The organism is Pseudomonas sp. ITEM 17296, from assembly GCF_028895205.1.
Lineage (GTDB): Bacteria > Pseudomonadota > Gammaproteobacteria > Pseudomonadales > Pseudomonadaceae > Aquipseudomonas > Aquipseudomonas kermanshahensis.
Genome location: NZ_WJRS01000025.1, coordinates 1 through 56655, shown reverse-complemented (window position 1 = coordinate 56655; position 56655 = coordinate 1). Strand labels below are relative to the sequence as shown.

Annotated in this window: 50 protein-coding genes, 2 tRNA genes and 1 pseudogene (1 of these 53 only partly in view); 29 read left to right on the top strand and 24 right to left on the bottom strand. The window is 62.6% G+C overall.

The features are described from left to right. The 3 genes in view from mksF to mksB are tightly spaced (each overlapping or abutting the next) and all read right to left on the bottom strand, a layout consistent with a single transcriptional unit that may run on beyond the window. Positions 1-1881 carry the 5' portion of an Mks condensin complex protein MksF gene (gene mksF, locus GIB19_RS22595; protein ID WP_099428292.1) on the bottom strand. It extends 951 nt beyond the left edge of the window, so the window shows 1881 of its 2832 coding nt (coding positions 1-1881); it begins with the start codon at positions 1879-1881; its stop codon lies beyond the left edge, outside the window. Next, positions 1878-2585, bottom strand: coding sequence for an Mks condensin complex protein MksE (mksE, locus tag GIB19_RS22590; protein WP_099428293.1), 708 nt, complete (start codon positions 2583-2585; stop codon positions 1878-1880). The genes mksF and mksE overlap by 4 nt, the downstream gene beginning before the upstream one ends. Then, positions 2575-3864 carry an Mks condensin complex protein MksB gene (gene mksB, locus GIB19_RS22585; protein WP_274888072.1) on the bottom strand — a complete coding sequence of 430 codons (1290 nt, stop codon included), beginning with the start codon at positions 3862-3864 and terminating at the stop codon, positions 2575-2577. The genes mksE and mksB overlap by 11 nt, the downstream gene beginning before the upstream one ends. Before the next feature lie 430 nt (positions 3865-4294). On the opposite strand from mksB, the gene GIB19_RS22580 reads away from it, so the two are divergent. The 4 genes from GIB19_RS22580 to GIB19_RS22565 all read left to right on the top strand — a co-directional run bounded on the left by GIB19_RS22580 (position 4295) and on the right by GIB19_RS22565 (position 7325). Then, complete coding sequence (locus tag GIB19_RS22580) at positions 4295-5083, top strand: energy transducer TonB (protein WP_085274312.1); 789 nt, start codon at positions 4295-4297, stop codon at positions 5081-5083. Further along, the gene (gene rimI / locus GIB19_RS22575) at positions 5080-5535 is read left to right on the top strand and encodes a ribosomal protein S18-alanine N-acetyltransferase (RefSeq protein ID WP_099452868.1); all 456 of its coding nucleotides are present in this window, start codon (positions 5080-5082) and stop codon (positions 5533-5535) included. Before GIB19_RS22580 ends, rimI begins: the two co-directional genes overlap by 4 nt. 51 nt (positions 5536-5586) lie before the next feature. Further along, positions 5587-6225, top strand: coding sequence for a carbonate dehydratase (gene can, locus GIB19_RS22570; RefSeq protein WP_033701363.1), 639 nt, complete (start codon positions 5587-5589; stop codon positions 6223-6225). Between the two features lie 515 nt (positions 6226-6740). Continuing rightward, positions 6741-7325, top strand: a complete 585-nt coding sequence (locus GIB19_RS22565; RefSeq protein ID WP_274888067.1) for a D-Ala-D-Ala carboxypeptidase family metallohydrolase — start codon at positions 6741-6743, stop codon at positions 7323-7325. Here the strand turns inward: GIB19_RS22565 and GIB19_RS22560 are convergent. Further along, positions 7265-8182 carry a LysR substrate-binding domain-containing protein gene (locus GIB19_RS22560; RefSeq protein ID WP_274888065.1) on the bottom strand — a complete coding sequence of 306 codons (918 nt, stop codon included), beginning with the start codon at positions 8180-8182 and terminating at the stop codon, positions 7265-7267. The genes GIB19_RS22565 and GIB19_RS22560 overlap by 61 nt on opposite strands. A 239-nt stretch (positions 8183-8421) precedes the next feature. On the opposite strand from GIB19_RS22560, the gene GIB19_RS22555 reads away from it, so the two are divergent. Both GIB19_RS22555 and GIB19_RS22550 read left to right on the top strand, forming a co-directional pair. Then, positions 8422-9039: a LysE family translocator gene (locus GIB19_RS22555; RefSeq protein ID WP_274888063.1), complete on the top strand. Its 618-nt coding sequence runs from the start codon at positions 8422-8424 to the stop codon at positions 9037-9039. Between the two features lie 268 nt (positions 9040-9307). Then, positions 9308-9556, top strand: coding sequence for a FecR/PupR family sigma factor regulator (locus GIB19_RS22550; protein ID WP_274888062.1), 249 nt, complete (start codon positions 9308-9310; stop codon positions 9554-9556). 139 nt (positions 9557-9695) lie between these two features. Here GIB19_RS22550 and GIB19_RS22545 read toward each other — a convergent pair. Next, positions 9696-9772, bottom strand: a tRNA-Met gene (locus tag GIB19_RS22545). 95 nt (positions 9773-9867) lie between these two features. Next, a complete protein-coding gene (locus GIB19_RS22540; RefSeq protein ID WP_274888092.1) occupies positions 9868-10791 on the bottom strand; it encodes a FecR family protein in 924 nt (307 codons plus the stop codon). A gap of 192 nt (positions 10792-10983) precedes the next feature. On the opposite strand from GIB19_RS22540, the gene GIB19_RS22535 reads away from it, so the two are divergent. The 3 genes from GIB19_RS22535 to GIB19_RS22525 all read left to right on the top strand — a co-directional run bounded on the left by GIB19_RS22535 (position 10984) and on the right by GIB19_RS22525 (position 13936). Further along, on the top strand, positions 10984-12198 hold the full coding sequence (locus GIB19_RS22535; RefSeq protein WP_099428299.1) for an MFS transporter: 1215 nt from the start codon (positions 10984-10986) through the stop codon (positions 12196-12198). Positions 12199-12556: 358 nt separating this feature from the next. After that, on the top strand, positions 12557-12700 hold the full coding sequence (locus tag GIB19_RS22530) for a hypothetical protein (RefSeq protein WP_238217442.1): 144 nt from the start codon (positions 12557-12559) through the stop codon (positions 12698-12700). A 78-nt stretch (positions 12701-12778) separates the two neighbouring features. Then, complete coding sequence (locus GIB19_RS22525; RefSeq protein ID WP_027594504.1) at positions 12779-13936, top strand: MFS transporter; 1158 nt, start codon at positions 12779-12781, stop codon at positions 13934-13936. An 11-nt stretch (positions 13937-13947) separates the two neighbouring features. Here the strand turns inward: GIB19_RS22525 and GIB19_RS22520 are convergent, their stop codons facing one another. Further along, positions 13948-14904 (bottom strand): FecR domain-containing protein, encoded by a 957-nt coding sequence (locus tag GIB19_RS22520; RefSeq protein ID WP_274888058.1) that lies wholly within the window; start codon positions 14902-14904, stop codon positions 13948-13950. Further along, complete coding sequence (locus GIB19_RS22515) at positions 14891-15406, bottom strand: sigma-70 family RNA polymerase sigma factor (RefSeq protein WP_099428301.1); 516 nt, start codon at positions 15404-15406, stop codon at positions 14891-14893. Before GIB19_RS22515 ends, GIB19_RS22520 begins: the two co-directional genes overlap by 14 nt. Before the next feature lie 172 nt (positions 15407-15578). Between GIB19_RS22515 and GIB19_RS22510 the strand changes: the two genes are divergently transcribed. The 3 genes from GIB19_RS22510 to GIB19_RS22500 all read left to right on the top strand — a co-directional run bounded on the left by GIB19_RS22510 (position 15579) and on the right by GIB19_RS22500 (position 19871). Continuing rightward, positions 15579-16205 carry a DNA-3-methyladenine glycosylase family protein gene (locus GIB19_RS22510; protein ID WP_265969013.1) on the top strand — a complete coding sequence of 209 codons (627 nt, stop codon included), beginning with the start codon at positions 15579-15581 and terminating at the stop codon, positions 16203-16205. Positions 16206-16353: 148 nt separating this feature from the next. Continuing rightward, a complete protein-coding gene (ada, locus tag GIB19_RS22505) occupies positions 16354-17412 on the top strand; it encodes a bifunctional DNA-binding transcriptional regulator/O6-methylguanine-DNA methyltransferase Ada (protein WP_274888055.1) in 1059 nt (352 codons plus the stop codon). A 56-nt stretch (positions 17413-17468) separates the two neighbouring features. Then, positions 17469-19871 (top strand): DUF3772 domain-containing protein, encoded by a 2403-nt coding sequence (locus GIB19_RS22500; protein ID WP_027594499.1) that lies wholly within the window; start codon positions 17469-17471, stop codon positions 19869-19871. A gap of 115 nt (positions 19872-19986) precedes the next feature. On the opposite strand, the gene GIB19_RS22495 is transcribed toward GIB19_RS22500, so the two are convergent. The 4 genes from GIB19_RS22495 to GIB19_RS22480 form a co-directional block, all read right to left on the bottom strand. Continuing rightward, a complete protein-coding gene (locus GIB19_RS22495; protein ID WP_099428304.1) occupies positions 19987-21204 on the bottom strand; it encodes a DUF3422 domain-containing protein in 1218 nt (405 codons plus the stop codon). Between the two features lie 167 nt (positions 21205-21371). Further along, the gene (locus GIB19_RS22490) at positions 21372-22802 is read right to left on the bottom strand and encodes an aldehyde dehydrogenase family protein (RefSeq protein ID WP_027594497.1); all 1431 of its coding nucleotides are present in this window, start codon (positions 22800-22802) and stop codon (positions 21372-21374) included. 13 nt (positions 22803-22815) lie between these two features. Continuing rightward, positions 22816-24315 (bottom strand): purine-cytosine permease family protein, encoded by a 1500-nt coding sequence (locus tag GIB19_RS22485; protein WP_085274116.1) that lies wholly within the window; start codon positions 24313-24315, stop codon positions 22816-22818. Positions 24316-24408: 93 nt separating this feature from the next. Beyond that, positions 24409-24798: a YybH family protein gene (locus GIB19_RS22480; protein WP_027594495.1), complete on the bottom strand. Its 390-nt coding sequence runs from the start codon at positions 24796-24798 to the stop codon at positions 24409-24411. A 479-nt stretch (positions 24799-25277) separates the two neighbouring features. Between GIB19_RS22480 and GIB19_RS22475 the strand changes: the two genes are divergently transcribed. The 8 genes from GIB19_RS22475 to GIB19_RS22440 all read left to right on the top strand — a co-directional run bounded on the left by GIB19_RS22475 (position 25278) and on the right by GIB19_RS22440 (position 34069). Then, entirely contained in the window at positions 25278-26297 is a 1020-nt protein-coding gene (locus GIB19_RS22475; RefSeq protein ID WP_027594493.1) for a transporter, read from the top strand. Between the two features lie 90 nt (positions 26298-26387). Next, positions 26388-27008 (top strand): isochorismate family cysteine hydrolase YcaC, encoded by a 621-nt coding sequence (gene ycaC / locus GIB19_RS22470; protein WP_027594492.1) that lies wholly within the window; start codon positions 26388-26390, stop codon positions 27006-27008. Positions 27009-27246: 238 nt separating this feature from the next. Beyond that, complete coding sequence (gene ppk2 / locus GIB19_RS22465) at positions 27247-28065, top strand: polyphosphate kinase 2 (protein WP_265969877.1); 819 nt, start codon at positions 27247-27249, stop codon at positions 28063-28065. Between the two features lie 36 nt (positions 28066-28101). Continuing rightward, positions 28102-29298, top strand: a complete 1197-nt coding sequence (locus GIB19_RS22460; protein ID WP_099428306.1) for a monovalent cation:proton antiporter-2 (CPA2) family protein — start codon at positions 28102-28104, stop codon at positions 29296-29298. A gap of 39 nt (positions 29299-29337) precedes the next feature. Beyond that, positions 29338-30435, top strand: coding sequence for an AI-2E family transporter (locus GIB19_RS22455; RefSeq protein WP_274888044.1), 1098 nt, complete (start codon positions 29338-29340; stop codon positions 30433-30435). Positions 30436-30448: 13 nt separating this feature from the next. Beyond that, on the top strand, positions 30449-31969 hold the full coding sequence (locus tag GIB19_RS22450; protein ID WP_274888041.1) for an efflux transporter outer membrane subunit: 1521 nt from the start codon (positions 30449-30451) through the stop codon (positions 31967-31969). Further along, the gene (locus GIB19_RS22445) at positions 31966-33063 is read left to right on the top strand and encodes an HlyD family secretion protein (RefSeq protein WP_099428308.1); all 1098 of its coding nucleotides are present in this window, start codon (positions 31966-31968) and stop codon (positions 33061-33063) included. Before GIB19_RS22450 ends, GIB19_RS22445 begins: the two co-directional genes overlap by 4 nt. Beyond that, positions 33053-34069 (top strand): DUF2955 domain-containing protein, encoded by a 1017-nt coding sequence (locus tag GIB19_RS22440; protein ID WP_274888040.1) that lies wholly within the window; start codon positions 33053-33055, stop codon positions 34067-34069. The genes GIB19_RS22445 and GIB19_RS22440 overlap by 11 nt, the downstream gene beginning before the upstream one ends. On the opposite strand, the gene GIB19_RS22435 is transcribed toward GIB19_RS22440, so the two are convergent. Together GIB19_RS22435 and tnpB are read right to left on the bottom strand one after the other, a co-directional pair. Then, complete coding sequence (locus GIB19_RS22435) at positions 34066-35787, bottom strand: SulP family inorganic anion transporter (RefSeq protein ID WP_274888039.1); 1722 nt, start codon at positions 35785-35787, stop codon at positions 34066-34068. The genes GIB19_RS22440 and GIB19_RS22435 overlap by 4 nt on opposite strands. 407 nt (positions 35788-36194) lie before the next feature. Then, positions 36195-36377: a transposase gene (tnpB, locus tag GIB19_RS28525; protein ID WP_225876682.1), complete on the bottom strand. Its 183-nt coding sequence runs from the start codon at positions 36375-36377 to the stop codon at positions 36195-36197. 40 nt (positions 36378-36417) lie between these two features. Between tnpB and GIB19_RS22430 the strand changes: the two genes are divergently transcribed. The 3 genes from GIB19_RS22430 (at position 36418) to GIB19_RS22420 (ending at position 39094) form a co-directional block, all read left to right on the top strand. Then, positions 36418-36792 (top strand): hypothetical protein, encoded by a 375-nt coding sequence (locus GIB19_RS22430; protein WP_274888037.1) that lies wholly within the window; start codon positions 36418-36420, stop codon positions 36790-36792. 119 nt (positions 36793-36911) lie between these two features. Further along, positions 36912-38294, top strand: a complete 1383-nt coding sequence (locus tag GIB19_RS22425) for an AAA family ATPase (RefSeq protein WP_274888036.1) — start codon at positions 36912-36914, stop codon at positions 38292-38294. Further along, positions 38291-39094 (top strand): retron system putative HNH endonuclease, encoded by an 804-nt coding sequence (locus tag GIB19_RS22420; protein ID WP_027594482.1) that lies wholly within the window; start codon positions 38291-38293, stop codon positions 39092-39094. The genes GIB19_RS22425 and GIB19_RS22420 overlap by 4 nt, the downstream gene beginning before the upstream one ends. An 82-nt stretch (positions 39095-39176) precedes the next feature. Here the strand turns inward: GIB19_RS22420 and GIB19_RS22415 are convergent, their stop codons facing one another. The 10 genes and pseudogenes from GIB19_RS22415 to GIB19_RS22370 all read right to left on the bottom strand — a co-directional run bounded on the left by GIB19_RS22415 (position 39177) and on the right by GIB19_RS22370 (position 50987). Continuing rightward, positions 39177-41549 carry a TOTE conflict system archaeo-eukaryotic primase domain-containing protein gene (locus tag GIB19_RS22415; protein ID WP_274888035.1) on the bottom strand — a complete coding sequence of 791 codons (2373 nt, stop codon included), beginning with the start codon at positions 41547-41549 and terminating at the stop codon, positions 39177-39179. Between the two features lie 1175 nt (positions 41550-42724). Next, positions 42725-44000, bottom strand: a pseudogene (locus tag GIB19_RS22410) (tyrosine-type recombinase/integrase). A 193-nt stretch (positions 44001-44193) separates the two neighbouring features. After that, positions 44194-45294, bottom strand: a complete 1101-nt coding sequence (gene ychF / locus GIB19_RS22405; protein ID WP_027594480.1) for a redox-regulated ATPase YchF — start codon at positions 45292-45294, stop codon at positions 44194-44196. 21 nt (positions 45295-45315) lie between these two features. Beyond that, the gene (gene pth, locus GIB19_RS22400; protein WP_008099045.1) at positions 45316-45900 is read right to left on the bottom strand and encodes an aminoacyl-tRNA hydrolase; all 585 of its coding nucleotides are present in this window, start codon (positions 45898-45900) and stop codon (positions 45316-45318) included. A 79-nt stretch (positions 45901-45979) separates the two neighbouring features. Continuing rightward, entirely contained in the window at positions 45980-46573 is a 594-nt protein-coding gene (locus GIB19_RS22395) for a 50S ribosomal protein L25/general stress protein Ctc (protein WP_027594479.1), read from the bottom strand. 122 nt (positions 46574-46695) lie between these two features. Beyond that, the gene (locus tag GIB19_RS22390; RefSeq protein WP_003247410.1) at positions 46696-47637 is read right to left on the bottom strand and encodes a ribose-phosphate pyrophosphokinase; all 942 of its coding nucleotides are present in this window, start codon (positions 47635-47637) and stop codon (positions 46696-46698) included. A gap of 48 nt (positions 47638-47685) precedes the next feature. Next, positions 47686-47760 (bottom strand) — tRNA-Gln (locus GIB19_RS22385). Between the two features lie 19 nt (positions 47761-47779). Next, positions 47780-48640, bottom strand: a complete 861-nt coding sequence (gene ispE / locus GIB19_RS22380) for a 4-(cytidine 5'-diphospho)-2-C-methyl-D-erythritol kinase (RefSeq protein WP_274888030.1) — start codon at positions 48638-48640, stop codon at positions 47780-47782. 3 nt (positions 48641-48643) lie between these two features. Then, positions 48644-49261, bottom strand: coding sequence for a lipoprotein insertase outer membrane protein LolB (gene lolB / locus GIB19_RS22375; RefSeq protein ID WP_027594477.1), 618 nt, complete (start codon positions 49259-49261; stop codon positions 48644-48646). Between the two features lie 4 nt (positions 49262-49265). After that, complete coding sequence (locus tag GIB19_RS22370; protein ID WP_274888028.1) at positions 49266-50987, bottom strand: tetratricopeptide repeat protein; 1722 nt, start codon at positions 50985-50987, stop codon at positions 49266-49268. 319 nt (positions 50988-51306) lie between these two features. Between GIB19_RS22370 and hemA the strand changes: the two genes are divergently transcribed. The 6 genes from hemA to GIB19_RS22340 all read left to right on the top strand — a co-directional run. Further along, positions 51307-52584, top strand: a complete 1278-nt coding sequence (gene hemA / locus GIB19_RS22365; protein ID WP_027594475.1) for a glutamyl-tRNA reductase — start codon at positions 51307-51309, stop codon at positions 52582-52584. Then, positions 52581-53663 carry a peptide chain release factor 1 gene (gene prfA, locus GIB19_RS22360; protein WP_027594474.1) on the top strand — a complete coding sequence of 361 codons (1083 nt, stop codon included), beginning with the start codon at positions 52581-52583 and terminating at the stop codon, positions 53661-53663. Before hemA ends, prfA begins: the two co-directional genes overlap by 4 nt. Then, positions 53663-54493, top strand: coding sequence for a peptide chain release factor N(5)-glutamine methyltransferase (prmC, locus tag GIB19_RS22355; protein ID WP_274888026.1), 831 nt, complete (start codon positions 53663-53665; stop codon positions 54491-54493). Before prfA ends, prmC begins: the two co-directional genes overlap by 1 nt. Beyond that, positions 54487-55242 carry a molybdopterin-synthase adenylyltransferase MoeB gene (locus tag GIB19_RS22350; RefSeq protein WP_027594472.1) on the top strand — a complete coding sequence of 252 codons (756 nt, stop codon included), beginning with the start codon at positions 54487-54489 and terminating at the stop codon, positions 55240-55242. Before prmC ends, GIB19_RS22350 begins: the two co-directional genes overlap by 7 nt. Next, positions 55235-56032 carry a glutamate racemase gene (gene murI, locus GIB19_RS22345; protein ID WP_099428311.1) on the top strand — a complete coding sequence of 266 codons (798 nt, stop codon included), beginning with the start codon at positions 55235-55237 and terminating at the stop codon, positions 56030-56032. Before GIB19_RS22350 ends, murI begins: the two co-directional genes overlap by 8 nt. A gap of 106 nt (positions 56033-56138) precedes the next feature. Beyond that, the coding region (locus GIB19_RS22340; RefSeq protein WP_274888024.1) for an acyloxyacyl hydrolase at positions 56139-56655 on the top strand (517 nt) is incomplete at its 3' end.

Sequence of the window (56655 nt, the reverse complement as noted above, 5' to 3'; positions counted from 1 at the left end):
CAGCAGGTTGTCCATCGAGTCGTCGATCGCCTCCATGAACGGCGTGCCGTAGGGCAGGTCGGCCGGCAACAGCTGGCGGCGACGCAGGGCGTCTTCCAGGGTGCGTTGCTTGGACTCGAGGTCGCCGATCTGCCGGCCGACCAGTTGCAGCTTGGCCGACAGTTGCTGGACGCGTTCGGTGAAGGCGTCGCTGGAGCGCTTGAGCTCGTCTTGGGCGGCTTCCAGTTGCGACAGCTGCTCCAGTTTCTCGGGCTCTTCGGCGGCCAGGGTTTCGCTGCGGCGGAAGTCTTCCAAGGCTTTTTGCGCGTCCAGTACCGCTTGGTACAGGGTTTCGGTCTGCGCCTTGGAGGCGGAGCGGTCGGCGGCCACGGCCTGCTGGGTCTTGAGCTGCTTGAGTTCTTTTTCCAGGCGCTCTTTCTGGTCGCGAAGGGCGGCGCGGTCGGCCAGGGCCTGCAAGGCCGGTGGGTCGATGTGCGACAGGTCGATAGACAGGCCGGGCGCTTCGAAACGCTCGCCCTTGAACCCGTCGAGCACGGCTTCCAGCGATTTTACCCACAGGTCGCTGTCGTCCAATTCGATACCGCGCTCGCCCAGCGGCAGGCTGAACAGGGCACCGTTGAACAGGCGCATGAGGCGGTCGACATCCTGCTGCGAGAATTCTTCGCGCAGGCGGGCGTAGCTGTTGTTGTCGGCGTGGTCGAGCTGCTGGCGGACCTGCTTGAGGCGTTTTTCCAGGTCGCGTACGCGCTCGTCCAGGTCTTCGGCCGAGAACTGCCGCGATTGGGCCAGCGCGCCGGCCAGTTCGTCGTGGGCGTCTTTGGCGGCCAGCAACTGCTGCTCCAGCACCTTGACGTCATCGACCAGGGCGAAGCGGTGCTTGAGCACTGACAGCTCGCCAAGCCAGCGCTGGATGCCGGTGATTTCACGTTCCAGGCGCATCAGCTCCTGGGTACCGCCACGTTGGTCGTTCTGCAACCGGTCCTGTTCGCCGCGGTAGTGCTCGGACTGGATGACCAGCTCTTCCTTGCGCGCCATGGCGTATTCCTGCCAAGTGCCCAGCAGGTTGTCGAGCAGTGGCGAAAGGCGGTGCAGCTTGCCGCGCAGGATGTCGCGTTGGGCCACGCCACCGGCCAGGGCTTCGACCAGTGGGCCGGCGGCGACCAGGGCGTTGTAGTCCTGCTCCATGCGGCGCACGTCGCGGAAGGCTTCTTCACAGGCTGCGATGTAGTCGACGCTGCCCGAGCGCAGGCTGTGCTCGAAGGCATCGAGGAACAGCTGCTTGAGCTTGGCGGCAGTGATTTCGCGCATGTGCAGCAGGTTGATGAACAGCGCGCGGAAGGTTTTCAGGCTTTGCTCGCTGGTCGAGCGCAGCGGGATCATGGTCAGGTCCAGCGGCACCGAGGTGTGGCCGCCGACCAGCAGCCGGCGCAGTTCGTCGGGCTTGAGCTCGTAGGCCTTCAGGCCCAGGCGCTCCAGGTTGGTGAACAGCTCCTTCTGGCGCAGGCAGGTGTCGTTCTTCTGGTAGTGGGCCAGGTCCAGCTCGCCTTTGTAGGCGAAGAACTGGTGGCCGAAACCGCCACCCGGGCCGCGGCCGACCACACCGATCACGTGCGGGCCGTGGGGCAGGTTCAGTTCGCAGAGAATGTACGACGTATCGCTGGCGAAGTAGAAACGACGCGACTGCTCCAGGCTGTACTTGCCGAAGCTCATGTCAGACATGCGCGCCAAAATCGGGAACTGCAGGGCGTTGATCGACGCCGATTTACCCAGGTTGTTGGCGCCGTACACCGACAGCGGGTGTTCCAGCGGGAACAGGCCGAGGCTGTAGCCGGCGGTGTTGAGCAATGCAAAGCGGCGGATGCCGTAGCGTTCCTGGCTCATGCGTCAATCTCCTGTTGCTCTTCGCGGATGGCCCGGGCCAGGGCGTCCTCTTCGCTCTCGTCGCCTTCGAATGGCGACAGGTCGAGTGGGTCGTCGGTGCGGTTGAGTTGTTCCGGGCTTTCTTCCTCGACCAGTACCGGTGTCGGCAAGGGCAGGTCGCTGTGCAGGGTGGCAGCCAGGTCGCGGTCCTGCTGGACCGACAGGCACACATCGAGGAAGCGGTGCATCGGCGGCAGGAAGCGGTAGATGCCGCCTTCCTCATGGGCGAAGCCGAGCTGGGTCATGCGTCGGAGGATTTTCTCTTCGAGCTCTTCAACGGTTTGCACCTCGGCCTGCAGGAACAGGTCGCGGTACTTGTCCAGCAGCGAGGGCAGCTCGTCGCGGCCGATGCTGCCGCCGTCGAGCACGGCCATCGGGTCGCGGCCTTGGTCGGCCAGGTGCTCGACCAGGATGAAGGTGAACAACGACAGGCGCTGGGCGGTCTTGTTGACCTGCGCGGCGGCAAGCTCGGGCACGAAGTAATAGAAGCCACGGGTGTCGCACACCAGCTCGAAGCCCAAGGCCTTGAACAGGGTGCGGTACTGGTCCTGGAAGTTCGACAGCTGAGCGTACAGTTCCGGGTCACGGCGGCTGACGTGGAAACCTTTGAACAGCTCGCGGAAGATCGGCGCGAGCTGGGACAGTTCGGAAAGATCAAGATGCATTGGCTGGGCTCGCGTTGGATTCGGCAGTCGTTCGGGCGACGTCTTCACGGCTGGACGTCAGGGCGAACGAGCGCAGGCTGACCAGGTGTTCGTGGGTGGTGTAGTCACGGCGCTCGAGGCGCTCGCGCTTGAAGCGCTTTTCTCGGGACAGGCGCGAGAACCAGTACAGCAGTTCGTCGGTGGCGCCTTCGGGCTCCTGGTCCAGCAGCCAGACCATCAGGTCGGGCAGCGGCAGGGCCTGCTCGCAGCGTTCGAGCATTTCCTTGACCGTACGTGGCGCGCGCGGCATCGGGTCTTTGTCGGTCTTGTGCGCCTTGGGGAAGCGCGCAGGCTTGGGCTCGAAACGGGCCAAAGCGTAAACATAGGCCTCGACCTGGCTGGCACTGCCGAGGAAGGTGCTCTGCGGCCGAGTGAACATCGGCATGGCCGCCTGCGGCACGGCATCGATGCCCTTGCGGCGGATCACCGACAGGGCCAACGCAGCGCCACGGGTCACGGCGTTGTGCCGGCGCGCTTCTTCGCGCAGGGGCAGCAGCAATTCACGGGCGTGGCGCAGGGTCAGCTGGGCGCTGGTTTGCATTTCCAGAATGCGCGCGTGGGTGCGCAGCAGCATGTCGTCGTCGACCAGGTGGCCGAGGCGCGCCTGTTCGCCCAGCAGGCGCAGCAGCACGGTCTCGACCTTGCGCACGCCTTGTTCGAAGGCGCCGTCGGCGTTGACCAGCTGGATCATCGGCTCGACGTATTCGTCCCAGGTTGCGAGGACTTCGGCGTAGCGCTGGCGCAGCGGGATCTGCCGGTTGCTGGTCTTGGCCCGTTCGGCCACGGCCACCAGTGCCTGCTCGTCGTTGTCGAGCTTTTTGAGCACATCGCGCACGCGCATGTCGAGCAGGCGCAGCTGGCGCGCCAGGTCGTCGCTGTCGCGGTTGTCGAAGGCGTCCTGGATATGCCCGGCGAGGCGCTCCAGGTGGCGCAGGTAGGCTTCGATCTCCAGGCACAGGCCCAAGCGGTGTTCACGGCGCAGGTAGGCGAGGAAGTCGTGGATCTGGGCGTTGAGCTCGAAGCGGTTCGGGCTCTTGGCCACCGGGACCAGGATATCCAGGCGGATCCACACGTCGAGTAGCTGGGTGATGTCCTGCGGGGTGCTTTCGACCTGCTGGCGGGCCACATGCTGGCGCAGTTCGACCAGGCTCAGGGTGCCCTGGTCGAAACGTTCGCACAGTGGCTCGATCAGGGCCCAGTGTTCGGCTAGGGCGCGCAGGACGCGCTTGGGTTCGATCATTGGCTTCGACTCGTTGCCAAGAAAAAGGGGGCGATTGTACTGCATCCAGGGGGGAGGATTTCACCCCTTGGTCTGTAATGAGAGATGTCCCTTGGTTTTTTAGGGGTATGGCGGGAGCGCTTTGGCGCCTGTGAGATCGAGCGCCGCCCGCGCGGCGCATCGCGAGCAACGCTCGCTCCTACGTTTGTTTCGGGCCAATTACTCCTGGGGTCAATGCGCGCGACCGCCTTGGCGCATGGCGCGATATCGCGTCGAACAAACAAGGCGTTCGCGCGCACCTGTCACAGGCGTTATTGGCCAAAAACAAACGTAGGAGCGAGCGTTGCTCGCGATGCGCCGCGCGGGCGGCGCTCGATCTCAACAACACTGCAAAACCCAAGGCGTACGCGTTAGAATGCCCGATTGTTTCAACCCTCCGGATACCCGCCCAGTGCTGACCGAACCCCGTCGTCGCGCCTACCTCTCCGCCATGCAAGTGGTGCACTGGCTGCCGCGCGCCGAACTGCCGTTCGCCGCACCGTCGCGCCCCGAACTGTTATTGCCGGTGGCGCCGGTCGAAGACATCGACTTCGAGGTCAGGCCTGCACCAGCGGCCAACCAGCCGGCGCCAGCCGCCCCTCAGGCACGCTCTGGCGAACGCCCGAAAATCGAAATTCCGCGCCCTGGCAGCACCGCAAAGCCCGCCGCCAAGCCAGCCGAAGCTGAGCCAGAAGCGCCCGCACCGCGCCCGGCTCCGGTGCCGCCGCCACGTTTCTCGCTGCAGTTGCTGCGCGCCGGCAGTTGCCTGCTGTTGGTGGAACTGGCCACCGGTCAGCCCTTCCAGAGCCGCGACCCGTCCTACCTGCTGCTCAAGGACATGCTGCGCGCCGCCGGCCTGCCCGACGCCCCGCAGATCATCGGCGAGCCGGTCCGCTGGCCGTTGCTGGTGCGCGGCAACATGGACCAGGGCCCGGACGCTGCACGCGATTTTGTCCAGGGGTTCATCCAGGCGCGCCTGGAAGAAGCCCCGTGCAACTGCTTGTGGCTGATCGGCCTGCCCGCGCTGCGCTTCGCCGGCAATGCCGATGCGCACACCTACTACCAAGTACTGAAGCTCGAGGGCCTGGGCGACGCCTGGGCCTTGCCGGGCCTTGAACTGTTGATGGACGAGCCGCAGCGCAAGGCGGACGTCTGGAAAGCCATGCGCCAGCTGATGGCGCGCTGGAAGAGCGTTGAATGAGTGAATCGATCAGTTTCCGCCCGATGACCGAGGCGGATCTGGATGCCGTGCTTAAGATCGAATATGCCGCGTTCAGTCATCCCTGGACCCGCGGAATCTTTCAGGATGCGCTCAAGTCCTACGAAGTGTGGCTGATGTTCGATGGCCAGCAGCAGGTCGGCCACGGCGTGATCAACGTGATCATCGACGAGGCGCACCTGCTCAACATCACCGTCAAACCCGAGAACCAGGGGTGTGGCCTGGGCCTGCGTCTGCTCGAGCACCTGATGGCGCGGGCTTACCAGCTCAATGGCCGGGAGTGCTTCCTCGAGGTGCGCGCCAGCAACCAGTCGGCGTATCGGTTGTACGAGCGCTACGGGTTCAACGAAATCGGCCGCCGCCGCGACTACTACCCGGTCGCAGGTGGCCGTGAAGATGCCCTGGTGATGGCCTGCACCCTGTTCGAGGAGTGACCCCTCAGGCGCAGGTCCAGTCACACAGGTACAACCTGATGAGGCAAGACCATGCACGACCTGCAGGAACTGATCGACAACAATGCGCGCTGGGCCGATGCCATCACCCAGCGTGACCCCGATTTCTTCGCCAAACTGGCCCGTCAGCAAACCCCGGAATTCCTCTGGATCGGCTGCTCCGATGCGCGGGTGCCGGCCAACGAGATCGTCGGCATGCTGCCCGGCGACCTGTTCGTCCACCGCAATGTCGCCAACGTCGTGCTGCACACCGACCTTAACTGCCTGTCGGTGATCCAGTACGCCGTCGAAGTGCTCAAGGTCAAACACATCCTGGTCACCGGCCACTACGGCTGCGGCGGCGTGCGCGCCGCCATGCAGGACCGCCAGCTAGGCTTGATCGACGGCTGGCTGCGTTCGATTCGCGACTTGTACTACGAAAAGCGCGGTGAGCTGGCCAAGCTTGAAACAGAAGAGGCGCAGGTCGATCGCCTGTGCGAGCTGAACGTGATCCAGCAGGTCGCCAACGTGGCCCACACCAGCATCGTGCAGAACGCCTGGCACCGTGGGCAGGAGCTGTCGGTGCATGGCTGCATCTACGGCATCAAGGACGGGCGTTGGAAGAGCCTGGACACCACCATCAGCGGGTTCGCCCAACTGCCGCCGCAGTATCGGTTGCGGGCGTTGGAGTAGAAGGCCGCACGTAGCTACCCGTAATCAGGCTTGATTGCCGGTTTCTTCTTTGTTGGGACGGATCTGGAAATTGATGGAAAGCAGGCAGTACGCAAGGTTTTCATTACCCTGAAAACGAAAAAACCGGCGCTAGGCCTAATGCTGTTCACTTAAGAATGCCGGGGCCGCTCTGCGGCCCATCGCGGCACAAGGCCGCTCCCACACCGACCGCGTTATGCCCCTATTTACAGGGCATGCGCGTACATTGTGGGAGCGGCCTTGTGCCGCGATGGGCCGCAAAGCGGCCCCAATACAGGCGATGGATAACTTAAGTGAACAGCATTAGGCGCTAGGCCGGTTTTTTCACCCCAACAGCCGACGAACTGAATAATCGCGTACGGGGCTGAGTAGTGGGCTCATGATGGCCGAGAATGCAAAAACCGCGTGGCGTAAATGCCAAGAAAGTGTGTTGCCCTGCGTTTCTGCTTACATGAATTGAAACAGAGTGCGTGATATCGCACAGCAGGGGAACAGGGATGACAGGGACGAAGTGGCTACTGCTGGTGGCGGGGATGTGGGCGGTCAATGCGGCGCGGGCCGATGACCGCGACGTGTGGATGTTCGCCCAATGGGCTGGCGATCATCAAACTCGCCCGTTCCGCGAGATGCTGGTAGACGCCCGCTTGTACGGGGTGGTGCCTATTCACCAACTGCTTCGCTCGGCCTCGGACTGGAAGCTGTGCCGGGCGTCGCCGTTTGCGGTGCCGCCGGCCAGCCAATGGCCTGCGGTGCGCTCGACACTGTCGCTGCTCAAAACCCTCGGCGATCAAGGCATCCTGCGCCAGTTCGAGGTGGTTTCTGCCTACCGTGACCCGCGCCTGAACGTCTGCGCTGGTGGCGCCGCCAACAGCGCCCACACCCGCACCTTCGCCGTCGATATGCTGTTGCCGGCCTGGGCCGACCCCAACCCGTTGTGCCGTTTCTGGCAACAGCATGGCCAAGCCTGGAACATGGGCCTGGGCCGCTACCCGTCAGGTCGTATTCATGTCGACACGGCCGGCTACCGCACCTGGGGTGGCGATGGCAGCGCCGGGTCGTCGTTCTGTATCAAACCCAAGTGAGCCAGGCAGGCCTGGCATTCGTCGATCACCCATTCGGCGAAGCGCTGGCGCTTGCCACCCTCGTCCAGTGGCTGCGGGCTGAGCAGGTGGTAGGCAGAGCCGTCGCGCAAGAAGCCGAAAGGGGCCTGCAATTGGCCGCTGTCGAGCTCGTCGCGCACCATCAGGGCTGACCCCATGGCCAGGCCCAGGCCCGCGCTGGCGGCCTGGATCGACAAATAGAAATGCTCATAGTCGCTGCGCTCGGTGTGCCCGGCCCGTCGTTCGCTCAAGCGCAGCCAGGTGGGCCATGCGCTGGGCCGGGTGCGGCTGTGCAGCAAGCGCTGGCCGTCCAGGCCGGTGGCGTCGCCGGTACGGCAGACTGGGCCGATCCATTCGTCGCAGATCTTGCGGTGATGCAGTTGGCGGTCCCAGTGGAAGTCATCGCGGCGCAGCGCCAGGTCGACGCCGCTTCGCGCGAAGTCCAGCGGCCCACCGGCGGCTACCAGATGCAATTGCAGGTCGGGGTTGGCGCTGTGGAAGCGCGGCAGGCGCGGGATCAGCCAGCGCATGGCGATGGTGGGCTCGCAGGAGAGCACCAGCACGTTGTCGCGCTCCTGCTGTTGCAGGCGCTGCACGGCGCCGTCGAGCTGTTCGAACATGGCCTGGGTGGTGCCATGCAGCGCACGGCCGGCGGCGGTGAGGAAGATGGCCCGGTTGCGGCGTTCGAACAGTTCGATACCGAGGCTTTCCTCAAGCAGCCGTACCTGCCGGCTGACCGCGCCGTGGGTGACATGCAAGCGCTCGGCGGCGCGCACGAAGCTTTCGGTTTCGGCGGCAATGTCGAAGTAGCGGAAGGCGTTGAGAGGGGGCAGTTTCATGGTTTTGTGGTGCCTGTTCCGGCCTCTTCGCGGGCAAGCCCTCCCACAAGGATCGCGCACTCATGAAGTGTGCACAGCACCTGTAGGAGCGGGCTTGCCCGCGAAGAGGCCAGTACAAGCACTGCACCTCTGTGAGAAAAACTATCGAATATCCGCCACTATAAATCGATTTTTAGCGGCCCATAAGCCCAGGATAATCGGCGCGTCTGTGCATTTTCATCGCCAATCGAGACCCGCCAATGACCGAACTCATCGCCGTCGCCCTGTTTACCATCCTTGCCGTCATCAGCCCGGGGGCCGACTTCGCGATGGTCACCCGCAGCAGTTATGCACAGGGCCGTAAAGCCGGACTGGCGGCTGCCGTGGGGATCGCCTTGGGTGTGCAGGTGCATGTGCTGTATACGGTGCTGGGCATCGCCGTGATCATCAGCCAGAGCCCATCCCTGTTCCTGTTCATGAAGGTCGTCGGTGCTGGGTACCTGATCTACCTAGGCTACAAATCGCTGACCAACACCATGCGCATCCGCCTCGACGGCATCGGCCAAAACACCGGCGCCAGCCTGTGGGCGGCACTGCGCACGGGGTTTCTGACCAATGCCCTGAACCCCAAGACCATGCTCTTCGTCATCAGCGCCTACACCCAGGTGGTGCAGCCGGGCAGCCCGCTGGCGCTGGACTTCGCTTACGGCGCGTTCATGTCGTTTGCCCATTGGGTGTGGTTCAGCCTGGTGGCGGTGTTCTTCTCCAGCACGGCATTGCGCAAGGCGATGATCGAGCGGCAAGTCATGATGGACCGAGTGATTGGCCTGGCGCTGATCGGCCTTGGTCTGGCAGTTGTAATGGCGAGTGTGCGCTGACAGGGCAGGGTGGGCACCTGGTATTTCTATCAGTTGTAGCGATGTGATCGCATCAGGCAGGATCCTTCGGACGGGCAAGTGAAAACCTGCGTCAAGCCGGTGATTGCATGTCGGGTAGTGGCAATTTAGAATAGAATCATTCCCATTTGCGAAGCCTCGCGATGAAAATACCTCCAGTTCCCGCCGCAGACTGCCTGGATGACTGGTGCAGGTGCTGTCACCAGTGGCAGCGGGTGTGGTTGCGCCAATGCCTCAATGGGGCACCGCTATGAGCCCCGAAATCCTTCACGAAGCCGTCGAATGGCTGGTGCGCCTTAACGGCCAGCCGAGTGGCCGCGAGCGCAAGGCTTTTCGTGTCTGGTTGGCCCAAGACGAAGAGCACATTGAAGCCTTTAAGCGCATGCAGGAAACCCAGACCTATTTGCACGAGCATGCGCCTGCCGCGCGTACGGCTCTGGCAATGAAAATGCTGGCCTTGGTGGCAGTGCTAGCGTTGCTTACAGCTGTGTGGGTTTAGCGCATCGCACTGGGTTAGGCGTTGGCCGAGCTGCGGATCGGTAGCGGGAAGAGGGTTGCCCGCCAGTTGCCGGAGACGCCGCAACTTTTTCGCAGGCAAAGAAAAAGGGCCTACCTTTCGGTAAGCCCTTTATCGTGTTTGGTGGCTACACAGGGACTTGAACCCCGGACCCCAGCATTATGAATGCTATGCTCTAACCAACTGAGCTATGTAGCCAATGGCGCGCATTATTCCCTTGTGATGCCCCTCTGTCAACACTCATTTCAAAAAAAATTTGCACGCTTTCAAAAACTTAGCCGCCAGGCCCGCCTTCAGCGAACGATCAGCCAGTGCCCGAGCATGCTGTGCAGCTGCAATTGCTGGGCGCTGGCCAGTGCGGCGAGGCTTTCGGCAGGGCGGTCGAGGTTGAAATCGCCGCTCACGCGCCGATGGGCGGTGTGATCGTCGAGTATCCACAGGCGTTCGCCCTGGTAGCCGGCCAGGCGTTCCAGCACCTGCCCAAGCGGCATATCGGTGGCGCGCAGGCGGCCGTTACGCCAGCTGTCGGTGGTCTTCGGATCGGCCTTTTGCACAGTGTCGATCCGTGTGCCGTCGAAGCTCACCCGTTCACCCGCCGAGACCAGGCGCTGCTCCCCGGCTTGCACAACCATGGCCTTACCACTGAGCACAACCAGCTCGTCGTGGTGCGCATAGCGCGCGATTTGCAGGCGGGTGCCAAATACCTGGATGCGCGCCTCGCCCACTTCTACCTCCATGGCCCGGCCGTCGAGCAGGACCTCCAGGTAGACCTGGCCTTGTACCAGGTGCAACTGGCGGGTACGGCCACGCAGGTCGACGTTCATCGCGCTGGCGCTGTCCAGGTGCAGGGTCGAGCCGTCGGGCAGGCGCAAGCTGCGGCGTTCGCCCACGTCGGTGTGCAGTTCGCTGCCCAGGCGTTGCATCAGTGGCCAGTACAAGTAGGCCAAAGCGCCCAGCACCAGCAAAAACAGCAGCGCCAGCCATTTGCCCAGGTGGCTGCGGCGCGTGTTTATCTGCCGCGGTCGGGGCCGTGCCGGTGGCGGTTGCAGCTGTTGCCAAAAGGTTTCCAGTTCAGCGTAGGCTTGGGCGTTCTGCGGCGCCTGGCACCAGGCGGCAAACACCTGGCGTTCGCCTTCGTCACAGCCGGGCTGACGCAAACGGGAAAACCACTCCAGGGCTTCCTGCTGAGGGTCGGGCTGGAGTTGCTTGGCGGGCATCGGGCTCATGGGATCGGTCTGCTCACGATAGGGGCCGTTTCGCCCAACGATGACAGGGGAATGAGTCGAGGATGCTAATTATATTGAGAACCATTTACAAGTACGTTTCGACGGAGGGATAAAAAAGGTAGCTATGTATCTATTTGTTTCCCGATAATCGGATCCCAAACCTGCGGACGGAGATTCAGGCACATGGCCATCAGTAGCACCTCCACAGCGTCCACCAGCGCAGCGGCGAACCCTGCCAACCCGTTGGTGATGCGCATCATCGGCTTCTGCGCCCTGGCGCACTTGATCAATGACCTGATCCAGTCGGTGCTGCCGGCGATCTACCCGATGCTCAAGGCCAACTACGACCTGAGCTTCGCCCAGATCGGCATGATCACCCTGACATTCCAGATAACCGCCTCGCTGCTGCAGCCTTGGGTCGGCTTCTTTACCGACCGCCGGCCCGCACCCAACCTGCTGCCGATGGGCACCCTGTGCACGCTGGTGGGGATCGTGATGCTGGCCTTTGTCGGCAGCTTCCCGATGATTCTGCTGGCCTCGGCGCTGGTGGGCATTGGTTCATCCACCTTCCACCCAGAAACCTCGCGCATCGCGCGGCTGGCCTCGGGCGGGCGTTTTGGTCTGGCCCAATCGACCTTCCAGGTAGGCGGCAACACCGGCTCGGCGCTGGGGCCACTGCTGGCGGCGGCGATCGTCATCCCGTTCGGGCAAACGCACGTGGCCTGGTTTGGCCTGGCGGGGCTGTTCTTCTTCGCCGTGACCCTGATGCTGCGCAGCTGGTACAAGGAGCACCTCAACCAGGCCAAGGCCCGCAAGGCGGTGCAGGCCACCCATGGCATCTCGCGCAAGCGGGTGATCGCGGCGCTGATCGTGCTGGGCCTGTTGGTGTTCTCGAAGTACTTCTACATGGCCAGCTTCACCAGCTACTTCACCTTCTACCTGATCGAAAAGTTCGACGTCTCGGTGGCCAGCTCGCAGCTGCACCTGTTCCTGTTCCTGGGCGCGGTGGCGGCCGGTACCTTCTTCGGCGGGCCGATCGGTGACCGTATCGGGCGCAAGGCGGTGATCTGGTTCTCGATTCTGGGCGTGACACCGTTCACCCTGGCGCTGCCTTATGCCGACCTGTTCTGGACCACCGTGCTGAGCGTGGTGATCGGCTTCATCCTGGCCTCGGCGTTTTCGGCCATCGTGGTGTATGCGCAGGAGCTGGTGCCGGGCAGCGTGGGCATGATTGCCGGGATCTTCTTCGGGCTGATGTTCGGCTTCGGCGGCATAGGCGCGGCGCTGCTGGGTTATGTCGCGGACCTGCGCGGTATCGAGTACGTGTATGGCGTGTGCTCGTTCCTGCCGTTGTTCGGGTTGTTGGCGGTGTTCCTGCCGTCTACCGGCAAGCGTTGAGCCTGTAAGGGGCTGCTGCGCAGCCCAATCGCCGGCAAGGCCAGCTTCCACAAGAAGGCAGTTGCTCCCACAGGTAACTACGCAGGCTCAGACCTTGTGAGGACCCGGTGGGAGCGGGCTTGTCCCGCGAATGGGGCTACGCGGTGCATGGCACCGGCTTCGCCGGTGTTCGCGGGGCAAGCCCGCTCCCACGTCAATTTTTAGAAATTGCGCAGGACAGTCGCTCCTGCAAGGAGCCCCCTTGCCGAGCACAGGGCCGGCCGGAATAGGTCGTGCGGCGGGCCCCCTGACGATTGACGGCCCGACCACCGTTAGCCTAGAGTGCCGCCTCTTTTCTCCAACCTGCGTAGTCAAAGCAATGCGCCGTAACCCGTCCCTCCCACCTGCTCGCCAGCCTGCACTCCAGGCCCTGCGTCGTGCGTGGCCGAGCGACACGGTGCTCAAGCGTCGGCGCAGCGTGCTGTTTGCCTTCACCTTCTCGCCACACCTTGCCCTGAACTGATCCGCGCTTTTGCGTCGTCCGCCGTCCCGGCGTGCGCGCTCGTGTTTGCTCGTCTTTTCGGTTTGCAAGGAGTGGTAAATGAACATGCGTTTGCTGGCGGGCCTGTTGTTCGCCGTGTCGGTGGTGGGCTTCAGCCTGGGGGCCAGCTTGCCGTTGGTGTCGTTGCGCCTGCATGAGGCCGGCGCAGGCACGCTGGAAATCGGCATTATTTCGGCCATCCCGGCAGCCGGGATGATGCTTTCGGCGTTCATGGTCGACGCCTGCTGCCGGCGCCTGACCCGGCGCACCATCTACTTACTGTGCTTCAGCCTGTGCACCGTCAGCATCGCCTTGCTGGAGTCGGCTTTCGACTCGATCTGGTTGCTGGCGTTGCTGCGCTTGGGCCTGGGCATCGGCATGGGTATCGCCATCATTCTCGGCGAGTCCTGGGTCAACGAGCTGTGCCCCGAGCACAACCGCGGCAAAATCATGGCCCTGTACGCCACCAGCTTTACCGGCTTCCAGGTACTCGGCCCGGCAATGCTGGCCGTGCTGGGCGCCGACAGCCCCTGGATCACCGGCGTGGTCACCGCCTGCTATGGCCTGGCGCTGCTGTGCATCGTGCTGACCGTGCCCAACGACTACGTCGAGCATGAAGAAGGCGAAAAAAGCTTCGGCCTGGCCGGGTTCTTCCGCGTGGCGCCGGCCTTGTGCGTGGCGGTGCTGTTCTTCTCCTTCTTCGACGCCGTGGTGCTGTCGCTGTTGCCGGTGTACGCCACCAGCCACGGCTTTGCCGTGGGTGTGGCGGCGCTGATGGTGACGGTGGTGTTTGCTGGCGACATGCTGTTCCAGCTGCCTTTGGGCTGGTTGGCCGACCGGGTCGAGCGCACCGGGCTGCACCTGGTGTGTGGCCTGGTGGCGATGCTGATCGGCATCGGCCTGCCGTGGCTGCTGCAGATGACCTGGTTGCTGTGGCCGCTGCTGGTGGTGCTGGGCGCAGTGGCGGGGGGCATCTACACCTTGGCGCTGGTGCTGATCGGGCAGCGCTTCAAAGGGCAGGACCTGGTCACGGCCAATGCCAGCGTCGGCTTGCTGTGGGGTGTGGGCAGCCTGATCGGGCCGCTGGTCAGTGGCGCGGCGATGGATGTGGCACCGCACGGGTTGCCGATGGCGCTGGCGATCATGGCAGGGTTGTTCGTCTGTTTTGCCCGGCAGTCGTACCGGCGGGCAGGGCGCCTGCGCGCGGTGGCGGACTGACCACGCGGGGTTCAGGCGGCGTCGATGCTCACCCAATAGCGTGTGCGGTATTCGACCCGCACCGGCAGGCTGCGCGTGAGCAATTGTAGAATCTGCCCAGTATCGGCCAGCTGGTAGGTGCCGGAGACTTTGAGGTGTGCCACTTCGTCGGCGCAGCGCAGCAGGCCCGGGCGGTAGCGCGCCAGTTCGGCCGCGAATTCGCCCAGCGGCATCTGCTGCACGCTGAGCACCCCGTCGGTCCAGCCCCACGGGTCGCTGCGCAGGCTCACGGCCTGCAAGCTGCCGTTAGCCTGCACCTGCAAGGTTTCGCCAGCCTGTACCAACCGCGCTGAAGGCGACGCGGGGAACAGCGTGACTTCGCCACGGCGTACGGCCACCAGCAAGCCATTGTCGTTTTCGCGCAGCAGCAGTTGGCCGTCGAGTGTGCCCAAGGTGCCGACACGGGTATCGATGCGGAAGGGGCGGCTGTCGTTGGCGTTGGCGTCCAGGCTGACCTCGCCCCGTATCAGTTCGAGCAGTCGTTGTTCGCTGCTGTAGTGCAGGTCGATGGCACTGGCGGTGTTGAGCTGGATACGGCTGCCATCACTGCCTTGCAATTGCCGACGCTCACCCGCCGCGGTGCTGCTGTCGGCCAGTAGCTGCGGCAGGCCCAAGGGCGCGCGTGCGGCCCAGCCCAGGCTGCCGCCAACGGCCAACAGCGCCAGCAGCTTGAGGTGGTCTCGGCTCCTGCTGTGCTGGCGCTGGCTGGCGTCGAGGGTGCGTCGGCTCAGTGCCTTGGGCAGCCCGGCCAGCTCGTCGCTGAGGCTGCTGACACGCTGCCAGGCCTGAGGGTTTTGTGGGTGGCTGGCCAGCCATTGCTGGAATTGCCGCTCGGTACGCGGGCTGGGGGTGTCGAAGCGCAGTTTCACCAGCCAGTCGATGGCCTGGTCGACTTGGGTTTGCGCGGGGGCGTTCTCAGCGTTCGACATAGCGCAACCGGTAGCAGACACCCAAAGCCTTGGCCAAGTCGCGCTCGATGGTCGCGCGGGACACATCCAGCTGCTGGGCGATCTGCGCGATGCTCAGCCCGTCGATCTGGGCCAGCAGAAAGGCCTGCCGCACCCGCGGCTTCAGCGCCTGCAGGGCGCGGTCGAGGCGTTCCAGCGTATCGAGGATGACCAGCCGGTGTTCCTCGCTGGGCACTTCGGCTTCCGGCAGGTGGGCCAGGCTTTCCTGGTAGGCCCGCTCCAGGGCGCGGCGGCGGAACTGGTCGATCATCAGCCCCCGGGCGATGGCGCTGAGGTAGGCGCGGGGCTCCTTGAGCGGTGAGGCCTGACGGGCACGCAACACCCGGACGAAGGTATCCTGGGCCAGGTCGGCGGCATGCTCATGGCACCCGACCCGGCTGCGCAGCCAGCTACTTAGCCAGGCGTGGTGGGACTGATAGAGCAGAGCGACCTCGGTGGGCTTGAGCGTGTCGTTGATCTGCATCGTATCGAAGGCCTGATCCCGTGAGCGTGCGCGATTGTGAATAGTTCTCAATTCTATGCGGGTAACGCGCCGCAGAGCAATGGTATGCCAGGAATTAGCCGCGCAAGATCCGGCGTTTCGCCGATGAACGGTTGGGCTAAGCTAGGCCTCTAGTCGACGTGTTGGAGCCGCTATGATCCTGGCTGACCTTTCGCCCGAAGCCTACCGGGAAGCTGCCCGCTACCTGGCCGACTCGGACCCGGACTGGGCGCGGCATATTGCAGCGATCGGGCCGTGCCTGCACCAGGCGACGCCGGGACGCGAGCCTTATGAGGCGCTGGTACGGGCGATTGCCTACCAGCAGTTGCATGCACGCGCTGCCGAGTCGATTTTGGGTCGGCTGTTGGCGCTGTTCCCTGAAGGCGGCTTTCCCGCACCGCAGCAATTGCTGGCCGTAACGCCAGAGGCGATGCGTGCGTGCGGCTTTTCGGCGAGCAAGGCAGCCACGGTTCAGGGCATTGCCCAGGCCCGCCTAGCGGGTGTGGTGCCCAGCCGCGAGGAGGCGCTGGCCATGCCCGATGACGCGTTGATCGAGCGCCTGGTGGCCTTGCGCGGGGTAGGGCGCTGGACGGTGGAGATGTTGCTGATCTATTGCCTTGAGCGTTCGGACATTCTGCCGGTCGACGACTTCGCGGTGCGTGAGGGGTATCGTCGGCTCAAGGGGCTGGAGAAAGCACCGACGCCGGCGCAGATGCGCTCGCTGGGCGGTGGCTGGCGCCCGTTCCGGACCGTGGCGGCCTGGTACCTGTGGCGGGCCTGAGGTATTTGCTGTGCCTGCACCGGCCTCTTCGCGGGCAAGCCCGCTCCCACAGGTACACCACGGGTCCCGACGACAGTGGAGACCTTGTGGGAGCGGGCTTGCCCGCGAAGAGGCCGGTACAGGCGATAAAGATAAGAGGTATCCCGCGATGAAACCCTACACAACCTCCGAACAACGTTGGCAGGCCGTGCAGGCTCGCGACGGCAACGCCGCCGGTCACTTCGTCTACGCCGTGCGCACCACCGGTATCTACTGCCGCCCTGGTTGCAGAGCGCGCATGGCCAAGCGCGATAACGTCGAGTTCTACAGCGATGCCGCCGCCGCCGAATCTGCGGGTTACCGGGCCTGCAAGCGTTGCACCAGCGCGAGCCGTGCCACTGCAACCCGGCGTAGCGAACTGGTCACCCGCGCCTGCCGCCTGCTCGAGGGCGACGAGATTTCGCCGAATCTCGACCAACTCAGCGCACAACTGGCCGTCAGCCCCTTTCACCTGCACCGCCTGTTCAAGGCCGAAACGGGCTTGACCCCCAAGGCTTACGCTTCGGCGTTTCGTGCCAGGCGCCTGCGCGAGCACCTGGACAATGACCAGCGCTCAGTCACCGATGCCATCTATGACGCCGGCTACAACTCCAACAGCCGCTTCTACGAAAGTGCCGAGCAACGCCTGGGCATGCGCCCCAAGGCCTACCGTGCCGGCGGGCAGGGGGCGACCATTCGCTTTGCGCTGGGCCAGTGTTCGCTGGGGGCGATATTGGTGGCGCAGAGCGAGAAGGGCATTTGCGCGATCCTGCTGGGTGATGACCCCGAACTACTGCTGCACGCGTTGCAGGACCAGTTCCCCAATGCCCGGCTGATAGGCGGCGACAACGAATATGAACGCGTGGTCGCCGAGGTGGTGGGCTTTGTCGAAGCGCCGGCACTGGGCCTGGCGCTGCCTTTGGATGTACAAGGCACGGCTTTTCAGGAGCGGGTCTGGCAGGCCCTGCGCGAGGTGCCGGCCGGCTGTCGGGTCAGTTACACCGACATCGCCGAGCGTATCGGCGCACCCAAGGCGGTGCGCGCGGTGGCCATGGCCTGCGCCGCCAACCGCATTGCCGTGGCCATCCCGTGCCACCGGGTGGTCCGCCGCGATGGCGATATCAGTGGCTACCGCTGGGGCGTCGAGCGCAAGCAGCAACTGCTCAAGCGAGAAACGGCACTCTCCTGATCGCCTCAAGCCGCGTAGAATCCCCCGCCAAATCGAAATGTATAGAGGAATGTTCGATGAGGCGTGTCAGCCTTGCCCGTTATTGCCTAGGCGTATTGGCCCTGATGGTGGCATTGGCCACCCCGGCCTGGTCCGCACCGGCCACGCCAGTCTCCAGCCTGGCCGCTGCCGAACTGCCGGTGCTCGAAGAAAACGCGAGCCTTGAGCAACTGAATGACCGACTCGACGAGATCCGCCAGGGCGTCACCAGCAACGCCAATGACGACGTGCTCTCGCAGTTGCGCCAGGCCGCCATGCAGGTTCAGCGTCAGGCCGATGCACTCAGTGCGCTGCGGACCACCGACGTCGAGGGCCTGGACGACAAACTCAAGGTGCTTGGCCCGCCCCAGCCGGACGAGACCGCGACCATCACGCTTCAGCGCAAGGACCTCGAGGCGCAGAAAAAGTCCGTATTGGCCGAGCAGGAACAGGCGACCAAGCTGACCCAGTCGGCCCGCGACCTGTCCACGCAGATCGTCAACCTGCGCCGCAGCCAGTTCAACTCGCAGGTCACCAGCCGCGCGACCAGCCCGCTGACCCCGGCGTTCTGGCAATCGCTGATCCGCCCTACCGCTGAAGACCTGAGTCGCCTGCGAGACCTGCGCGGTGAGGCGGCCGATGCCGTGGCCAGCGCGTTCAGTGCCGAGCATCGCTGGTTGTTCCTGACCAGCTTGGTGGCGGCAATCCTGGTCTGGACCTTGGTCCGTCGCCTGCTCGAACGCCTGCTGGCAGACGCCATGATCCGCTGGCTGCCGGAAGGCCGCCTGCGCCGCAGCGCCTTGGCCCTGAGCGTCAGCCTGGCGACGCTGGGTACCATCGCTGGCTCCGTGTCGCTGCTGCGCTGGGGCCTGGAAAGCAGCGCCGAGCTGGGTTCGGACATCGCCAGCCTGACCAACCATATCCTTACCCTGGTGGTGTTCAGCGCCTTCATTTCGGGCCTGGGCCGCGCCATGTTGATGCTGCAGCGCCCGTCCTGGCGCCTGCCGCCGATCCACGATGAAGTGGCCAGCGCCCTGGGCTGGTTCCCCAAACTGCTGGCCCTGGCGTTGATGGTGCTGCTGACCCAGGAGCGCATCAACAGCGTGATCGGCACCAGCCTGGCGCTGACCGTGGCCACCAACGGCCTGACCGCGCTGGTGGTGGCGGTGATTTTCTCGGTGGCCTTGCTGCGCTACCGCCGCACCTTGCGCAAGCATGACCTGGAGCGCCCGACCGGCCTGGCGGGGCTGATCCCCTTCGTCATCGTGGTGTGGGTGGGGCTGATCGTGCTGGCACTGCTGGCCGGCTTCCTGACCCTGGCCTACTTCCTGACCGCCAAGTTGCTATGGATCAGCGTGGTGGCCACCTGTGCCTACCTGTTGACCACCTTCCTCGGTGACCTGTGCGAGACCCTGCTGTCGCCTCGTCAGCCCGGTGGCCTGGCCTTGGCGTCGACACTGGGCCTGGCGCCGCGTCATCAGGCCCAGGCCAGCACGATTCTCGCCGGCATTGGTCGCACTGTGTTGCTGTTCCTGGCGGTACTGCTGGCCTTGACGCCGTCGGGCACCAGCCCCGGCGAATTGCTGCTCAGCCTGGGGGATTGGGACGATACCGGCGGCAAGATGCTCGGCAACATGAACATCGTGCCGCAGGACATCCTGTTGGCGGTGGTGATGTTCTTCGGCGGCATGTTCGGTATTCGTGTGCTCAAGCGCTGGTTGAGCGAGCGCCTGTTGCCGGAAACCGACATGGACGCCGGCATGCGCGCCTCGCTGGTGACGCTGGTGGGTTACCTGGGCTTCCTGTTCCTGGCCATGCTGGTGATGTCAACCCTGCGCATCAACCTGACCAGCCTGACCTGGGTGGTGAGTGCGCTGTCGGTCGGTATCGGTTTTGGTCTGCAGCAGATCGTGCAGAACTTCATCTCCGGCCTGATCCTGCTCACCGAGCGCCCGGTAAAGGTGGGCGACTGGGTCAGCCTGGCCGGTGTCGAGGGTGATATCCGCCGCATCAACGTGCGCGCCACCGAGATTCAGATGTCCGACCGCTCGACGGTGATCGTGCCCAACTCGCAGTTCATCTCGCAAAACGTGCGCAACGTGACCATGGGCAATGCCCTTGGGGTGGTCAGCATTACCCTGACCTTGCCGCTGGAAACCGATGCCAACCGTGTGCGGGAGTTGCTGCTGGCGGCGTACCAGGAGCACGAAGCGATTCTGGATGCACCCGCGTGTTCGGTGTCGTTCAAGGACCTGACCACCAGCGGCATGGTCATTGGCGTCAGTGGTTACGTGGCGGGGCCGCGGCAGGTGTCGGGCACGCGCAGTGACCTGCTGTTCACCATTCTTGGCCGGTTGCGCGATGAGGGTATCCCGCTGTCGTCGCCGCAAAGCATGGTGTTGGTGCAAGAGGGCGCGCGCCCGGCTGACGAGCCGGCGTGAAGCCGGGGCCGCTGTGCGGCCCATTCGCGGGCAAGCCCGCTCCCACAGGTTCTGCGCTAGCAGGGGCCTGTAGGCGCGGGCTTGCCCGCGAATGGGCTGCACAGCAGCCCCGGTTTCAATGCTGCTTGGCCTGCCTGATCCTCACCAGGATCACCAACAGCACTAACAGCACTGGCGGCGCCATCGCCAACAACCCATCCCTCGCCGTCAGCCCCACCCCCAGCACGTTCAGCCCGCCATACAGCAGCTTGAACAGGTTCAACAGGTAATAGGTGATGGCGATGATCGACAGCCCCTCCACCGCCCGCTGAATCTTCACCTGGGCGTCGGCCCGGGCATTGAGGCTGCGCAGGATCTCTGCGTTCTGCTCTTCCATCTCCACCTGCACCCGGGCCTGCAGCAGGTCCCCCAGGTTGGCGACATTCTTCGCCAACTGCTCCAGCCGTTGCTCGGTGGCTGCGCAGTAACGCACCGTGGGCTTGAACCGGCGCTCGATGAACACGCCCAACCGCTGGCAATCGCCCACGTGGCTTTCGCGCAGTTCAGCCAATCGCTCGAACACCAGTTGCGCATACGCCTGGGTAGCGCCGAAGCGGTGGCGGGTCTTCACCGTATGGCTGACCACCTGGCGCGAGAGCAGGGCGATGGCGTCGAGCAGCCCCTTGGAGTCGTGGCCATCGCCCCCGGCGCTGCGTTCGGACAGGCTCACCAGGGTCTTGTCGAAGGCGTCCAGCTCCTGGCTCAGGGCCTTGGCCGTGGTCAGGGTCAGCGAGGCCATCATGCGGTAGGTTTCGATCTCCAGCAGGCGCCGGATCATACGGCCCTGGCGGTAGGCATTGAGGCGGCGATTGATGAACAGGAAGCGGTTGGTACCGTCCTCGGTCAGGCGAAAATCGCTCCACACCGACGCATCGCCACCACCCACACAGGAGCCGCAGGGGTCTTTGAAGCCATAGTGGCTCAGGTCGAGGTCCTGTTCGTCGCGGACCAGCACCTGCACCGCATTGATCACCTGCGCCGTTTGCGGAGCGATGGCTTCGGCCAGCACCTGTGGCAGGGCTTGCCACTCGGTGTTGGCGGTGGAGCAGGGCACCACCAGGGTCAAGGTGAAGAACTCGGTGTGCCGTTCCCATTTGAACGGGTGCCCGTCCAGCCGGGTAATGCCCTGCGCTGCGTTGATGTCCTGCGCCTCTGGGCAGCAGCGTTGCAGCAGCGCCGCACACGCTGCATCGCTGCCGAGCAAGGCGAGGTGGAAGACATGGGCCGGGCCGTCGAAATACAGCGACGGGCGAGCGTGCAGTTCGTTGTGCAAGGCGGTGCGTTGAGGGTGCATGGTGGTCCGGCCTGGTGTTGTGATTGTGGGGGTACCAGGAAGTGGGACTTTGCGCGATGACTGAAAAGTCACGTGGCCATGAGGGCCTTTGTGAAACGGAATCAAGCGCAAAGCAAAAGCCCCTTGTGACATCTGTCAGCAAGGGGCTTCTTGACCAGCTGCTGGGGTTAACCCAGGCAGCGCGTCACATGCTTCACCGAGAGGTACCCCGACAACCCCCAGGGCCCGAGCTCGCGCCCGATGCCGCTGCCTTTGGTTCCGCCCCACGAAGTTTCGACGAACACCGCCTGCACCGAGTTGATCCACACGTGGCCAACTTCCAGCGCATCGGCAACGCGTTCGGCGCGTTCCAGGTCGGCAGAGCAGACCGTGGCCACCAGGCCGAAGCGGCTGTCGTTGGCTTCGGCGATCGCCTGCGCTTCAGTGGTGAAGCGCCGTGCACACAGCACCGGGCCGAAGATCTCTTCGGTCCACAGGCGGCTGTGGGCCGGGACGTCCACATACAGCGTGGGGCTGACGAACCAGCCGTCACGGTCCAGCGCTTTGCCGCCGGCCAGGCATTGCAGGCCCTCTTCGCGTGCGGTGGCAAAGTAGCTGGCAACCTTCAGCCATTGTGCCTGGCTGGTCAGCGGGCCCATGTCCACTTCTTCGCTCAACGGGTTGCCCACCCGCAGGTTCTCCAGTGCCGCCTGCAAGCGCGGCAGCAGCGCATCGGCGATGCCGTCCTGCACCAGCAGGCGTGAGGTGGCCGAGCACATCTGCCCGGCGTTCCAGCTGATGCCGGCGACAATCCATTCCACGGCCTGGTCGATGTCGCAATCATCGAACACCACGATCGCCGACTTGCCGCCCAGCTCCAGCGTCACGGGCCGGCATTGGGCAGAAGCGCTGCGCATCACCTGGCTGCCAACACTGTTGCTGCCGGTGAACGACAGCTTGTCCAGGCCTGCGTGGTTGCTCAGCGCCGCGCCGGTTTCGGCCTTGCCATTGACGATGTTCAGCACGCCAGCGGGCAGGCCGAGGGCCTCGGCGATCTGACCGTAAGCCTGCTCGATCAGCGGGGTGACTTCCGAAGGCTTGAGCACCACGGTGCAGCCTGCGGCCAAGGCGGGGGCGAGCTTCCAGGCGCTGGTCACCAGCGGGAAGTTCCACGGCACGATCAGGCCGACCACGCCGACCGGTTCCAGGCGGGTGCGGGCGGTGAAGCCGGGCGCGGCCAGGGGCACGTCGCGGTTCTTTTGCGGCAACTGCTCCGCCAGGTCGGCGTAGTAGCTGAAGGTGGCAATCGCGTCGTCCAGGTCGATCTCGGCCTCGTGGCGCGGCTTGCCGTTGTTGCGCATCTGCAGGGTGATCAACGCTTCACGGCGCTGCCCGAGTTGCTCGGCGAAACCGCGCAGGTACGCTGCACGTTCGCTGGCGCTGGTCTGCTTCCAGGCCGGCAGGGCTTCGCGCGCGGCGGCCACGGCTTGGTCGACCTGGGCAACGCTGGCGGCCATCAATTCGGCGAAGGGCTGGCCCAGTGCAGGGTCATTGACGCTGATGCAGTCGCTGCCTTGGCCTTCGACCCAGCGGCCGGCGATGTAGTGAGAAGTGGTCATGGGCAAATTCCAGTCAGGCCATTTCGGCAGTGATTACCGGCGCATGCGAGGTGCTTTTGCAGCGCACCCAGCGCGGGCCATTGGGCCCATACACGCCAGCAGGTTCAGGGAACAGGTTGAGCAGGGCGAGGTACAGTACCCCCGCCAGCCCCAGGGTTACCGGCAGGCTCAGGTCGATGCCGCCGGCCAGGTCGCCCAGCGGGCCAACGAACTGACCCGGCAGGTTGACGAAGCACAGGCCGACTGCCGCGCTGGGGATCCACGCCCCCATGCCGCGCCAGTTCCAGCCGTGCGTGAACCAGTAGTGGCCGCCGCGCTGGCCACGGGTGAACACCTGCAGGTCATCGGCATGGTAGAAGCCGCGACGGGTGATCAGGCCGAGGATCATGATCACCATCCATGGGCTGGTGCAGGTGATGATCAGCACGGCGAAGGTCGACACGCTCTGCACCAGGTTGAAGGTGAAGCGGCCGATGAAGATGAAGCCGATCGCCAGCACGCCGATCAGCAAGGTGGCGGCGGCGCGGCTGAGCAGGCGCGGGAACACGCTGGACATGTCCAGGCCCGTGCCGTACAGCGCGGTGGTACCGGTGGACATGCCGCCGATCACCGCAATCAGGCACACCGGCAGGAAGAACCAGCTCGGCGAGATCGCCAGCAGGCCGCCGACATAGTTGTTGGCCGCGATGTAGTCAGGCGCCTGGCTGGCGACCAAGGTGGCGGTGCACAGGCCGAACAGGAACGGGATCAAGGTCGCGGCCTGGGCGCCGATCACCGCCAGCATGATGCGCGACTTGGGCGTGGTCCGCGGAATGTAGCGCGACCAGTCGCCCAGGAACGCACCGAACGACACCGGGTTGCTCATGGCCAGGATCGCCGCACCGACGAAGGCTGCCCAGAAACCCGCTTGGCCAAGGTTGACGCTGCCGGCGTAGCCCGCATCGAACGGCCCGGCGAAGGCTGCGATGCCCAGCAAGAACAGCAAGCTCGACGCCCACACCGCAATCTTGTTGACCCACAGCATGAAGCGGAAGCCAAAGATGCACACCACCAGGACCAACACCGCGAACAGGCCATAGGCCAGGCCCAGGGTGAGGTCGGTTTCCGGTAGGCCGGCGAGGCGTTTGGCGCCACCCACCAGGGCATCGCCCGAGCTCCACACCGACAGCGAGAAGAACGCCACGGCGGTGAGCAGCGACAGGAACGAGCCGACGATACGCCCGTGCACGCCGAAGTGCGCGCCCGACGACACCGCGTTGTTGGTGCCGTTGAGCGCACCGAACAGGCCCATGGGGGCGAGGATGATGGCACCGATGCCGACCCCGAGCACAATCGCCCAGACCCCGGCCTGGAACGACAACCCGAACAGCACCGGGAAGCTGCCCAGCACGGCCGTGGCAAAGGTGTTGGCACCGCCGAAAATCAGGCGGAACAGGTCAAGCGGGGAGGCGTGGCGTTGGTCGTCGGGAATCTGTTCGACGCCGTTGGTCTCGATACCGGTCGAGTGGCTCATGGTGATACTCCAGCGCGGTTGTTGTCGCCCGGCGCAGTGCGCGGGCCTTATTGTGGGTGCGATGGCAGAGCGGCAAGGCCGCGTAAAAGAGGATCAGGCGGTGGTGACGACCGACAGGTGTTCATGGCAGGCCAACCAGCGCTCGCCCTGGCGGCGAAAGACGATGGTTTCACGCTCGGCCAGCTGGTGCTCTTCACCGGCGATGCGGATGTGCGTGGCCACATCGTGCATGAAGATCGCCACGTCACCTTGCAGGCTCACTTGCGCATTGCCCGACTCACACGCCAGCACGGCAAAACCGTCGGCCTGCCACTGGGCCCACACGGCTTCATAAGCGCCACGCGACAACAGCGGCTGCGCCAAGGTGTGGAAGAGGAAGGTGGCGTCTTCGCTGAAACAGGCGAAGTAGCGGGCGGTGTCGTTGCTGGCAAAGGCATCGATGAGGTCGGCGGCGGCTTGCCGTACCTGGAGTGTCTGGTCCACGGGAGTGGCCTCACGCTTTTTGTGATTGTGGTGAGCGATTCTGGTGGCGCTTGGCGGGTGGAAAAATCGCTGGGGGCAAATAATCAGTTCAGGAAAGTGTGAAGTGAGTGGCGGGTGCTCGCCTTAGCTCATTTGGCGTTGTTGAGATCGGGCGCCGCCCGCGCGGCGCATCGCGAGCAAGCTCGCTCCATTTGTTTCGGGCCAGTCACGGCTGTGCCTGCGAGCGCGACTGCCTTGTTTGTACGTCTCGATATCAAGGCGGGCGCCAAGGAGCCGCGCGCCCATGGCTCAGGATAATTGGCCCGAAACAGATGTAGGAGCAGCCTTGTGCTGCGAAGCGCCGCGCGGGCGGCGCTCGATCTCAACAGCACCAAAAGAGGTGCGTCATGCACTTCAAATCCAAACCCGCTGTCATCGAACTGCAACCTACATCCCGCAACCTTTCTGCCATCAACCTCAATGCCTCATTGCGAGTTCGAATGGGTCATCCCGCGCTGCATCCGCAACAGGACCATGACCTGTTCGGCCTGCTTTATGCTTTTGCCTTCCGCCCAGGCCAGCCCGGTCGCGAGATCGATTCGGCGCAGTTGCTGCGCAAGCTCGGCGAACCGCCTGAGCCCGACGAGTTTTTATGGCTGCACCTGAACCTGGCCCATGCCGCTTGCGAGCGCTGGCTGCGCGCCCACCTGACGCTGCCCGAGGCGTTTTTCGAAACCTTGCGCGAGGGCTCCCGGTCGACCCGTATCGAACATGCCGATTCGGCCCTGTTGGCGGTGGTCAACGATGTGGTGTTCAACTTCGGCCTGGTGTCGTCGGACATTTCCACGCTGTGGGCCTGCGCCAGCAGCCAGCTGCTGGTCAGCGCGCGTTTGCAGCCGTTGCATTCGGTGGACAAGCTGCGCTCGTCGGTCAAGCGAGGCGAGCGCTTCCATTCGTCCATCGAATTGCTGGTGCATCTGCTGCGCGACCAGGGCGATGTGTTGACCCAGATCGTGCGCGAAACCACCACCAGCGTCGATCGCATCGAAGACCAGTTGCTGTCCCAGCGCCTGAGTGACAACCGCGCCGAACTCAGCAGCATGCGTCGCGTACTGGTGCGCTTGCAGCGCCTGCTGGCGCTCGAGCCTGGGGCCCTGCTGCGCCTGCTCAACCGCCCACCGGACTGGCTGCAGGAACAGGACATGCGCCAGCTGCGCGCGGCGACCGAAGAGTTCACCCTGGTGATCAGCGACCTCACCGCCCTGGGTGAGCGGATCAAGTTGCTGCAGGAAGAGATCGCCGCCAAGCTCAACGAGCAGACCAACCGCACCCTGTTCACCCTGACGGTGGTGACCGTGCTGGCGCTGCCCATCAACATCATCGCCGGCTTTTTCGGCATGAATGTCGGTGGCGTGCCGCTGTCGGACGACCCACATGGCTTCTGGGTGCTGGTGGCACTGGTGGCGACCTTCACCGTGCTGGTGGGGCGTTGGGCGTTTCGCAAGCGGCGTGAATACTGACGGCGGCATGCGCCCCGACTGGCGGTCCCCGCCATCTCTGATCCTTGCCTACGCTGATACTCCCCATCTGCTGATGCAAGGAGCTTCACCATGGCCTTCCAATACAAGCGTCTGGACAAGAACAACGCCGCAGTCCTGCTGGTCGATCACCAGGCGGGTTTGCTTTCGCTGGTGCGTGACATCGACCCGGACCGCTTCAAGAACAACGTCCTGGCCCTGGCAGACCTGGCCCAGTACTTCAAGCTGCCGACCATCCTCACCACCAGCTTCGAAACCGGCCCCAACGGCCCGTTGGTCCCCGAGCTCAAGGCGCAGTTCCCCGATGCCCCCTACATCGCTCGCCCCGGCAACATCAACGCCTGGGACAACGAAGACTTCGTCAAGGCCGTCAAGGCCACGGGCAAGAAGCAACTGTTGATCGCCGGTGTAGTGACTGAGGTCTGCGTCGCGTTCCCGGCACTGTCGGCACTGGAGGAGGGCTTCGAGGTGTTCGTCGTCACCGACGCCTCTGGCACCTTCAACGAATTGACCCGCGATTCGGCCTGGCGGCGCATGGAGGCTGCCGGGGCACAACTGATGACCTGGTTCGGCGTGGCCTGCGAGCTGCATCGCGACTGGCGTAATGACGTCGAAGGGCTGGGGACGCTGTTCTCCAACCACCTTCCCGATTACCGCAACCTGATGACCAGTTACGACAAGCTGGCCAAGTAGCGCCCTGCCTCGCACGGCGGACGGCTCTGTGTAGGAGCAGCCTTGTGCTGCGAAGAGGCCGGTGTAGCACAGAGCATCTTTCAGGCAGTCACCGGCCTCTTCGCAGCGCAAGGCTGCTCCTACACACAGAGACCGAGCAAGCCATGCCTGAGCAGGCTCGGCGCGGGAGTAATAAGCGAAGCGGCAAACCGCCATGGATCGACCATACTGAGTCTTCATTCGCCAGCGGGAGCGAGCCATGTCGAAGTCAGCCAGGAAGAAGGACCCTCAGGCACAGCCCGAAAAATTGGGCGGCAAGGCCTACGAGAAGGCGCTCAAGCACCTTCACGTCGAGTTGGTAAAGCTGCAGGAATGGGTCGTGGCCAAGGGCCTGAAGGTGTGTATCGTCTTTGAAGGCCGCGATGGTGCGGGCAAGGGCGGGACCATCAAGGCCCTCACCGAGCGGGTCAGCCCGCGGGTGTTCCGTGTGGTGGCGCTGCCGGCGCCGACTGAGCGGGAAAAAACCCAGATGTACGTGCAACGCTACCTGGGCCATCTGCCTGCTGCAGGCGAGGTGGTGATCTTCGACCGCAGTTGGTACAACCGCGCCGGTGTCGAGCGGGTGATGGGGTTTTGCAGCGATGAACAGGCCAACAAGTTTCTCACTGTGGTGCCGTTGTTCGAGAAGATGATGGTCGAGTCGGGGATCATCCTCATCAAGTACTGGCTGGAGGTCAGCGCCGAAGAGCAGACCCGCCGCCTGCAGGACCGCATCAATGACGGTCGCAAGCTGTGGAAGCTGTCCCCGATGGACTTGAAGTCGTATACCCGCTGGGATGACTACACCAAAGCCCGCGATGACATGTTCGCCGCGTCGGATTCCTCCTGGGCGCCATGGTTCATGGCCCACTCCAACGACAAGCGGCGCGCACGGCTGAACATCATCAGCCACCTGCTCGGCCGCATTCCCTACAAGGACATCACCCGCGACCAGGTCGTGAAATTGCCCAAGCGCGGCAAGGTCGGCAAGTACAAGGCGGTGAACTATCCGTTCAAGGTTGTCGAAGCGCGTTACTGACCCCATCCCCGCGGGGAGCCTACAGGGTGTAGACCTATGCCACATGACGGCAGCTTGCTCCAGGCAACGGTGGTGTTCCTCTTGGCCGTGGTACTGCTGGTGCCACTGGCGCAGCGTTTGAAACTGGGGGCCGTGCCGGGGTATCTGCTGGCCGGCATCCTCATCGGCCCTTCGGTGCTGGGTTTGCTGGGTAACCCGGATAACGTCGCACGCCTGTCAGAGATGGGCGTGGTGATGCTGCTGTTCGTCATTGGCCTCGAGCTTTCGCCACGCCGCCTGTGGACCATGCGCCGGGCGCTGTTCGGCGTTGGCTCGTTGCAGGTCGGGCTGACCGCCGCGGTGCTGGGCCTGCTCGCCTTTTGGCTGTTCGGCCAATCGAAGGCGGCGGCCGTCGTGCTGGGGCTGGGACTGGCCCTGTCGTCCACGGCGTTTGGCTTGCAGGTGCTGGCCGAGCGCAAGGACCTGGGCAAGCCTCACGGGCGCCTGGCGGTGGCGATTCTGCTGTTCCAGGACATTGCTGCCATCCCCCTGATTGCCGTGGTGCCCTTGCTGGGCGGGGATGTCAGCCGCGCCGATGAAGGGACGTGGCCGCTGGTGGGCGTGGCGGTCGGCATCGGTGTGATCATTGTGGGTGGCCGCTACCTGATGACCCCGGTCTTCAAATGGACAGTCGGCTCCGGGTTGCCGGAGTTGTCTACCGCTACCGCGTTGCTGGTGGTACTGGGCACCGCTTGGGTAATGGAGCATGTCGGCATCTCGATGGCGCTTGGTGCGTTTCTCGCTGGCGTGTTGATGGCCGAGTCGCCGTTCCGTCACGAGCTCGAAACCCAGATCGAACCCCTCAAAGGCCTGTTGCTTGGGCTGTTCTTCGTCGGCGTGGGCATGAGCGCCGACTTGCGCCTGTTGTTCGGCATGCCCTTGGCGGTGCTGGGGCTCACGCTGTTGCTGGTGGGCGTCAAGCTGCCGCTGTTGGTGGCTTTGGGCCGTACGGCCGGTGGGCTGAACCGGCCCCAGGCGTTGTGCCTGGGGGTGGTGTTAGCGTCTGGCGGTGAGTTTGCGTTCGTGGTGTTCAAGCTGGCGCTTGCGCACCAAGTGCTCGAGCAGCAGGTGCATGACCTGTTGGTGCTGGCCATCACCCTGTCGATGGCGGTGGTGCCGTTGGTGATGATGGCCCTGAGCCGACAGTTGCGCGACCCCGACGCCACCCGCCCCACGCCTGAAACCGACCACTGATTCGCGCCAAGACGGCGTACGACTGTTCGGAGGTGAAGCATGCAGCCGAGTTTCAAGCTGGACAGTGCCCTGTCGCAGGGCTTGCTCGATGTCTTGATCAAGGCAGGCTTGGTGGCTGCCCTGGTGATCTTCTCCTTCCAGGTGTTCCAGCCCTTCCTCGAGCTGATGCTGTGGGCGGTGATCCTGGCCGTCACGCTGTACCCGCTGCACGGCCGCATCACGCGGCGCTGGGGGCTCAAGGACGGCTATGCGGCGATACTGGTGGTGCTGCTGGTGCTGGTGGTATTGCTGGTGCCGATCTACCTGGTGGTGGTGTCGATCACCGAGTCGGTGGACAGCATGCTGACGCTGCTCAAGAGCGGCGCGTGGAGCGTGCCGACACCCCCCGAGTCGGTGGCTTCCTGGCCGTTGATCGGGCCGCGCCTGTATGCCTTGTGGCTGGCAGCATCCGAGAGCCTGAGCGAGGTGCTCAACAGCATGATGCCGCAGCTCAAGGACGCCGGGCGTGTGCTGCTGGGGGCCGCAGCCAGTGCCGGGCGGGCGTTTTTGATGTTCATTGCGGCGATCATCATCTCGGGGGTGATCATGGCCTTCGGCGCGCGTGGCGAGCTGGCGGCGCAGCGCATTGCCATGCGCGTATCCGGCGAGCAGCGCGGCAGGTCGATTGCCAAACTGTGTACCGCCACCATTCGCGCTGTTGCCCAGGGCGTAATCGGCATCGCCTTCATCCAGATGCTGCTGATCGGCGTAGGCTTTGTCATCAAGGGCGTGCCGGGGGCGGGAATGTTGGCGATTGCCATCCTCATGCTGGGTATTGCCCAGGCGCCGGCCACGCTGATCACGCTACCGGTGATCGCCTACGTGTTCCATGCCGAGGGCTTCACCCTGGCGACCATCGTGTTTGCCGTTTACACCTTCGTTGCCGGCCTCGCTGACAATGTGCTCAAGCCCCTGCTGCTGGGGCGCGGGGTCGATGTGCCGATGCCTGTGGTGCTGATCGGCGCGCTGGGCGGCATGGTGGTCAAAGGCATTATCGGCCTGTTCATCGGCCCGGTGATTCTTGGCGTGACCTACGTATTGTTCTGGCAATGGGTCGCGCTGCAGGTACCCGAAAACCCTGTCGAACCGTCGGCCTGAGCCGGGGCCTGGCATGCCTGCACCTTCCTGGCGTCGCGCCTTGGGCCTGGTTGCCTTGCTGTCAGGCTGCACCCAGGTCGGGCCAGACTTTCACCCCCCGCAAACGGCCTGGCTGGACCCGTGGGGCACACCCTTGCTGGAGCAGGCCGGGCGGCGCGATGCAACGGTGGACTTTCGCCAGTGGTGGCGGGTGTTCGCCGACCCGACACTGGATGCGCTGATTGCAGAAGCCGACGCCCACAACAGCAACCTGCGCGTGGCCGGCCTGCGCATCGCCGAGGCACGTGCACAGCTGGCCATCGTGCAGACTGGGCGTTACCCGCAGTTGCAGCAGGTGCGGGCGCAAAGCCTCTACCTCAAGCAGGACCAGTCTGGCACCGACACTGCCCGCGATTCGGTGTTCTGGCAGTCCAGCGCAGGGTTCGACATCGCCTGGGAAATTGACTTCTGGGGGCGCTTCAGCCGTGCCATCGAGTCTGCCGATGCCCTGTATTTCGCCTCGCAGGCCAACTACGCCGATGCCATGTTGCTATTGCGTGCGCAGGTAGCCGACACCTACTTTGCATTGCGTACCGCCGAGGCGCGCCTTGCCATTGCCGAAGAAAACGCCAAGCGCCAGGCGCGCAGCCTGGAGATCACCGAGCGGCTGTTCCGCCATGGCGAGCATGACGAACTCGATTGGCAGCAGGCCCGCACGCAGTACTTGGCGACCCAGGCGACCATCCCCGAGTTCGAGAACCAGCTCAACGCCCTGCGCAACGTGCTCTGCTCCCTGCTCGGGCGCCCCCCCGGCCCACTGCCGGAGCTGCAGTCGCAATACGGCCAGTTGCCACTGCCGGACCGCGCACTGCTGCAGGACGTGCCTGCTCGCCTGTTGCAGCGGCGCCCAGACATCCGCGCTGCCGAACAGGCCGTGGCGGCACAATCGGCACTGGTCGGGGTGGCCGAAGCTGACCTTTATCCACAGCTGAGCCTGTTGGGCAGCCTCGGCTGGACGTTCGTCTCGGCCAGCCACCTGCCCAATACGCTTGACCTCGCCGCCGGCCCAAGCCTGATCTGGAACCCGTTCGACTACGGCCGGCGCAAGAACGCCGTGCGTGTCGAGGACGCGCGCTTGCAGCAATTGATCGAGTTGTATCAGCAAAGTGTGCGTGAAGCCGCCCGTGAGGCTGACGATGCCGCCAGTGGCCTGGTGCGCTCGCTGCAAAGTGCTGGCATTCGCGATCAAGCTTCGCAAGCCGCGCAGCGCTCGTTGAGCCTGGCCATGTCGCAGTACCGCGAAGGGTTCGCCGACTTCCAGCGGGTGCTCGATGCCCAACAGTTGCTGCTGCAACAACAGGATGGCTACCTGGTCAGCCGCGGCAATGCCGTCAGCAGCCTGGTGACCTTGTACAAGGCCCTGGGGGGTGGTTGGGACCCAGGCCGTGCGCCGATCGACCCGGCCACGCGTCGTCAGATGCAGCAACGCACCGATTGGGGAGACTTGCTGGATGAACCAGCCCCCAGCGCACAGCCACCAGGTGAGCAAAAATGACCGACACCCCGCAAACACCGCCTGCGCAAGCGCCCGACCTTGGCCTGCGCTGGGTATTGCTGCTGATTGCTGTGAGCCTGCTCTGGTACCTGCTGGCCGACCGTTTTACACCGTACACCCAGCAGGCTCGCCTGCAAGCCTACGTGGTGCCGGTGAGCGCCGAGGTGGCCGGCCAGGTCAAGCGCGTGGCCGTGGGTAATAACCAGGAAGTGCGCAAGGGCGAAGTGTTGTTCGAACTGGACCAGGAGCAATACCGCATTGCCCTGGCTCGCGCCGAAGCCGACTTCGACACGGTGGGCCGGCAGATCGGCGCCCACACGGCCGGCATCGACTCGGCCCAGGCGGCGTTGATGGCGGCCCAAGCCAACGAGCGCAAGGCCCGGCAAGACGCCGAGCGGCTGAAGCGGCTGATCGAGGAAGACCCCGGCACGGTTTCGCAGCGCCGCCTGGAAGGCGCGCAGGCCACGCGCGACCAGGCCATCAGCCAAGTCGCGGCTGCCCGTGCCGAAGTGGTGCGGGCACGTGAGCAGCAGGGTGGGGCGCAGGCGGACAATGCGCAGGTGCGCAGCGCGGCGGCGAATGTGCAAAAGGCCCGCCTGGACCTGGAGCGAACGGTGGTGCGCGCCGATACCAACGGGTTGATCACCGACCTGCGCACCGACGTGGGCCACTACGTGGGCGCCGGCAGCCCGATGATGACCTTGATCGCGATCCATGACGTGTGGATCAGCGCCGACCTGACCGAGAACAACCTCGGCCGCCTGCGCCCCGGCACACCGGTGCTGGTGGTGCTCGATGCGCTGCCTGGGACGGTACTGAAGGGGCGCATACGCAGCATCGGTTATGGCGTCAGCGTGGGCCAGAGCAACCCACCGGGCACGCTGCCGAGCGTGCAGAATAGCCGTGAATGGCTGCGCTCGGCCCAACGTTTTCCGGTCATTGTCGAGCTTGACCGTGACCAACTGGAAGACAAGTCCGGCTTGCGGGTGGGTGGCCAAGCCGAGGTGATGGCGCTGCCCAGCGAGGGCAACCCGTTGAACGTGCTTGGCCGGGTGTTCATGTGGCTGATGAGCTGGCTCTCGTATGCCTATTGAGCTGCGGCGCCAGCGTGCGCTTCGCCTGGCCTGGGGCGTGGCGCTGTGCCTGGCGGTCAGCTTCGGTTTTGGTTTGCCGGTGCCGATTTTGGCACCCGTGTTCGCGGTGCTGCTGTTGGCCATGCGTAGCCAGCCACTGCCGTTGCGCGCGGCACCGGCGTTGGCCGTGCTGGTGCTGCTGAGTTGTGGCAGTGGCCTGTTGCTGATTCCTCTGCTGCGCCATGCCCCGGTGAGCGGGGTGTTGCTGGTGGGCGTTGGCGTGTTTCTGGTGCTGCGTTATGCCCTGAAAGGCGGCAACGGCCTGTTGGCCAACTTGCTGGTGATCGGCCTGACCATGATCGCCGCAGCCGGCACCAGCGATTTCACCTTGGCGCTGTCGGTGGTCGAGGCCTTGTCCAAAGGCATGCTCCTGGCAACCTTGGGCACGGCGCTGGCGCATGTGATGTTCCCCGAACCGGCTGACGCACCTGTGCAACCGACACCGCCGCCGCTCGCCGCTGAACGGGCCAGCTGGGTCGCACTGCGCGCCACGCTGATCGTCATGCCGGCCTTTTTGCTGGCGCTGATCGCACCGGACGCGTTCATGCCGCTGATCATGAAGTCGGTGAGCCTCGGTCAGCAAGCCAGCGAGACCCATGCCCGCAACGCCAGCCGAGAACTGATTGGCTCGACCTTGCTGGCCGGGCTGCTGGCGATCCTGCTGTGGGGGGCATTGAGCCTGTTCGTGCACCTTTGGATGTTTTTCCTGTGGGTGCTGCTGTTCACGCTTTGGCAGGGCCGGCGGCTGTACCGCGCGGTGGCGACGCGGCATAGCCCGGCCTATTGGGTCAGTTGCCTGACTACGATGTTGATACTGCTGGGGCAGTCGGTGCAGGACAGCGCGGCCGGGCAGGATGTCTACCGCGCGTTCGCCGTGCGCATGGCGCTGTTCTTGGCGGTGTCGGTGTATGCCAGTGCGCTGCTGATCTGGATCGACCGGCGCAGGGCACGGCAGTGGGTGCATTAGGGCTGCCAGTCGACCCCGGTGTCTTCCAGGTAGGCATCCACCGCAGCACCGACGGTGGGGTGAAAGGCCTTTTCCCCCATGTGCTGGAACAACTCAAAGCGCTTCATCTTGTCTTTCACCGGGTCTTTCATCTCCGCGAACTGCAACTCCACGCCGCGCGCCTCCAGCGCCCGGTCCAGTTCAGCGAGCATGTCTGCAGAGGTCACGTCGATGCTGGTCACAGGCTCCGCGGCGATCACCAACCGTTGCACGGCGGTAGGGGACTGTTCCACAGCCGCCAGCACGGTGCTCTGGAACTGCTCGGCATTGGCAAAAAACAGCGGCGCATCCCACCGCAGCAGCACCAGGCCCGGGATGCGCCGGGCTTGCGGGTAGCGCTGCACATCATGGTAGCCGCGGGTGCCGTCCACCCGGCCGAGCACTGCAAAATGCGGCCGCCAGCCATCCCAGAGAAATTCGATGACCGAAATCGCCACGGCAATGCAGATACCCGGAATGGCACCAAACACTGCCACCCCGACAAAACAGGTAAACGACAGCCAGAACTCCCATTGCTGCATGTGGAAGATGCGTTTGAGGTCAGTGAATACGAACAGCCCCAGTGCGGCGGCGATCACCACGGCAGCGAGGGCACTGTTGGGCAGGTAATGCATCAGGTTGGGCGCCACCAGCAGCAGAACGGTCACGGCCAGCGCGCCGATGATGCCGGTGAGCTGGGTCTTGGCCCCAGCAGCTTCAGCGACAGGGGTGCGTGACGAACTGCTGCTGATCGGGATGCCCTGGAACAGCCCGCTGGCCACGTTGGCCACCCCCAGGCCAAACATCTCCTGGTTCGGGTTGACCGGCATCTTCAGGCGGGCCGCGTAGGAGCGCGACAGCACGCTGGTGTCGGCGAATGACACCAGCGCCACCGCGATGCCGCCGAGCAGCACTTCCACCAGGTCGATATCGCTCAACCAGGGGAAGACCAGGTCCGGCAGGCCCTGGGGTAACTGGCCGAGGACTTTGACGCCGCTCTGGTCCAGGTCGAGCAGGCTCACCGCCAGTGTCGCCAGCACCACAGCGATCAGGATGCCGGGCAAGCGCTTGAAGGGTTTGAGCAGCAGGATCAGCGCCAGGCTGCCGGCGCCGATGACGAAGCTGGGCCAGTGGCCCTGGCCTGCAAGCAGGGCCTGGATCAGGCCCCAGATGTCACGCAGCGGGCCTTGGCTGTCGATGGATAAGCCGAACAGTTTGGGCAGTTGGCTGATCAGCACGGTCAAGGCGATGCCGTTCATGTAGCCATAGCGGATCGGCTTGGACAGCAATTCGGTGATGAAGCCCAGGCGCAGCAGGCCGGCGACCATGCAGAACACCCCAGCGACCAAGGCCATCATGCTGGCGATGGTGATGGCGCGCTGCGGGTCGTTGGCGGCGTACTGCACCACTACCGCCAGGATGGGCGCGGCCAGTGCCGAATCTGGGCCCAATACCAGGATGCGGCTGGGGCCGAACAGCGCATAGGCCAGCAGCGGAATGATGGTGGCGTAGAGGCCGTAGATGCCGGGTACGCCAGAGGCTTCGGCGTAGGCGATGCCCACGGGCACCAGCATGCTGGTGAGTACCAGCCCGGCAGCGATGTCCCTGGGCAGCCAGGCACGCTGATAGTGAAGCAGGGTGACCACGCCGGGCAGCCAGCGTTGCCAGTCGAAGCGTGGGGGAGGGGGCGTATCGGGCATGGTGCAGGCTCCAGGGGGCGGGGGGCATGAACCGCTTGAGGTCCCGTTGGAGACAGCTTAGTTGGTCGCGAACGCGGGCCCTGTGGGAGCGGGTTCACCCGCGAACACCGGTGAAGCCGGTGCCATAAACCACGTTGCATGCTTCGCGGGCAAGCCCGCGCCCACAGCGTCTGTAACGCTGCAGAAACACAAAAGCCCCCGTTCGGAGGCTTTTGTCGGCGTGCAAACGCTGAACGTCAGACGTTAAACCAGAAGTCAGAGCGCTTAGGCCTCATAAGGTCTGGGTTTTAGTACGGGTCGATATGTGTCATACCCGGTTTAGCGCCCGGTTTGAGTGGCGTGTGACTTTGCTGTCACTGCGGTTGCGTTTTTCTCCGCACGCTGAGGCATTTGACCAAACCTCTCTGCTATGGTGAGCCCGGTATCAAGGTGTGTAGCAGTTCGGTGCTCAGCTTCATTTGTGAACCGTGGCGCGGGCCAAGCCAGGTGAATTTGCCTCGGTGGAGCCGACGTCTCGTCAAGCAGATGCCCAAGCCGTCGTGTATCGAGGCTTTCTTTCTGAGAGGGTCGAGTGACGAGGTCGGCGGCATTCAAGTAGACTGATAAAGTTGACAATTTGTAGAAACTCGAATGGCCAGTCTGGAGGACATCGCAAAAGACGCTCAGATTCGCGGCCTGCATGGCGACGAGGTGGTTAAAGGCACAAGTGTCGACAAGGCTGGTGACTCGGCGGTCCGCGTCGGCTACCAGAAATGTGCCGGTGGTCACGGTGACCAGATACTGCTTCGCAGCGACGAGCCCCGCCTTGAGCTGGCCCAGGCTAGTAAAGCTCTGGCGGTTGATGCCCCAGCTAGCGAATTCAAGCTGGCCTTGGAGGCGTGGTGTATCCAACTGGCGCATCTATTCGATCCGATGATCGCGGAGCACACCAAGAACGAGATCTTCTCCCGCTACAATCCGGGCGAAAAATACATTCTTGCCAATTTACTGGTGGATGGCCGATAGGTGAGTAGCCTTTATTACATTAAGCATCCATTCAAGAGCGAGCTGGAGTTCGACATTGCCAGAGTCAAATGCTACTTGAGTGAGATGTTATCCCTAGTGATTAAGCCGGAGGAAAGCCTGTGAAGCTGGATCTGTTGCGTCTGGAAAACTTCCGCTGTTACGCAGATCTGGAAGTCCCCTTGCATTCACAGCTAACCGTATTGGTGGCTGAAAATGGCCAGGGCAAATCAACCCTGTTGGATGCTATTCGTATCGCGCTCTGGCCCTTTGTCAATAGCTTCGACCTCGCACGTAATGCATTCAATGACCCTGGTAACGCTATCGCTATTGATGACGTGCGCCTGTTGCGTTTGACCAGTGGAGATATGGCCCGGCAGTTACCAGCTCGGGTAACTATGTCTGGAGACTTTGGTAGCGGGGCAGTCTCTACATGGGTTCGCTATCGAGATAAAGAAGCCAGAGCTACCAAGACCAAGGATGAGGGAGATACTGGGTTTATGCGGCAGTGGGCTGGTGCTGTCCAGGATCAAATCCGAGACCCGGAAAAGCCGACTTTGGATCTGCCGGTATTTGGCTACTACGGTACTGGGCGGCTCTGGGCGCAGAAGCGCCTGACTGAAAATTTGAAAGGCAAAGATGACACTCGCGAAACCGACTTTTATGTCCGCACATTCGCCTACCTGAACTGCCTGGATCCGGCCTCATCCTACAAGCACTTCAAGGAATGGTTCATCTGGGCATTTCAGAGTCTGCGCGAACAGCAAATTCGCCAGCTTGAAAGGCGCGCACGTGTTGAGGAACTGCAGGCTGCAGAAGATCGTGTTCGTGTTGTTCAGCAAGCCATCGATAGCTTTCTCAGTACGACGACCGGATGGCACCAGTTGGAATTCAGCGTAACTCAGGAAAGCTCGTTGGTACTCAGCCATGACCTACATGGCACCTTGGATGTTGACCAACTCAGCGATGGCATCCGAAGTGTGCTAGCCATGATCGGTGATATCGCCTATCGCTGTATCAAACTCAACCCTCATCTGGGGGGCGATGCAGCAAGGCAAACACGCGGCGTGGTGCTGATCGACGAAGTGGACATGCACCTGCACCCACGTTGGCAGCAAATCATCCTTACCCAATTGCGAGAAGTATTCCCGCAAATCCAGTTCGTTATAACCACTCATAGCCCGCAAGTGTTGACGTCCGTGCCTTCCGAGTGCATCCGCATACTGAAGGACAATAAGGTCTATTCCGCGCCACCAGGCACCGAAGGCTCGGAGCCGGAGCGTATGCTTCGGCAGGTGCTGGGTCTTGATGAAGTACGTCCTCCAGCCAGCCTTGCGACTCAAGAGTTGAAGGAGTACCTGGCGTTGGTTGATAGAGACCAGTGGAGTAGTCCGCGAGCTCTGGAACTGCGCAAAAAGCTAGATGAGCGCTATCAGGGGCAGGAGCCAGCACTGCTTGATGCTGATCTTCAGATTGAGAATCGTAAGTGGGAGTTGGGTGAATGAAGCAAGTCATTAGGCTTGATGAACCCGATGAGCTGGCGGGGTATCGTGCAGGGAATTTGCGGAGTACTTGGGATCAGATGCGGGGCGACGCAACTGGTCGAACTGCGTACGAGGCTATCCGGTTTCGCTTAGTCAATGGGCAGGGCGGACTGTGTGGCTACTGTGAAATTGACATCCGCGACAATGATTCACTTAAGTGTCGAGTGGAGCATTTTCATCCCAAATCGGATACCGCGATGGCCCATAACTGGGCACTTGATTGGCAGAACATGATCGCAGTCTGCATGGGCGGATCTCAGCGCCATGTGCCGGCGCCCTATGCGCTAGATCCGTTACCGTCCAACCTCAGTTGTGATGCCTACAAGGATCAGATGATTGGAACTGGCAAGCTTGCTGAAAGCTGCGAGGGCTGGGTCATCAATCCAATAAATTTACCTTCTTTCCCAAGCCTGTTTTTCCTGGAGAGAAGTACAGGACGATTGCTTCCCGATGAGCAGGCCTGTGCCCGCACGGCGCTGCCGGGGAACAAGCACCCTAGTACCCAGGAGTTGGTGCAGCACACAATCGATATGCTCAATCTCAATTGCGTTCGCTTGTGTGAGGCGCGCTTACGTGTTCACTGGGATATAGAACGCAATAAGAAGAGCTTGCGCCTTCAGAACATTCGCCCTGAGGAAGCCTTGCGCTCACTTGCGGAGCGCTATTACCGTCAACGTTGGCCGGGTTTTTTTACCACCATTCGTTTTTGTCTGGGCACTACTGCCGAGCAGTACCTGACTGATATTGGGTTTCGAGTGTAAGCGGCTAACGAACCGGATATTGAGGATAACTATGGTTTCGCGATTGCAGCGGAGTAGTGGCGTATGAACCGTCAAACCGTATTCAAAGTAAGTCCATGGTAATCAAGGGGTCGGTCATGCGGTAGCCCATCGCTTTGTAACCTGCTTGGCGCTTATCCCACATTCTCACCAGCGCGGCATTCCCCTCGTCAACGAAGTCGATCACTCGCACGTCAGCTTTGTCGGCATGTGATCGATGCAACCGTCCTGCATACTGCTGGAGGATTCCCTTCCATGAGATAGGCATTGCCAGCACCAGCGTGTCCAATGGCGGATGATCGAAGCCTTCACCCACTAGTTTTCCCGTCGCCAAGAGTACTCGTGGTGCATCAGGGGGGAGGCACTCAAGCTCATGCATACGGGCAATTCGTTGTTTTTTAGGCACTCGCCCATGAAGTGTGAAAAGGTTGTTCACGCGCTGCTTCAACTCCAACTCCAAGGTATCCACATGCTCCGTCCGCTCTGTTAGCACCAGAATTTTTCTACCTTGGCTGTACGCCAGCTCGATCTCCGAGACGATTTTGGCTGTGCGCTCAGAGTCGTCTGCTAACTTCCGAAAAACGTCTTGGATTCCAGAACCTTCGGGGACCACCACAGGCTTTGGCAGCAGTCGAGGTACGACAGATAGATCATGAGGTGCGCTCGCCGGTCGAGCGGCAGAGTGTCGGATCGGTCCGCATTGCATGAAAATGATTGGCTGTTGCCCATCTCGTCGCACTGGGGTTGCCGTAAGGCCCAGCACGTATCGCGCAGTCGCGGTTCTCAGTAGTGCCTCGAATGACACTGCTGACAGGTGATGACACTCATCGACGATAATTTGCCCGTAGTTTTTTACGTGATCGCTGATCTCACCTTTTCGCGATAACGATTGCATTACGGCAATATCGATGATGCCTGTAGGTTTTGCTTTTCCGCCCCCAATCGTTCCAACCACACCCTTGCCAACACCCAAGAACGCTTGCACGCGTTCTTGCCACTGTCTTAATAATTCGGTCCGATGCACAAGTATTAATGTGTTAACGCCACGTCTAGCAATCAATGCAGCTGCGCTGACCGTTTTGCCGAACGCCGTAGGTGCGCAAAGAATTCCGGTATCATGATTCAGCATTTTGCCGATGGCATCTTCCTGGTCTGGACGCAAGGTCCCGAGGAAACTCACGTCAATCGGGTCACCGGCGAAGCGTTCATCTTGAAACTCAGGGGAGATGCCATTTACCCCTAGCAGCTCCAGTGCAGCATCCAGGCAGCCACGTGGCAGCGCAATATGTTTGGGGAAGTTCTGGGCGCAACCGATTATTCTCGGCTTGTTCCACACCGACATGCGCATGGCTTGAGCTTTGTAGAATTCGGGATTTTGAAACGCGGCTAGCCGGACAAGCTGGTTTGCTAATGGTTGCGGCAACGCCGACTTTTCAAAGTAAATCATGTTAGCCAGCGTGACGTTGATAGAGGCTGGCAATGGGCACGTCAATTTTGGTGACTTTGACTCACGAGCCTTCCAAGGTTCTGCATCGCCGTCGTCGTCAACATACATGACTCCTGTAGGGTCCTGCTTCCCCATCGCTTGGGTGACAACGAACGGAATATCCTCCGGAGGCATTTTCTGAACCGATGCTAAGAAGGCCCACTGATCGAGATAAGGTTCAAGCTCGCTGTCGACAAAAACGCTGTTGTTGTGAGCTCTGGCTCGCTTTTGCAATGGAAGTGCGATGAGATTTCCGAAGCCGCCTTTAGGCATGTAGTCCTGATTTGGGAACAACCGATCATAAGAAGTGAGTGCCAATTGGCGTGTACGTTCACATGCATGGCTGATGATTGCCGCACCAAGACGTCGGGCATCATGAGCGGGAACACTTTGCTTGAAGAAAATCCAGCAATGAGCGCCTTTACCTGAACGGGATATTTCCAGTGCCATTGGTACGTTCAGTTCATGACACGACTGAGCGAAGGCTCGTGCATCATCACGCCATTCGGCTTCATCAAAGTCGACCGCCAGAAGATAGCAGGTGTCATCCGGGAGTAGAGGGTAGATGCCAATAACCACTTCACCAGCGAGATGGCGATAAACGACCTCATCGGTGAGAGGAAGTAGCTGACGATTACCGCAGTCCCCGCATTTAATTCGGGGCTTTTCACAAACGCCAGGTTTCCATTCATTTGCGCAGGCGGGTGTGTATCCTGATTTGCCTGCCTTGCTTTCCCAGCGAATTGGATAAACGTCTGTCCTACCACGAAACAAGCTCCGGAATAGGGCAAGCTTTGCTTCTGTGCCAAATTGTTGTGTGTGTTCTGCTTGAACAACCTCGATCTTGACTGGCTCGGCCGGCAGACGCCAATCGATGCCATGCGCATCCAGCAAGGCGACCAATCTTGCATTCTCAGCCTTTAGCTTCGCCACCAGGCTAGTATCTATCACCGTCTTCAGCCTCTACGTCCCAGGTGAAGCTTGTAGCCTCTCGCTACAATCCTCAGTGAACCGGTAAGCGTAGAGGTTACCAAACAATAGCCCTTGCGATGACGAGGTGTCCAACTTCAGGTTTTCGTGAAGCTTGAACGGGGCCGGCTTCGCTAGTTTTGGGACTGACCTTCCACCCACCTCGCGTTTCAACTACAGCCATGATCTGTGTCCTCTCTTAGCTAGCCTGAAGTCCATCCTCACGTCATCCCGCCAAGAATGCTGAGTGTTATCAGGGATCAAGGCCCCTGCGACCTGTGAGGGTGTCCACTGACGCGGGACTGGCGGCTCCTTACGACCAAGAGCAAGGGCATCTCATGATCTGGCCTCCTGATCACCGATAGCGGTGGGCGGGTGGAGGCTGCACTGACTGACGAGACCAGCGCCGCGAGATCCTGAGCCACAAGCAAGCAGCAATGCGATGACCGGGGCATGCCTGACTGTCAGTCAGGTGCAGTCCATTCCTTGGGCTGCGGCGCCATCATCTACAGCGCTGTTGCTGGTGACATCGGCGTTTGTCACGCCGATTGTCACGAGGGGGATTGCCGCAAAGCCATGTGCGATCAGGGCTGCAGCAGTGTCAGGAGCGCCCGTCTCTTTTCTGGAAAAAGAAACGGGCGCAAGTTGGCGCAAGAATCGGCCAAGCGATTAGGTTGCTGCAGGACAGCGCAGTACGGTGTAGCTGGCGCACGAGGGCGAGCACCCATCACCTGGAAGGTGACCGGGCGAGCTGCCGGATGCTAATCGCCCTTGGGAGAACCACCGCATAACGCGGCGTGACCTTGAAGGTTCGGGTCACCTGGGTGCTGCCAGCGGCAGCGCTTCGAGGCTTCTTTCTAGCGCCGGTGGGATGGCTGGGTCAATCAAGTTAGGCACTGCTCATTGCGCCAAAATTCAATAGCGGAAAGAGGTAACCGTGAGTGGTGGTGAGTGGACGATGGGCCGTTTGTCGCCTTCTTGATGCGAGCCCCTGTGCATGGGAATGCGGAGCCTTCCTATGCGCAGGGACTTTGACTGAAAAGCCGTCGTTCACGTCGTACCACGGCGACAGTCGCCACCGATGTCGCCTGCTGCCGGCCAAGTCGCACGTGGGATGTCGCCAGTGTCGCCGCTGTCGCCACACCGTGGACGCGTCATTATCGGGCCATGCTCTTGGTGATCGGCGTAATATTCGTTGCCCCGCGCATCCATGCGTCGAGCATATCTGCCCACTGTTGCATCATGACTGTGCGATCTGCCAAGTATTCCGCCTGATTGTAGGTGCGTCGCACCGCGTTCGGTTCAGCATGGGCAAGTTAACGCTCAATCCAGTCTCCCGGATAGCCCAATTCATTGAGGCGGGTGCTCCCCGTGGTCCTGGTGGCATGAGGGCTGTACTTCCCACTCCAGCCCAGGGATTTCAGCATCTGGCGAAACGACGCCGCGACCATGGGTTTCGAGCGTTCATCTCGATGGGGGAAGAGGTGCTCGTATTTGCCAGTGACGGTTTGCAAGCCTCGTAACACTGCGACAGCCTGAGTTGGCAGGGGCACGTTGTGCTCTTTACGCTTCTTCATTCGCTCAGCCGGGATACGCCAGCGAGCCGCGTCTAGGTCGAACTCTTCCCAGCGGGCTTCGACCGCTTCATTTGGGCGGCATAACGTTAGCCACATCAGGCGAAAGGCGACTTCGGTTTCATGGCGCCCGCAGTGGCCTTCCACGTCGCGTAAAAGCTGGCCAATTTCATCGGTCGTCAGCGGACGTTTGTGCTGCGTTTTGTTAGCGGGCAGGGCGCGGCGCACTGGATAGACCGGGTCTGTATCTGCTCGCAGCGTCGAGACGGCGAGTTCAAAAATACCGGACATGTTCCGTTTGGCCGCCGCAGCGACCGTCAGGCCGTTTTTCTTCGCTGAGGTGGTGAGCACGTCCAGGATGTGGGCGGGGGTGATGCTTTTGATCGACCACGGACCAATCTTCGGAAACACTACGCGTTCGAGCATTTCTAGGCGCTTGACCTTTGTGATGTCTTCCCAGTCTTTAGAGTGCCAGCCACTCCCGCGCGACCGCCTCGAATGTAGTGGCGTTGTCTTGCTGCTACTTGATGCGCAGCAGTTGTCGATGTCTGGCGGGATTGATACCTTGTTTCACCAGGTCTCGGGCTTTGAGGCGTTCTTCGCGTGCTTCTGCCAGTGTGAAGCGTCGACCTTTACGACGTGCCAAGGCGTCCTCATCACTCTCACCACGGGGCGCAATGGCATAGTCACCCACCGCGAAGGTGCTTTCCTTGGCGGTGTCTGTGATACGGATGCTGAAGCGGTAACGCCACGCTTTGGTGCCGTTGGGTTTGACCTCGAGATACAGGCCTTTTCCATCCGTGAGTTTGTAAAGCTTGTCCTTGGGCTTCGCGGTGCGGCATTGGGTATCAGTAAGCATCGTCTGATCTCCGGTTTTCGCCATACCCGGTTTTTGAAATCGGGTTATGGGCGTCGTACCCGGAAGACTAGTCAAGGAACGCTCGGATCTCAATGGATGAAAATGGTGACCCAAAAACACAAAACCCCCGTATCGATTGGCGATCACGGGGGTTTTGAAGTCTTTCAAGGACCGTGGAATCCCACGGCTCCCATCAGACGTTGAAGCGGAAGTGCATCACGTCACCGTCTTTGACGATGTAGTCTTTACCTTCCAGGCGCCATTTACCGGCTTCCTTGGCGCCGCTTTCACCCTTGAACTGGATGAAGTCGTCATACGCTACCACTTCGGCGCGGATGAAGCCTTTTTCGAAGTCGGTGTGGATAACACCGGCGGCCTGTGGCGCGGTGGCGCCGACGCGGACGGTCCAGGCGCGGACTTCCTGCACACCGGCAGTGAAGTAGGTCTGCAGGTTCAGCAGCTCGTAACCGGCACGGATCACGCGGTTCAGGCCAGGCTCTTCCAGGCCCAGGGCCTCGAGGAACATGTCTTTCTCTTCACCGTCGTCCAGCTCGGCGATTTCCGCTTCGATCTTGTTGCAGACCGGCACCACGACCGCACCTTCTTCTTCGGCGATGGCACGGACTACGTCCAGGTGCGGGTTGTTGTCGAAGCCGTCTTCAGCGACGTTGGCGATGTACATCACCGGCTTGCTGGTCAGCAGGTGGAAGCCACGGATGACGGCCTTTTCGTCGTCAGCCATGTGCTTCATCAGGCTGCGCGCTGGCTTGCCTTCGGTGAAGTGCGGGATCAGCTTTTCCAAGATGGCCTTTTGCGCCAGGGCTTCCTTGTCGCCGCCCTTGGCGTTGCGGGCAACCTTCTGCAGTTGCTTCTCGCAGCTGTCGAGGTCGGCGAAGATCAGCTCGAGGTCGATGATCTCGATGTCACGCTTGGGGTCGACGCTGTTGGAAACGTGAATCACGTTCTCGTCTTCGAAGCAGCGCACCACGTGGGCGATGGCATCGGTCTCGCGGATGTTGGCGAGGAACTTGTTGCCCAGGCCTTCACCCTTCGAAGCGCCCGCCACCAGGCCTGCGATGTCGACGAATTCCATGGTGGTCGGCAGGATGCGGTTAGGCTTGACGATTTCCGCCAGTGCAGCCAGGCGCGCGTCGGGCATCGGCACGATGCCGCTGTTCGGCTCGATGGTGCAGAAAGGGAAGTTCTCCGCCGCGATGCCAGACTTGGTCAGGGCGTTGAACAGGGTGGACTTGCCGACGTTGGGCAGGCCGACGATGCCGCAATTGAAACCCATGGGTATTCCCTCTCTAGGAAATCAGGCCTTCTGGCTGTGCAGTTCGCGCATCGCCTTGGCGAAATCGCCAGCGAGGACATCTGGCAGCACGCCGAGGGCAAAATCGATGCTGGCATCGAGCTTCTCCTGCTCGGCGCGCGGCGCGCGGCCCAGGACGAAGTTGGAGACCAGTTTGGCGTCGCCCGGGTGGCCAATGCCAAGCCGCAGGCGGTGGAAGTCGTTCTGGTTGCCGAGCTGCGCGATGATGTCGCGCAGGCCGTTGTGCCCACCATGGCCGCCGCCGCGTTTGAGCTTGGCGACGCCTGGAGGCAGGTCGAGTTCGTCATGCGCCACCAGGATCGCTTCCGGCTTGATGCGGAAGAAATTGGCCAAGGCCGCCACGGACTGGCCGCTGCGGTTCATGTAGGTGGTGGGAATGAGCAGACGAACGTCGTTGCCCTGATGGCTGAATTTAGCCGTCAGGCCGAAATACTTGCGGTCAGCGGTCAAGGAGACGCGCTGGGCGCTGGCAATGCGTTCAACGAAAAGAGCCCCTGCGTTATGCCGGGTCTGTTCGTATTCGGGGCCGGGGTTACCCAGGCCAACGATCAACTGGATGGCGGTCACGTCAGGGGCTCTTCCTTGGAGTTGGTGGGTTACAGGGCGCGGGGCACTGTAACCCGATCAACACCGGCGTGCGAGTGGATTACTCGGCAGCGCCTTCAGCTTCTGGAGCAACGCGTGGCGCGTGAACGTTGGCAACAGCTTTGTCATCACCGTGGGCCAGAGCGACGAACTCTACGCCTTTCGGAGCTTTCAGGTCCGACAGGTGGATGATGCTGCCGACTTCGGCGTTGGCCAGGTCAACTTCGATGAACTCAGGCAGGTCTTTGGCTTCGCAAGAAACTTCGATCTCGGAAACAACGTGCGAGATCTCGCCGCCTTTCTTGATCGGGGCTTCTTCGCCGATGAAGTGAACCGGAACCTTGGCGGTCAGCTTCTGGCCAGCAACGACGCGAACGAAGTCAGCGTGCATGATGAATTGCTTGGCTGGGTGGCGCTGCATGGCCTTGACGATGACGTTTTGCTTGACGCCGTCAACGTTCAGCTCGATCACGTGGCTGTAGGCAGCTTCGTTTTCGAACAGTTTGGCGATTTCCTTCGACACGATGGTCAGGGACTCGGCGTCTTTACCGCCACCGTAGACAACGGCAGGGATGCTCAGCGAGTGACGCAGGCGGCGGCTCGCACCTTTCCCCAGGTCAGTACGCTTTTGGGCGTTCAGGATGAAATCAGTCATTTTGCTTCTCCAAAATAGCCATCTCCCGCAGGCGTTTGCGACCAGCGCCAAACGGGGTGGGCAAAAAAGCCCCGCCCCAACACATGCTGGGGCGGGGCGCTTCACATCAACACGTGTTCCGCTTAGCGGAACATCGCACTGATCGATTCTTCATTGCTGATGCGGCGTACCGCTTCAGCGACAACCGGTGCGATATCCAACTGGCGGATACGGTCACAGGCTTGAGCAGCGGCGGACAGCGGAACGGTGTTGGTCACCACCAGCTCGTCCAGTACCGACTTCTCGATGTTCTCGATCGCGCGGCCCGACAGGACAGGGTGCGTGCAGTAGGCGTAAACCTTGGCAGCGCCGTGTTCTTTCAGGGCTTTGGCCGCGTGGCACAGGGTGCCGGCGGTGTCGACCATGTCGTCTACCAGGATGCAAGTGCGCCCTTCGACGTCGCCGATGATGTGCATAACCTCGGAGTGGTTAGCCTTTTCGCGGCGTTTATCGATGATACCCAGATCAACACCCAGGGACTTGGCGACGGCGCGTGCGCGCACGACACCACCGATGTCCGGAGAGACGATCATCAGGTTCTCGAAACGCTGGTCTTCGATATCGTCGACCAATACGGGCGAGCCGTAAATGTTGTCGACAGGAATATCGAAGAAACCCTGGATCTGGTCAGCGTGCAGGTCGACGGTGAGTACACGGTCGATACCTACGACAGTGAGCATGTCAGCGACGACTTTGGCGCTGATAGCAACACGTGCCGAACGCGGACGGCGGTCCTGGCGGGCGTATCCGAAGTAAGGAATCACGGCGGTGATTCGGGATGCTGAGGAGCGGCGGAAGGCGTCGGCCATCACTACCAGTTCCATCAGGTTATCGTTGGTCGGGGCACAGGTCGGCTGAATAATGAAGACGTCTTTACCGCGGACATTTTCATTGATCTCAGTGCTGATCTCGCCGTCGGAGAATTTACCGACAGAGACGTCACCGAGAGGGATATGCAGCTGACGTACGACACGCCGAGCCAGATCGGGGTTAGCGTTCCCCGTAAAGACCATCATCTTGGACACGCGCAGTACCTGAAGGCTGAGGGTATACCTGGATGAGTATAAGGAAAATGGCAGGGGCGGCTGGATTCGAACCAACGCATGGCAGGATCAAAACCTGCTGCCTTACCGCTTGGCGACGCCCCTGTATCTGTTGCTGCGAGCGCTATGCACTCGACTTCTTGACCAGACTTTGTAGCTTGCGATGCAACATCGAAATATTGCTTCCTTTCGCCACAAACCCTGTTTGGGTCGCTGAAAGAAGGGCCAGAACTTTATCAGCTTCGGCTTTGCTTGGGAAGGCCCCAAACACACAACTTCCAGTTCCGGTTAGCCGAGCTTCGGTGAATTTACCCAGAGAATTCAATGCGTTTCGAACTTCTGGATAACGCTGCTCAACCACCCGTTGGCAGTCATTTCGACTGTTTCCCTCGGGAACGGGGCGCATCTTAAGGGGGAGGGAATCACGTGTCAACTGCGGATGTGAAAAAATTTCTACAGTACTGACAGACACTTGCGGCACCAGCACGACATACCAGGGTTCGTCGGGGTCGACCGGGGTCAGTTGTTCGCCGACGCCCTGGGCGAATGCCGCGTGGCCGCGAACGAATACCGGCACGTCGGCGCCCAGGCTCAGGCCCAGGGCCGCCAGGCGGTCTTCATCCCAGCCCAGTTGCCATAAGTGCGCCAGCGCCAGCAGGGTGGTCGCGGCATCCGAGCTGCCGCCACCGATGCCACCGCCCATGGGCAAGACTTTGGTCAGCCAGATGTCGGCGCCAAGCGTTGTGCCGGATTGCGCTTGCAGTTTGCGTGCTGCGCGTACGATCAGGTTGCTGTCGTGGGGCACTGCCTCGATGTCGGTGTGTAGGCGGATTACGCCGTCTTCACGAAGGGCGAAGGTCAATTCGTCGGCGTGGTCGAGGAACTGGAAGACGGTTTCCAGCTCGTGGTAACCGTCCGGGCGGCGGCCGATGATGTGCAGCCACAGGTTGAGCTTGGCCGGGGCCGGCAGGGTGAGCGTGCTCATCGATCAGTGCCCCAGCTGGCGTGGCTGCCAATCCTTGACCACCAGGGTCACGTCGAGGTCCTTGCCGTGCAGTTTCAGGCGCTCGGGCAGCCAGTAGCCATTCTGCTCGGTGTAGCTCAGGTACTGGACCTGCCAGCCATCCTGGTCGAGGCTGGCCAGGCGGCTGTCGCCGTCCAGGGTCAGCTTGCTCTTGCTGTCGGGCGCGGGCAGGCCACGCACCCACCAGACCAAGTGCGAAACCGGCAATTGCCAGCCCAGTTGTTCTTCCAGCAGGGCCTCGGGGCTGGTCGCTTCGTAGCGGCCCTGGTTGGCCACTTCCAGCACCACGCCACCGGGGCGGCCGGTCAGGCGGGCGGCGCCACGGCCCAATGGGCCTGCCAGGCGGATGTCGTAATAGTCCTGGCGTTGCAGCCAGAACAACGTGCCGCTGCCGGAATCGCGCGGGGCGCGGATGCCGACCTTGCCGTTGATCTGCCAGCCATCCAGGGTGCTGAGTTGCGCCTTGTGCTGGCGCCACTGCTGCGGGTCGCCTTGGCCCTGCAGGGCTTCGCGGCTACCGAAGCCAGCACAGCCCGCGAGCAGGGCGATCAGGGTGAAGGTGATGAAATGGCGCAGGAACATGGCGTTAAAGGGTCTCTGATCCGGTCAGGCGCAGTACGGTCTTGCGCAGGATAGGGCTGTCGGGTTGGGCTTCGAAGGCCTTGGCCCAGACCTGGCGGGCTTCACGGCGCTTGCCGTTGGCCCACAGGACTTCGCCCAGGTGAGCGGCCACTTCATGGTCGGGGAAGCGCGCCAGGGCCTGGCGCAGGTAGCCTTCGGCTTCGTCGAGTTTGCCCTGGCGGTAAGCGACCCAGCCCAGGCTGTCGAGCACGGCCGGGTCCTCCGGCGTCAGCTGGTGGGCTTTGTCGATCAGCGCCTTGGCTTCGGCGTAGCGGGTGGTGCGGTCGGCCAGGGTATAACCCAGGGCGTTCAGCGCCATGGCGTTTTCGGGTTCGCGGGCGATGATGGCGCGCAGGTCTTTTTCCATCTGCGGCAGGTCGTCACGCTTTTCGGCCAGCATGGCGCGGGTGTACAGCAGGTTGAGGTCGTCCGGGTAGCGTTGGATGGCCTGCTGCAGCACCTGGTTGGCCTGGGCATCCTTGTTGTTGTTGCTGTAGCTCTCCGATTCGATCAGGTACAGCTGCACAGCGACGTCCGGCTGCGCCTCGCGGGCTTCGGCGAGCAGGCGCGAGGCCTCGCTGCCGCGGCCGTTGGCAATCAGGATGTCGGCCTGGCGCAGTTGCGCCGGCAGGTAGTCGGGGCCGGGGCCGACCAGGGCGTATTCGCGCAAGGCGGCTTCAGGGTCGTGGCGCTCTTCGCGGATGCGGCCCAGGTTCAGGTGGGCGGCATCGACGTTGCTGTCACGCTCGATCAGCTCCTGCAGGTAGCCTTCGGCCTCATCCCAGTCTTTGTTTTCCAGGCATACCAGGGCTAGGGAGTAACGCAGCTCGTCGTCCTCGGGGTACTGCTGGACCAAGCTGATGAACTCGCTTTTGGCATCGGCCATGCGGTCCTGCTCGACCAGGGTACGGGCGTAGGTCAGGCGCAGGCGTTTGTCATCCGGGTTGTCGCGGATCGCACCGCGCAACAAGGGCAGGGCCTCTTTGCCGCGGTCCAGGGCCTGGAGCAGGCGGGCGCGCAGCAGGACCGGTGCGATCTCGCCGTCTTGCGGCGGGTGCGCCTCGAGCAGCTCAAGCGCTTCTTCGGTCTTGCCGTCCTGGTTCAGCAGCAGCGCCTTGCCGAACACCAGTTGGCCGTTGTCCGGGTATTTGACCAGCAGGCGTTCGAAGCTCTGCAGCAAGCCGTCGCGAGTACTCTGGTCGGTCTCGGCGGCGGACAGGGCGAGGAAGTCGAAATGGGTATCGCCCTGGCCCTGCAGGACTTTCTCCATGTACACCATGGCATCGTCGTAGCGCCCGGCACGGGCCAACTGGATGGCGGCGGCGCGTTGGGCGTCGAGGTTGTCCGGGTCGTTGCGGGCCCAGACCAGGGCGTTGTCCAAGGCCGGCTCGTCGGCGCCGAGGTATTCGGCGATACGGTAGGCACGCTCGGAGACGCCAGGGTCCTGGGTCTTTTCGGCCTGGTCGGTGTAGTTGGCCAGGGCGATGTCGAAGCGGTTGCGCTGGCCGGCCAGCTCCGCGACCAGCAGGCTATAAAGGGTGTCTTGCTTGAACGAACCGTACACCACGGGTTTTTCGGCCTCGCCTGTGCCCGCCTCGGCAACGGGAGGCTCGGCTTTTTGCGGGGCCAGGCTCTGGCAACCCTGGAGCAGGGCGAAGGCAAGCAGCAGTGCGTAGGGTCTGTTCATAAAAAGGCTTAAAAGGACTCACCGGCGGTCGGAGCATGATGACACAAGCGCGGTGGCAAACCCACCTGCGAAGCATTTGGTTAACTGCGACCATGGCAGGGGCAAGCAGGTTCCGCCGCCTCTGTAGGAGCGGCCTTGCGTCGCGAAAGGGGCGCGAAGTGCCCCCAGTCGTTTCCATAGCCATGCTGAAATACCGGGGCTGCTGCGCAGCCCTTTCGCGACACAAGGCCGCTCCTACACGACAATAGCGAACGGTGGTTGTTCTGGAACCTGCGAAAGAGGACAATTATCGGCTTCTCGTCATAACCAGCGACCTTGCATGGCCTTTCTTGCACTTGGTATCAACCATAAGACTGCCTCGGTAGACGTACGCGAGCGCGTGGCGTTTACCCCAGAGCAGCTGGTGGACGCCCTGCAGCAGCTCTGCCGACTGACCGCCAGCCGTGAAGCGGCGATCCTGTCGACTTGCAACCGTAGCGAGCTTTATATAGAGCAGGACCACTTGTCTGCCGACGCGGTGCTGCATTGGCTGGCCGATTATCACCGCCTGAGCCTGGATGAACTGCGCGCCAGCGCCTACATCCATGAAGAGCACGACGCTGTGCGGCACATGATGCGGGTGGCCTCGGGCCTCGACTCGCTGGTGCTTGGCGAGCCGCAGATCCTCGGCCAGATGAAGTCCGCCTACGCCGTGGCGCGTGAGGCCGGCACTGTCGGCCCGCTGCTCGGGCGCCTGTTCCAGGCCACCTTCAGTGCCGCCAAGCAGGTGCGCACCGACACCGCGATCGGCGAGAACCCGGTCTCGGTGGCGTTCGCCGCAGTGAGCCTGGCGCGGCAGATCTTCAGTGACCTGGGCCGCAGCCAGGCGCTGCTGATTGGCGCCGGGGAGACCATCACCCTGGTCGCCCGCCACCTTCACGAGCAAGGCGTGCGGCGTATCGTCGTGGCCAACCGGACCCTGGAGCGCGCCAGTACCCTGGCCGAGCAGTTTGGCGCCCATGCCGTGCTGCTGGCCGACATCCCGCAAGAGCTGGCCAACAGCGACATCGTCATCAGCTCCACCGCCAGCCAGTTGCCGATCCTCGGCAAGGGCGCGGTCGAGAGCGCGCTGAAGCAACGCCGGCACAAGCCGATCTTCATGGTCGACATCGCCGTCCCGCGTGACATCGAGCCCGAAGTCGGCGAACTCGACGACGTTTACCTCTACACCGTCGATGACCTGCACGATGTGGTCGCAGAAAACCTCAAGAGCCGCCAGGGCGCTGCCCAGGCCGCCGAAGAGCTGGTGTCGGTGGGCGCCGAAGACTTTATGGTGCGCCTGCGCGAGCTGGCTGCGGTGGACGTGCTCAAGGCCTACCGCCAGCAAAGCGAGCGGCTGCGTGATGAAGAACTGCAAAAAGCCCAGCGTCTGCTGGCCAACGGCGGCAACCCCGAAGACGTGCTGGCCCAACTGGCCCGGGGCCTGACCAACAAACTCCTGCACGCCCCCAGCGTGCAGCTGAAAAAGCTCTCGGCCGAGGGCCGCCTCGATGCGCTGGCCATGGCCCAGGAACTCTTTGCCCTCAACGAGGGCTCGACGGACAAATCCTCGCAATGAAAGCGTCGCTGCTGAACAAACTGGATATCATCCAGGACCGCTTCGAAGAACTGACCGCACTGCTCGGTGACGCTGAAGTCATCTCCGACCAGACGCGTTTCCGCGCCTATTCCCGCGAATACGCCGAAGTCGAGCCGGTCTACGCTGCCTATCAAGCGTGGCGCAAAGTCCAGGACGACCTCGAAGGCGCCCAGGCGCTGCTCAAGGACAGCGACCCGGACATGCGTGAAATGGCCGTGGAAGAAGTGCGCGAAGCCAAGGAGCAATTGCTGACGCTGGAAGCCCAGCTGCAACGCATGCTGCTGCCCAAGGACCCTAACGATGGGCGCAACGTGTTCCTCGAAATCCGCGCCGGCACCGGTGGCGACGAGGCGGCGATCTTTTCGGGCGACTTGTTCCGCATGTATTCGCGCTATGCCGAGAAGCGTGGCTGGCGCTTGGAGATTCTTTCCGAGAACGAAGGCGAACACGGCGGCTACAAGGAAATCATTGCCCGCGTCGAAGGCGAAAGCGTGTACGGCAAGCTCAAGTTCGAATCGGGCGCACACCGCGTGCAGCGCGTGCCGGAAACTGAGTCCCAAGGCCGTATCCACACCTCGGCGTGCACCGTGGCGGTGCTGCCCGAGCCCGACGAGCAGGCCGCGATCGAAATCAACCCGGCCGATTTGCGCGTGGACACCTACCGCGCCTCCGGCGCCGGCGGCCAGCACATCAACAAGACCGACTCGGCCGTGCGCATCACCCACTTGCCCACCGGTATGGTGGTCGAGTGCCAGGAAGAACGTTCGCAGCACAAAAACCGCGCCCGCGCCATGTCCTGGCTGTCGGCCAAGCTCAACGACATGCAGACCAGCGCCGCACAGAACGCCATTGCCAGTGAGCGCAAGCTGCTGGTGGGCTCCGGTGACCGCTCCGAGCGTATCCGCACCTACAATTATCCACAGGGCCGGGTCACCGATCACCGCATCAACCTGACCTTGTATTCGCTGGACGACATCCTCGCCGGTGGCGTAGACGCCGTGATCGAACCGCTGTTGGCCGAATACCAGGCCGATCAACTGGCCGCCCTGGGGGACTGATGACCATCATCGCCAGCTTGCTGCGCAACGCGCAGTTGCCCGAATCGCCCACCGAGCGGCTGGATGCCGAACTGTTGCTGGCTGCGGCCATCGGCAAGTCGCGCAGCTACCTGCATACCTGGCCCGAGCGCATCGTCAGCAGCGAAGCGGCCGACACCTACGCCGGTTACCTGCAGCGCCGCCGTACTGGCGAGCCGGTCGCCTATATCCTCGGGCAGCAAGGGTTCTGGAACATCGACCTGGAAGTGGCGCCGCATACACTGATCCCGCGTCCGGACACCGAGCTGCTGGTCGAGACGGCCCTTGAGCTTCAGCCAGCAACCCCGGCCAAGGTGCTCGACCTGGGCACCGGGACTGGGGCCATTGCCCTGGCGTTGGCCGGCGATCGCCCGGCCTGGCAGGTGACGGCGGTAGACCGGGTGGAGGAGGCGGTCGCGTTGGCCGAGCGTAATCGCCAACGCCTGGGGCTGGCTAACGTCCAGGTGCGTGTCAGCCACTGGTTCGATGGCCTGGGCGATGCGCGCTTTGATCTGATTGTCAGCAACCCGCCGTACATCGCCAGTGAAGACCCGCACCTGGTCGCCGGCGATGTGCGCTTCGAGCCCAGCAGCGCGCTGGTGGCGGGCACCGATGGCCTGGACGACCTGCGGGTGATTGCCGCCCAGGCGCCACGTCACCTGCTGCCAGGTGGCTGGTTGTTGTTGGAGCACGGCTACGACCAGGCCGCAGCGGTGCGCGCCTTGCTGGCTGAACACGGCTTTAGCGAGGTGGCCAGCCGCACGGACCTGGGCCGCCATGAACGCATTACCCTGGGGCGCCTGCCATGCTGAGTGATCAGGAACTGTTGCGCTACAGCCGGCAGGTCTTGCTGGCGCAGATCGATATCGACGGCCAACTGCGGCTCAAGCAGAGCAAGGCCCTGATCGTCGGCCTCGGTGGCTTGGGCTCGCCTGTCGCGCTGTACCTGGCTGCGGCGGGCGTGGGTGAGCTGCACCTGGCGGACTTCGACACCGTCGACCTGACCAACCTGCAACGCCAGGTGATCCATGACAGCGCAAGCGTCGGCATGAGCAAGGTGGACTCGGCGCTGCAGCGCCTGGAGGCGATCAACCCAGAGATCAGCCTGGTCGCTCATCGCCAGGCGTTGGACGAGGACTCGCTGGCCGCTGCGGTGGCGGCGGTCGACCTGGTGCTGGACTGCTCCGACAACTTTTCTACCCGCGAGGCGGTCAACGCTGCGTGCGTTGCTGCCGGTAAACCGCTGGTCAGTGGCGCGGCGATCCGCCTCGAAGGCCAGTTGTCGGTGTTCGACCCGCGGCGTGACTACAGCCCTTGCTACCACTGCCTGTATGGCCATGGCAGCGAGGCTGAACTGACCTGTAGCGAAGCCGGTGTAATCGGCCCGCTGGTGGGGCTGGTAGGTAGCCTGCAGGCCCTGGAAGCCATGAAACTCTTGGCTGGGTTCGGCGAGCCGCTGGTGGGCCGCCTGTTGCTGATCGATGCCCTCGGCACGCGCATTCGTGAGCTGCGGGTCAAGCGCGACCCGGCTTGCGCGGTCTGTGGCAAGCGCGATGGCTGAGCGTTCGGCGCCGATTGGCGTAATGGACTCGGGCGTCGGCGGTTTGTCGGTACTGGCCGAGATCCAGCGCCTGCTGCCTAACGAATCACTGCTGTATGTGGCCGATTGCGGGCACGTGCCTTACGGTGAAAAGTCGGCGGATTACATCCGCCAGCGCTGCCGGCGTATTGCCGAGTTCTTCCAGCAGCAGGGCGCCAAGGCCTTTGTCCTGGCCTGTAATACCGCGACAGTGGCGGCCGTTGCCGACCTGCGCGAGCTGTACCCGCAATGGCCGCTGGTGGGCATGGAGCCAGCGGTAAAGCCGGCTGCCGCAGCCACCCGCTCCGGTGTGGTCGGCGTGCTGGCCACGACCGGCACCTTGCAGAGCGCCAAGTTCGCGGCGTTGCTCGACCGCTTCGCCAGCGATGTGCGCGTGGTCACCCAGCCTTGCCCCGGCCTGGTCGAGCTGATCGAAACCGGCGACCTGAGCAGCCCGGCCTTGCGCCAGTTGTTGCTCGGCTACGTGCAGCCGCTGCTGGCGGCTGGCTGCGACACGCTGATCCTGGGTTGCACGCATTACCCCTTCCTGCGCACGCTGCTGGCCGACATGGTGCCGGCGGACGTGGCTATCATCGATACCGGCGCCGCCGTGGCGCGTCAATTGCAGCGTCTGTTGAGCGCCAGCGACCTGCTGGCTGAAGGCCCGGCAGTGGATACCCGCTTCTGGACCAGTGCCGACCCACAATCCCTGAGAATAATCCTACCGTTGCTGTGGCAGAAGTCCGACAGTGTGCAACGCTTTACGTTGTGAAAAAAACGTGAAAATCAGCTGAACTATCGTACCACTGCCGATTTCTACCGATTTGCCTGACACGAGGCGAACACTAACAACAGCATTAGGAAGAAGGATGTTTCTTATGAGGAAACTGCTCGGCTTGGCGGCGGCTGCCGTCTTTACCTTGGGGCAAGCAGTGTCGGCGCAGGCGGCCGATGTTTCATTTTCGGTGGGGCAGACGGGGGACTCGACCATGGTCTACCGGCTGGGTCTGCAATCGAACTGGGACGCGAGCTGGTGGCAGACCAGTGTAGGCCGCCTGACCGGGTATTGGGATGGGGCTTACACCTACTGGGATGGCGACAAGACCGCGAGCAACCACAGCCTGTCGTTCGCACCGGTATTCGTTTATGAGTTTGCGGGGGATTCGGTAAATCCCTATATCGAGGCCGGGATTGGCGTCGCGGCCTTTTCCAGCACCGAGCTTGAAAGCAATGAGCTGGGCTCGGCGTTCCAGTTCGAAGACCGAATCGGTTTTGGTCTGCGCTTTGCGGGCGGGCATGAAATTGGTGTACGGGCCATTCACTATTCCAATGCTGGCATCAAGCAACCTAACGACGGTGTAGAGAGCTACAGCCTGCATTACCGCATGGCGCTCT

What these genes read in the sequence shown, in the direction of transcription:
- GIB19_RS22455 (WP_274888044.1), top strand. Translation starts at nt 29,338, where the DNA reads ATGCAGCCGAGTTTCAAGCTGGACAGTGCCCTGTCGCAGGGCTTGCTC.
- GIB19_RS22515 (WP_099428301.1), bottom strand. Translation starts at nt 15,406, where the DNA reads ATGCAGATCAACGACACGCTCAAGCCCACCGAGGTCGCTCTGCTCTAT.
- GIB19_RS22540 (WP_274888092.1), bottom strand. Translation starts at nt 10,791, where the DNA reads ATGCCCGCCAAGCAACTCCAGCCCGACCCTCAGCAGGAAGCCCTGGAG.
- GIB19_RS22495 (WP_099428304.1), bottom strand. Translation starts at nt 21,204, where the DNA reads ATGCACCCTCAACGCACCGCCTTGCACAACGAACTGCACGCTCGCCCG.
- ycaC (WP_027594492.1), top strand. Translation starts at nt 26,388, where the DNA reads ATGGCCTTCCAATACAAGCGTCTGGACAAGAACAACGCCGCAGTCCTG.
- GIB19_RS22555 (WP_274888063.1), top strand. Translation starts at nt 8,422, where the DNA reads ATGACCGAACTCATCGCCGTCGCCCTGTTTACCATCCTTGCCGTCATC.
- GIB19_RS22510 (WP_265969013.1), top strand. Translation starts at nt 15,579, where the DNA reads ATGATCCTGGCTGACCTTTCGCCCGAAGCCTACCGGGAAGCTGCCCGC.
- GIB19_RS22460 (WP_099428306.1), top strand. Translation starts at nt 28,102, where the DNA reads ATGCCACATGACGGCAGCTTGCTCCAGGCAACGGTGGTGTTCCTCTTG.
- GIB19_RS22535 (WP_099428299.1), top strand. Translation starts at nt 10,984, where the DNA reads ATGGCCATCAGTAGCACCTCCACAGCGTCCACCAGCGCAGCGGCGAAC.
- ychF (WP_027594480.1), bottom strand. Translation starts at nt 45,294, where the DNA reads ATGGGTTTCAATTGCGGCATCGTCGGCCTGCCCAACGTCGGCAAGTCC.
- GIB19_RS22550 (WP_274888062.1), top strand. Translation starts at nt 9,308, where the DNA reads ATGAGCCCCGAAATCCTTCACGAAGCCGTCGAATGGCTGGTGCGCCTT.
- murI (WP_099428311.1), top strand. Translation starts at nt 55,235, where the DNA reads ATGGCTGAGCGTTCGGCGCCGATTGGCGTAATGGACTCGGGCGTCGGC.
- GIB19_RS22440 (WP_274888040.1), top strand. Translation starts at nt 33,053, where the DNA reads ATGCCTATTGAGCTGCGGCGCCAGCGTGCGCTTCGCCTGGCCTGGGGC.
- GIB19_RS22370 (WP_274888028.1), bottom strand. Translation starts at nt 50,987, where the DNA reads ATGAACAGACCCTACGCACTGCTGCTTGCCTTCGCCCTGCTCCAGGGT.
- GIB19_RS22485 (WP_085274116.1), bottom strand. Translation starts at nt 24,315, where the DNA reads ATGAGCCACTCGACCGGTATCGAGACCAACGGCGTCGAACAGATTCCC.
- hemA (WP_027594475.1), top strand. Translation starts at nt 51,307, where the DNA reads ATGGCCTTTCTTGCACTTGGTATCAACCATAAGACTGCCTCGGTAGAC.
- mksB (WP_274888072.1), bottom strand. Translation starts at nt 3,864, where the DNA reads ATGATCGAACCCAAGCGCGTCCTGCGCGCCCTAGCCGAACACTGGGCC.
- tnpB (WP_225876682.1), bottom strand. Translation starts at nt 36,377, where the DNA reads ATGCCGCCGACCTCGTCACTCGACCCTCTCAGAAAGAAAGCCTCGATA.
- mksE (WP_099428293.1), bottom strand. Translation starts at nt 2,585, where the DNA reads ATGCATCTTGATCTTTCCGAACTGTCCCAGCTCGCGCCGATCTTCCGC.
- GIB19_RS22450 (WP_274888041.1), top strand. Translation starts at nt 30,449, where the DNA reads ATGCCTGCACCTTCCTGGCGTCGCGCCTTGGGCCTGGTTGCCTTGCTG.
- GIB19_RS22350 (WP_027594472.1), top strand. Translation starts at nt 54,487, where the DNA reads ATGCTGAGTGATCAGGAACTGTTGCGCTACAGCCGGCAGGTCTTGCTG.
- GIB19_RS22500 (WP_027594499.1), top strand. Translation starts at nt 17,469, where the DNA reads ATGAGGCGTGTCAGCCTTGCCCGTTATTGCCTAGGCGTATTGGCCCTG.
- rimI (WP_099452868.1), top strand. Translation starts at nt 5,080, where the DNA reads ATGAGTGAATCGATCAGTTTCCGCCCGATGACCGAGGCGGATCTGGAT.
- ispE (WP_274888030.1), bottom strand. Translation starts at nt 48,640, where the DNA reads ATGAGCACGCTCACCCTGCCGGCCCCGGCCAAGCTCAACCTGTGGCTG.
- GIB19_RS22395 (WP_027594479.1), bottom strand. Translation starts at nt 46,573, where the DNA reads ATGACTGATTTCATCCTGAACGCCCAAAAGCGTACTGACCTGGGGAAA.
- lolB (WP_027594477.1), bottom strand. Translation starts at nt 49,261, where the DNA reads ATGTTCCTGCGCCATTTCATCACCTTCACCCTGATCGCCCTGCTCGCG.
- GIB19_RS22435 (WP_274888039.1), bottom strand. Translation starts at nt 35,787, where the DNA reads ATGCCCGATACGCCCCCTCCCCCACGCTTCGACTGGCAACGCTGGCTG.
- prmC (WP_274888026.1), top strand. Translation starts at nt 53,663, where the DNA reads ATGACCATCATCGCCAGCTTGCTGCGCAACGCGCAGTTGCCCGAATCG.
- can (WP_033701363.1), top strand. Translation starts at nt 5,587, where the DNA reads ATGCACGACCTGCAGGAACTGATCGACAACAATGCGCGCTGGGCCGAT.
- ada (WP_274888055.1), top strand. Translation starts at nt 16,354, where the DNA reads ATGAAACCCTACACAACCTCCGAACAACGTTGGCAGGCCGTGCAGGCT.
- GIB19_RS22490 (WP_027594497.1), bottom strand. Translation starts at nt 22,802, where the DNA reads ATGACCACTTCTCACTACATCGCCGGCCGCTGGGTCGAAGGCCAAGGC.
- GIB19_RS22525 (WP_027594504.1), top strand. Translation starts at nt 12,779, where the DNA reads ATGAACATGCGTTTGCTGGCGGGCCTGTTGTTCGCCGTGTCGGTGGTG.
- GIB19_RS22530 (WP_238217442.1), top strand. Translation starts at nt 12,557, where the DNA reads ATGCGCCGTAACCCGTCCCTCCCACCTGCTCGCCAGCCTGCACTCCAG.
- GIB19_RS22475 (WP_027594493.1), top strand. Translation starts at nt 25,278, where the DNA reads ATGGGTCATCCCGCGCTGCATCCGCAACAGGACCATGACCTGTTCGGC.
- GIB19_RS22430 (WP_274888037.1), top strand. Translation starts at nt 36,418, where the DNA reads ATGGCCAGTCTGGAGGACATCGCAAAAGACGCTCAGATTCGCGGCCTG.
- GIB19_RS22565 (WP_274888067.1), top strand. Translation starts at nt 6,741, where the DNA reads ATGACAGGGACGAAGTGGCTACTGCTGGTGGCGGGGATGTGGGCGGTC.
- GIB19_RS22445 (WP_099428308.1), top strand. Translation starts at nt 31,966, where the DNA reads ATGACCGACACCCCGCAAACACCGCCTGCGCAAGCGCCCGACCTTGGC.
- GIB19_RS22520 (WP_274888058.1), bottom strand. Translation starts at nt 14,904, where the DNA reads ATGTCGAACGCTGAGAACGCCCCCGCGCAAACCCAAGTCGACCAGGCC.
- GIB19_RS22560 (WP_274888065.1), bottom strand. Translation starts at nt 8,182, where the DNA reads ATGAAACTGCCCCCTCTCAACGCCTTCCGCTACTTCGACATTGCCGCC.
- prfA (WP_027594474.1), top strand. Translation starts at nt 52,581, where the DNA reads ATGAAAGCGTCGCTGCTGAACAAACTGGATATCATCCAGGACCGCTTC.
- ppk2 (WP_265969877.1), top strand. Translation starts at nt 27,247, where the DNA reads ATGTCGAAGTCAGCCAGGAAGAAGGACCCTCAGGCACAGCCCGAAAAA.
- GIB19_RS22420 (WP_027594482.1), top strand. Translation starts at nt 38,291, where the DNA reads ATGAAGCAAGTCATTAGGCTTGATGAACCCGATGAGCTGGCGGGGTAT.